The sequence below is a fragment of the Otoolea muris genome, assembly GCF_943193115.1.
GTDB classification, from domain to species: Bacteria; Bacillota; Clostridia; order Lachnospirales; family Lachnospiraceae; genus Otoolea; species Otoolea muris.
This window is the reverse complement of record NZ_CALPCY010000023.1, coordinates 1-57,671: the sequence shown is the minus strand read 5'-3', so window position 1 is coordinate 57,671 and position 57,671 is coordinate 1. Positions and strand designations below refer to the sequence as shown.

The 57,671-nt window shown below is 53.6% G+C and carries 50 protein-coding genes, 1 tRNA gene, 5 pseudogenes and 1 other annotated feature (1 of these 57 running past the window's edge); of the genes and pseudogenes, 5 read left to right on the top strand and 51 right to left on the bottom strand.

Going from position 1 to position 57,671, the window contains the following annotated elements:
• From cas8c to NFS31_RS14585, 9 genes are all read right to left on the bottom strand, one after another.
• Positions 1 to 285 carry the start of a type I-C CRISPR-associated protein Cas8c/Csd1 gene (cas8c, locus tag NFS31_RS14625; protein WP_251496425.1) on the bottom strand. It extends 1,608 nt beyond the left edge of the window, so 285 of the gene's 1,893 nt are visible here — the first part of the coding sequence; it begins with the start codon at positions 283 to 285; the stop codon falls past the left edge of the window.
• Between the two features lie 3 nt (positions 286 to 288).
• Positions 289 to 975 (bottom strand): type I-C CRISPR-associated protein Cas5c, encoded by a 687-nt coding sequence (cas5c, locus tag NFS31_RS14620; protein ID WP_251496420.1) that lies wholly within the window; start codon positions 973 to 975, stop codon positions 289 to 291.
• 22 nt (positions 976 to 997) lie between these two features.
• Positions 998 to 3,523, bottom strand: coding sequence for a CRISPR-associated helicase Cas3' (gene cas3 / locus NFS31_RS14615; RefSeq protein ID WP_251496416.1), 2,526 nt, complete (start codon positions 3,521 to 3,523; stop codon positions 998 to 1,000).
• 244 nt (positions 3,524 to 3,767) lie between these two features.
• On the bottom strand, positions 3,768 to 4,973 hold the full coding sequence (locus NFS31_RS14610; RefSeq protein ID WP_251496413.1) for an amidohydrolase: 1,206 nt from the start codon (positions 4,971 to 4,973) through the stop codon (positions 3,768 to 3,770).
• Positions 4,974 to 5,008: 35 nt separating this feature from the next.
• Positions 5,009 to 5,953: a MetQ/NlpA family ABC transporter substrate-binding protein gene (locus NFS31_RS14605; RefSeq protein WP_251496410.1), complete on the bottom strand. Its 945-nt coding sequence runs from the start codon at positions 5,951 to 5,953 to the stop codon at positions 5,009 to 5,011.
• Between the two features lie 188 nt (positions 5,954 to 6,141).
• A complete protein-coding gene (locus NFS31_RS14600; RefSeq protein ID WP_251496408.1) occupies positions 6,142 to 6,819 on the bottom strand; it encodes a methionine ABC transporter permease in 678 nt (225 codons plus the stop codon).
• Complete coding sequence (locus NFS31_RS14595) at positions 6,816 to 7,847, bottom strand: methionine ABC transporter ATP-binding protein (protein ID WP_251496406.1); 1,032 nt, start codon at positions 7,845 to 7,847, stop codon at positions 6,816 to 6,818. The genes NFS31_RS14600 and NFS31_RS14595 overlap by 4 nt, the downstream gene beginning before the upstream one ends.
• Positions 7,848 to 7,950: 103 nt before the next feature.
• Positions 7,951 to 8,206, bottom strand: a binding site (T-box leader).
• Positions 8,207 to 8,319: 113 nt separating this feature from the next.
• Complete coding sequence (locus NFS31_RS14590) at positions 8,320 to 10,011, bottom strand: alpha-glucosidase (protein ID WP_251496404.1); 1,692 nt, start codon at positions 10,009 to 10,011, stop codon at positions 8,320 to 8,322.
• Between the two features lie 31 nt (positions 10,012 to 10,042).
• Positions 10,043 to 10,579 (bottom strand): metallophosphoesterase, encoded by a 537-nt coding sequence (locus NFS31_RS14585; RefSeq protein WP_251496402.1) that lies wholly within the window; start codon positions 10,577 to 10,579, stop codon positions 10,043 to 10,045.
• 157 nt (positions 10,580 to 10,736) lie between these two features.
• Here NFS31_RS14585 and NFS31_RS14580 point away from each other — a divergent pair, with 157 nt between their 5' ends.
• Positions 10,737 to 11,519 carry an HAD family hydrolase gene (locus NFS31_RS14580; protein WP_251496454.1) on the top strand — a complete coding sequence of 261 codons (783 nt, stop codon included), beginning with the start codon at positions 10,737 to 10,739 and terminating at the stop codon, positions 11,517 to 11,519.
• Between the two features lie 178 nt (positions 11,520 to 11,697).
• Here the strand turns inward: NFS31_RS14580 and NFS31_RS14575 are convergent, their stop codons facing one another.
• From NFS31_RS14575 to NFS31_RS27770, 19 genes and pseudogenes are all read right to left on the bottom strand, one after another.
• Positions 11,698 to 11,925: a VIT1/CCC1 transporter family protein gene (locus NFS31_RS14575; protein WP_251496400.1), complete on the bottom strand. Its 228-nt coding sequence runs from the start codon at positions 11,923 to 11,925 to the stop codon at positions 11,698 to 11,700.
• A 528-nt stretch (positions 11,926 to 12,453) separates the two neighbouring features.
• On the bottom strand, positions 12,454 to 12,819 hold the full coding sequence (locus NFS31_RS14570) for a hypothetical protein (RefSeq protein WP_251496398.1): 366 nt from the start codon (positions 12,817 to 12,819) through the stop codon (positions 12,454 to 12,456).
• Positions 12,820 to 12,956: 137 nt separating this feature from the next.
• Positions 12,957 to 13,292: a hypothetical protein gene (locus NFS31_RS14565; RefSeq protein WP_251496396.1), complete on the bottom strand. Its 336-nt coding sequence runs from the start codon at positions 13,290 to 13,292 to the stop codon at positions 12,957 to 12,959.
• 106 nt (positions 13,293 to 13,398) lie between these two features.
• Positions 13,399 to 14,835, bottom strand: coding sequence for a TrkH family potassium uptake protein (locus NFS31_RS14560; protein ID WP_251496393.1), 1,437 nt, complete (start codon positions 14,833 to 14,835; stop codon positions 13,399 to 13,401).
• 10 nt (positions 14,836 to 14,845) lie between these two features.
• Positions 14,846 to 16,204, bottom strand: coding sequence for a Trk system potassium transporter TrkA (gene trkA, locus NFS31_RS14555; protein ID WP_251496390.1), 1,359 nt, complete (start codon positions 16,202 to 16,204; stop codon positions 14,846 to 14,848).
• A 168-nt stretch (positions 16,205 to 16,372) separates the two neighbouring features.
• The gene (locus NFS31_RS14550; RefSeq protein WP_251496387.1) at positions 16,373 to 17,575 is read right to left on the bottom strand and encodes a quaternary amine ABC transporter ATP-binding protein; all 1,203 of its coding nucleotides are present in this window, start codon (positions 17,573 to 17,575) and stop codon (positions 16,373 to 16,375) included.
• Positions 17,562 to 19,445: a glycine betaine ABC transporter substrate-binding protein gene (locus NFS31_RS14545; protein ID WP_251496384.1), complete on the bottom strand. Its 1,884-nt coding sequence runs from the start codon at positions 19,443 to 19,445 to the stop codon at positions 17,562 to 17,564. Before NFS31_RS14545 ends, NFS31_RS14550 begins: the two co-directional genes overlap by 14 nt.
• A gap of 625 nt (positions 19,446 to 20,070) precedes the next feature.
• Positions 20,071 to 20,211 (bottom strand): annotated as a pseudogene (locus NFS31_RS14540) (AAA family ATPase); the annotation flags it as partial.
• Positions 20,212 to 20,490: 279 nt separating this feature from the next.
• Positions 20,491 to 22,053, bottom strand: a complete 1,563-nt coding sequence (locus NFS31_RS14535; protein WP_251496381.1) for a recombinase family protein — start codon at positions 22,051 to 22,053, stop codon at positions 20,491 to 20,493.
• The gene (locus NFS31_RS14530; RefSeq protein WP_251496378.1) at positions 22,050 to 23,738 is read right to left on the bottom strand and encodes a recombinase family protein; all 1,689 of its coding nucleotides are present in this window, start codon (positions 23,736 to 23,738) and stop codon (positions 22,050 to 22,052) included. Before NFS31_RS14530 ends, NFS31_RS14535 begins: the two co-directional genes overlap by 4 nt.
• Positions 23,739 to 23,742: 4 nt before the next feature.
• Positions 23,743 to 25,368 (bottom strand): recombinase family protein, encoded by a 1,626-nt coding sequence (locus NFS31_RS14525; RefSeq protein ID WP_251496376.1) that lies wholly within the window; start codon positions 25,366 to 25,368, stop codon positions 23,743 to 23,745.
• Positions 25,369 to 25,467: 99 nt separating this feature from the next.
• Positions 25,468 to 25,710: a DUF6870 family protein gene (locus tag NFS31_RS14520; protein WP_251496373.1), complete on the bottom strand. Its 243-nt coding sequence runs from the start codon at positions 25,708 to 25,710 to the stop codon at positions 25,468 to 25,470.
• Between the two features lie 178 nt (positions 25,711 to 25,888).
• Positions 25,889 to 27,691, bottom strand: a complete 1,803-nt coding sequence (locus NFS31_RS14515; RefSeq protein WP_251496370.1) for a methyl-accepting chemotaxis protein — start codon at positions 27,689 to 27,691, stop codon at positions 25,889 to 25,891.
• A 216-nt stretch (positions 27,692 to 27,907) separates the two neighbouring features.
• A complete protein-coding gene (sigK, locus tag NFS31_RS14510; RefSeq protein WP_275563894.1) occupies positions 27,908 to 28,528 on the bottom strand; it encodes an RNA polymerase sporulation sigma factor SigK in 621 nt (206 codons plus the stop codon).
• A gap of 297 nt (positions 28,529 to 28,825) precedes the next feature.
• Complete coding sequence (locus NFS31_RS14505) at positions 28,826 to 29,251, bottom strand: C-GCAxxG-C-C family protein (protein WP_251496364.1); 426 nt, start codon at positions 29,249 to 29,251, stop codon at positions 28,826 to 28,828.
• Between the two features lie 62 nt (positions 29,252 to 29,313).
• Positions 29,314 to 33,126: a helicase-exonuclease AddAB subunit AddA gene (gene addA / locus NFS31_RS14500; protein WP_251496361.1), complete on the bottom strand. Its 3,813-nt coding sequence runs from the start codon at positions 33,124 to 33,126 to the stop codon at positions 29,314 to 29,316.
• 2 nt (positions 33,127 to 33,128) lie between these two features.
• Positions 33,129 to 33,770, bottom strand: a complete 642-nt coding sequence (locus tag NFS31_RS14495; protein WP_251496358.1) for a GNAT family N-acetyltransferase — start codon at positions 33,768 to 33,770, stop codon at positions 33,129 to 33,131.
• Between the two features lie 179 nt (positions 33,771 to 33,949).
• Positions 33,950 to 34,192 (bottom strand): winged helix-turn-helix transcriptional regulator, encoded by a 243-nt coding sequence (locus NFS31_RS14490; protein WP_251496355.1) that lies wholly within the window; start codon positions 34,190 to 34,192, stop codon positions 33,950 to 33,952.
• Positions 34,141 to 34,308, bottom strand: a pseudogene (locus NFS31_RS27770) (DUF6783 domain-containing protein); the annotation flags it as partial. The pseudogene NFS31_RS27770 and the gene NFS31_RS14490, both read right to left, overlap by 52 nt.
• Between NFS31_RS27770 and NFS31_RS27765 the strand changes: the two are divergent.
• Positions 34,246 to 34,470, top strand: a pseudogene (locus tag NFS31_RS27765) (DUF6783 domain-containing protein). The pseudogenes NFS31_RS27770 and NFS31_RS27765 overlap by 63 nt on opposite strands.
• Here NFS31_RS27765 and addB read toward each other — a convergent pair.
• From addB to NFS31_RS14380, 22 genes are all read right to left on the bottom strand, one after another.
• On the bottom strand, positions 34,394 to 37,837 hold the full coding sequence (addB, locus tag NFS31_RS14485) for a helicase-exonuclease AddAB subunit AddB (protein ID WP_251496351.1): 3,444 nt from the start codon (positions 37,835 to 37,837) through the stop codon (positions 34,394 to 34,396). The pseudogene NFS31_RS27765 and the gene addB sit on opposite strands and share 77 nt — an antisense overlap.
• A gap of 108 nt (positions 37,838 to 37,945) precedes the next feature.
• Positions 37,946 to 38,302, bottom strand: coding sequence for a 50S ribosomal protein L20 (rplT, locus tag NFS31_RS14480; RefSeq protein ID WP_251496348.1), 357 nt, complete (start codon positions 38,300 to 38,302; stop codon positions 37,946 to 37,948).
• A gap of 27 nt (positions 38,303 to 38,329) precedes the next feature.
• Positions 38,330 to 38,527: a 50S ribosomal protein L35 gene (gene rpmI, locus NFS31_RS14475; protein ID WP_160227064.1), complete on the bottom strand. Its 198-nt coding sequence runs from the start codon at positions 38,525 to 38,527 to the stop codon at positions 38,330 to 38,332.
• Between the two features lie 135 nt (positions 38,528 to 38,662).
• The gene (gene infC, locus NFS31_RS14470; RefSeq protein WP_251496345.1) at positions 38,663 to 39,157 is read right to left on the bottom strand and encodes a translation initiation factor IF-3; all 495 of its coding nucleotides are present in this window, start codon (positions 39,155 to 39,157) and stop codon (positions 38,663 to 38,665) included.
• Positions 39,158 to 39,519: 362 nt separating this feature from the next.
• Entirely contained in the window at positions 39,520 to 40,164 is a 645-nt protein-coding gene (locus tag NFS31_RS14465; protein ID WP_251496342.1) for a YczE/YyaS/YitT family protein, read from the bottom strand.
• Between the two features lie 187 nt (positions 40,165 to 40,351).
• Positions 40,352 to 40,666, bottom strand: coding sequence for a DUF1540 domain-containing protein (locus tag NFS31_RS14460; protein WP_251496339.1), 315 nt, complete (start codon positions 40,664 to 40,666; stop codon positions 40,352 to 40,354).
• 94 nt (positions 40,667 to 40,760) lie between these two features.
• Entirely contained in the window at positions 40,761 to 42,692 is a 1,932-nt protein-coding gene (gene thrS / locus NFS31_RS14455) for a threonine--tRNA ligase (protein ID WP_251496336.1), read from the bottom strand.
• 418 nt (positions 42,693 to 43,110) lie between these two features.
• Positions 43,111 to 43,530 carry a twitching motility protein PilT gene (locus NFS31_RS14450; protein WP_251496333.1) on the bottom strand — a complete coding sequence of 140 codons (420 nt, stop codon included), beginning with the start codon at positions 43,528 to 43,530 and terminating at the stop codon, positions 43,111 to 43,113.
• Between the two features lie 144 nt (positions 43,531 to 43,674).
• Complete coding sequence (locus tag NFS31_RS14445; protein ID WP_251496452.1) at positions 43,675 to 44,649, bottom strand: D-alanyl-D-alanine carboxypeptidase family protein; 975 nt, start codon at positions 44,647 to 44,649, stop codon at positions 43,675 to 43,677.
• Positions 44,649 to 45,044: a methylglyoxal synthase gene (gene mgsA / locus NFS31_RS14440; protein WP_251496330.1), complete on the bottom strand. Its 396-nt coding sequence runs from the start codon at positions 45,042 to 45,044 to the stop codon at positions 44,649 to 44,651. Before mgsA ends, NFS31_RS14445 begins: the two co-directional genes overlap by 1 nt.
• Positions 45,045 to 45,060: 16 nt before the next feature.
• Complete coding sequence (locus tag NFS31_RS14435) at positions 45,061 to 46,185, bottom strand: FtsW/RodA/SpoVE family cell cycle protein (RefSeq protein WP_251496327.1); 1,125 nt, start codon at positions 46,183 to 46,185, stop codon at positions 45,061 to 45,063.
• Positions 46,186 to 46,200: 15 nt separating this feature from the next.
• Positions 46,201 to 46,470 carry a cell division topological specificity factor MinE gene (gene minE, locus NFS31_RS14430; RefSeq protein ID WP_160227915.1) on the bottom strand — a complete coding sequence of 90 codons (270 nt, stop codon included), beginning with the start codon at positions 46,468 to 46,470 and terminating at the stop codon, positions 46,201 to 46,203.
• A 12-nt stretch (positions 46,471 to 46,482) separates the two neighbouring features.
• Positions 46,483 to 47,274, bottom strand: coding sequence for a septum site-determining protein MinD (minD, locus tag NFS31_RS14425; RefSeq protein ID WP_251496325.1), 792 nt, complete (start codon positions 47,272 to 47,274; stop codon positions 46,483 to 46,485).
• Between the two features lie 273 nt (positions 47,275 to 47,547).
• Complete coding sequence (locus NFS31_RS14420) at positions 47,548 to 48,213, bottom strand: septum site-determining protein MinC (RefSeq protein WP_251496323.1); 666 nt, start codon at positions 48,211 to 48,213, stop codon at positions 47,548 to 47,550.
• 14 nt (positions 48,214 to 48,227) lie between these two features.
• Positions 48,228 to 51,092, bottom strand: coding sequence for a penicillin-binding transpeptidase domain-containing protein (locus NFS31_RS14415; RefSeq protein ID WP_251496320.1), 2,865 nt, complete (start codon positions 51,090 to 51,092; stop codon positions 48,228 to 48,230).
• A complete protein-coding gene (gene mreD, locus NFS31_RS14410) occupies positions 51,085 to 51,603 on the bottom strand; it encodes a rod shape-determining protein MreD (RefSeq protein WP_251496317.1) in 519 nt (172 codons plus the stop codon). Before mreD ends, NFS31_RS14415 begins: the two co-directional genes overlap by 8 nt.
• The gene (gene mreC / locus NFS31_RS14405; protein ID WP_251496314.1) at positions 51,584 to 52,432 is read right to left on the bottom strand and encodes a rod shape-determining protein MreC; all 849 of its coding nucleotides are present in this window, start codon (positions 52,430 to 52,432) and stop codon (positions 51,584 to 51,586) included. The genes mreD and mreC overlap by 20 nt, the downstream gene beginning before the upstream one ends.
• Before the next feature lies 1 nt (position 52,433).
• A complete protein-coding gene (gene radC / locus NFS31_RS14400; protein WP_251496311.1) occupies positions 52,434 to 53,126 on the bottom strand; it encodes a RadC family protein in 693 nt (230 codons plus the stop codon).
• Between the two features lie 130 nt (positions 53,127 to 53,256).
• Positions 53,257 to 53,511, bottom strand: coding sequence for a DUF4321 domain-containing protein (locus NFS31_RS14395; RefSeq protein WP_251496308.1), 255 nt, complete (start codon positions 53,509 to 53,511; stop codon positions 53,257 to 53,259).
• Between the two features lie 54 nt (positions 53,512 to 53,565).
• Positions 53,566 to 54,867, bottom strand: coding sequence for a methionine gamma-lyase family protein (locus NFS31_RS14390; protein WP_251496306.1), 1,302 nt, complete (start codon positions 54,865 to 54,867; stop codon positions 53,566 to 53,568).
• A 360-nt stretch (positions 54,868 to 55,227) separates the two neighbouring features.
• A complete protein-coding gene (locus tag NFS31_RS14385) occupies positions 55,228 to 55,647 on the bottom strand; it encodes a hypothetical protein (protein ID WP_251496304.1) in 420 nt (139 codons plus the stop codon).
• Between the two features lie 310 nt (positions 55,648 to 55,957).
• Positions 55,958 to 56,401, bottom strand: coding sequence for a GNAT family N-acetyltransferase (locus tag NFS31_RS14380; protein WP_251496301.1), 444 nt, complete (start codon positions 56,399 to 56,401; stop codon positions 55,958 to 55,960).
• Between the two features lie 358 nt (positions 56,402 to 56,759).
• Here NFS31_RS14380 and NFS31_RS28355 point away from each other — a divergent pair.
• Together NFS31_RS28355 and NFS31_RS14370 are read left to right on the top strand one after the other, a co-directional pair.
• A pseudogene (locus NFS31_RS28355) lies at positions 56,760 to 56,852 on the top strand (hypothetical protein); the annotation flags it as partial.
• Positions 56,853 to 56,877: 25 nt separating this feature from the next.
• Complete coding sequence (locus NFS31_RS14370; RefSeq protein WP_251496460.1) at positions 56,878 to 56,982, top strand: replication initiator protein A; 105 nt, start codon at positions 56,878 to 56,880, stop codon at positions 56,980 to 56,982.
• 39 nt (positions 56,983 to 57,021) lie between these two features.
• Here the strand turns inward: NFS31_RS14370 and NFS31_RS14365 are convergent.
• Positions 57,022 to 57,092, bottom strand: a tRNA-Trp gene (locus NFS31_RS14365).
• A gap of 247 nt (positions 57,093 to 57,339) precedes the next feature.
• Between NFS31_RS14365 and NFS31_RS14360 the strand changes: the two are divergent.
• Positions 57,340 to 57,671: pseudogene (locus NFS31_RS14360) on the top strand (hypothetical protein); the annotation flags it as partial.

Here is a 57,671-nt window from a genome sequence, read left to right as displayed (position 1 = left end):
CGCCGCCCCATCCCCTGCCAGGTAGCTCAGCTTGTCAAACAGCGGATGCGGACATGGATTCGTCCCGGAGCGCCCGGCCGATTTTTCCGTGCAGGGAATGCTGATTTTCTGCTTATTTTTATCTGATTCATAGCCGGCGTCCGCAAACTCCCCCTTCTCGTCGAGCCACAACACAATCGGGGCCGCCGCCATTGTCTGGGAAATCAGATAATGCTCCAAAAGCTCCGTATCGTTCTCCTCATACGCATACTCATACGTACGGTGCAGCAAATCCATCATACCCATGGCTTATGCCTCCTCTGTATAAGAAAAATTTATCTGAGGTGAAAATGGTTTCATCGGCGCGTTCCTGAGCAGCCGTTCCTTCGGGCAGTCCTCCGGCCGGCAGCACAGGATCCTCCCCTTTCTCATCTGCGGATACCAGAAGCGGACCTTCATCTCATGCCCGTCTGTTTCATCCGGATATCCGATGGAGTGATACTGCAGCCCGAAGTCCATGTCCGTCTCATCATATGCCCCCTTCCTGCTTCCGAATTCCACGGGTTCCACATAAGCCTGGCATTCCCTTGCCCCGAGAAAAATATCTCTCCTCCCCCCTGCCCTCAGGCTGCGCAGCGCCATAAAATAGTGCTTATTTTCATCCCAGTCCCGGCTCAAATCAGGACGGTTTTGATTGAATTCAAAATGCGCCCTCACCTCGTACTCCACATCCCTTAAGTACGTATACCTCGCCAGATCATTTCCCTTGTCCCCGATGGGGCGGATTCCCTTTCCCTCCATCCGGATCGGGTTCATAACCCGGATTTCGTCCACAACCCATATGATCGACGGTTTCCAGTACACGCTCTCCGTTACCCCTTTTATGCTCTGGGGGGTGGGAATCTGCAGGCTGCTCTTTTCACCCCCGATTTTCGTCGCCGGATCCGTAAACAGCGCATACCGCCCCCACACACGGTAGGTTATCTCATTTTTCATTTTTCATCCTTCACCTTCCCAGTCAACGCAATAAAAACTCCAGTGTCTGTTCTTCTTTTATACCAACGGTTTCATCATAATACCCATCCCGCAGAATCAAAATCCCCGGCGCGGGGGATGCTGACACGGCGTGCTGGTACGCGCGCAGCCTGTCCGTATACAGGCTTACAAAATAGGGCCGCGCCTCCCGGATGAGCCTTCTGATTTCACCAAGGTGAAACCGTCCGTCCTTTTCCATTATCTGACGGATCAGTTCGTCTCCCTTTTTGTAGGGAACCAGAACCGATACCGTATCCTCGTCAATCACCCGGAACTGCCTGCCCGCCGTCTCAAACGGATACGTCAGGATCCACTTATAATCTCCCACTCTGTTCTGATAACGCCTGCGAAGCGCCGTATCCCCTGTTGTTGTAAAATACGAATATAAATCCCGTATTTCCGGGTCGCTCTTTACCGGATAACTCATCCGGGACTCGATGTCCGCCGCCCCGAAATACTTCTGATAGTAATCCGACATGGCCGCCGGGGACAGGAGGCTGCCATGATACGCCTGCGGCATCTTTCTGTATGTATCCAAAACTGCCCTTGTCTTCTCCTCCCCCACGATGATTTCCTGCATGGAGCCCAGACGCTCATCCGCTATATTTATGATATAGGTAATCCCGTTTTGCCCCTGTTCCCCGTGGCGGTTCCCCCGCCCGCTCGACTGGGCGATGGAATCCAGCCCTGCAAGATTCCTTACAACACACTCAAAGCTTACGTCCACGCCGGCTTCCAGGATGCTTGTGCTGACACAGACGACGGAACGCTTCTGCTCCAGTAATTCCTTCAGGCGGCGGATCACATCGCTGCGGTGCGCCGGGCAAAGCTCGGTCGTGATATACAGGATTTGCGCATGGCTGCTGATCCGTTTTTTTAACGCTTCATAGAGCTGTCTGGCGATCGTTTTTGTGTTCATCACAACCAGAAGGCTGTTTACCTCCCCTTTCGCCTCTTCAAGGAAATCCGCCGCTGCTTCTATGCTGTATCCGCCCGCCTGCGTCCTGTCCCTCACCTCCATGCGCTGGAATTTTTGAAATATTTCATTCACATTTGGCATGATTTCTTTCACTTCTGTTTTAATCCCAATTGGCCGTTTCTCCAGTTCCGGCTGCGTCGCTGTACACAGTAAAACCGTTGTATTGCATGCATTGTACAGAAAATTTACAAGTTCGCCAAATAGCTTCATGGTTTTCAGCGGCAGGGCCTGGACTTCGTCCATGATGATCACCGAATCCGCAAGGCTGTGCATTCGTCTGATATCCTGTGTTCCAGGGCCGTATACGGTGTTCAGGAACTGCACGGTTGTGGTGAAAATAAAACTGGTATTCCATCTCTCGGTCAGCAGCCGGTACTGCTCGGAGGAAAGGTTATGTTCCTCTGCGTCTCTTTCTTCCTCCCCGCCTCTGTCTCCTTCCTGCCCCTCTGTCACAACATTCGAGTGATGCTCCAGAAGATCCTCCCCGCACTGAAGCGCATCCCGCACGGCTTTCGCATTCTGCTCGATGATACTCGTAAAAGGCAGGACCTGTATGATATGCCCAATCCCCGCCGCGTCCTCTTGCCGCATATGCCTAAGGGCCATGCGCATGCCTGCAAAGGTCTTGCCTCCTCCTGTGGGTACGGTCAGCTTGTATACGCCCCTGGGCCAGCCGCCAGCTTTGTGGCAGGCAGCGGATACCGCCTCCCGCAAATCTCTTATCTTCTTTTCAGACGGGCTTTTCGGCTGCCTCTCATGCAGCCTTTCCAGAAACTGTTCCAGCCGTCGCCCATACAGATCCCAGTCCCTGTTTTCCGGCTCCGGCTTCTCCCCTTCCATAAACAGGCGCGTGTCTTCCCTGTCTGCATCGATCAGGCAGCTATACAGAAACCTCACCAGCAGATGGAGCTGAAATTTAGTAAATTCAGGCAGGCGTTTCTTCCATTCTTTCAGCTCCTGTACCGAAACCGAAAACAGGCGCTCAAGCTCTGCCCTTGAAAACTCATGTTCAAATTCCGCCCTGATTTGTGCATATTCCTCCCGTTTATGAACCGGGTATCCCTCAATCCGCTTCCAGAGAGGCGCGGATGTATCAGGCCCCAGATAATCCCTGAGCCCCCCGTGATGGCTGGCAATGGCCATGGCCAGAATCTCTGCCGCCAGCTCCGAATACGGATCCGCCCTGTCGCGCAATTCCTCCATCACATAAACCGCGCCGAAGCTCCCGTGATCCACGCTGCCCTTCCTGGGCGGGGCGGGGGCGTCTCCCGCCTCATACCGCATACAGGCATGCAGATAGTCCTGATATGCATCGCTGAATTTGCCGCTGTCATGGAGAATCCCCAGCAGCCGGCCTGTCTCTCGCATCCCGGTTTTTGCCGCGAACCGCTCTGAAAATGCCGCTGTTTCCTCCAGATGGGCCCGGACGCTCTGATATTTGAACCCGCCGTCCGCAGTGCTTTTAAAATGGGCATATTTCACAGAAACCTCTCTGGCCGCTTTGTCTGGTACACACTTCATCTGTCTCATATTCTCTCCGCCCTGCCGTTCTCCCTTGTTTTCTACATTTTACCATATTTTTCAGCATTTTCCTATAAAATAATCCTTGTAAATGCATAAACTTTACAAAAAAAGTTACGATTCACGGCCCGGCTAAAAAGAAGCCGTTCCGTGAATCATAACCATAAAAAAGACATCAGAATTCCTTAAAAATTTCTGATGTCTTATGAAAACGAACCAGTGCAGCGTTGCGTTGCGTAAACAGCGGTGAATCTTATGAACCATCCTCCATCTCATTCAGCACCCACAGCGCGTAATCCACATATACATTGCAGGCGAGCAGGAGTCCTTCCTCGTCCATGTCAAACAGCCCGTGATGGTGCGCTACGCCCGTGTTCGGCCGCTCCGGGTGATGCGTCCCCACAAAAGCGTACATGCCCTTTGCGGCAGCCAGATAATCGGCAAAATCATCGGCCCCGAGCTCTTTTTCCCGGTCGTTTATGATACATTCATCCGCAAGGAAGCGCTTTGTCACGGCCGTCACCTCATCCACGGCCTGCGGATCATTGATAAGCGGCGCGGCATAATCCCTGAATTCCACCAAAGCCTCCGCGCCGTACAGGGCGGCCGTCTCCACCGCGATCCGGCGCACGCGCTCATTCGTAAAGGCGCGCACTTCCGGCGAAAAGCAGCGGGTCGTTCCCTCAAGCGCTGCGTGCTCCGCCACGATATTATACTGGGTCCCGGCCCTCACCACGCCGACTCCCACCACGACCGTTTCCAGCGGATCCGTATTCCTGGCCACAATGGACTGCAGCGCGACCACGATTTGGGAGGCAGCATAGGCCGCGTCGATCCCCAGATGCGGCTTGGAAACATGCGCGCCCTTTCCCGTCACCCGGATGCAGAAATAGTCGCAGCTCGCGTTCTGCGGCCCCTTAGTGAGGGAAATCTTCCCGCTTTCGATTCCGCTGCAGGCATGCGCGCCGAAGACGCGGGACGCGCCTTCTAAAAGGCCGGCCTGTACAAACAGCCTGGCGCCCTGGCCTATCTCCTCTGCCTGCTGGAAAAAGAGCCGGATCTGCCCGGAAAAATCGTCCTCCTTATCCTTCAGGATCTTCGCCGCTGTAAGCAGCGTCGCGGCGTGGCCGTCATGGCCGCAGGCATGGCATATCCCCGCGTTCTGGGAAGCGTACTCCTCTGTCTTTAAATCGTCCATGGCCAGGGCGTCGATATCAGCCCTTAAAACCACGGCCCGGCCCGCGCGGCCGCTGTCCGGGGCTTTCTTTGTACCGTCAATCCAGGCGTATACGCCGGTTTCCCCCACTCTCTGATGCGGGATCCCCATATGGTCTAACTCCGCCTCAATCGTCCGGCACGTTTCAAATTCCTTCAGGCTCACCTCCGGGTGCGCATGAAAATACCGCCTCATACGCACCAAATACTCTTTTTCCTTTGCCACATACGGCTTCAACGGCATGATAACTCCCTCCAAACTTGCTCTGTAAAGCTAATTTAGTTTTCAGCGCCCTCCCATGCACAGAGGAAAGCCCCCTGGTAGGCGTCCTTAATGGTCTGCTCCACCTCTTTGGTGTGATAAGCGTCCACAATCTTTTTATAAACCTCGTTATCCTTATCCGCGCTGCGCGCCGCGATAATATTGATAAGCTGCGGAACCGCCTCATTCGTCGCAGGATCCACATCCTCCTGGAAAATAGCGTCCTCGGCGGGATTAAGCCCGGCCGTGTACGCGTTTCCGCCGTTGATGATCGCAGCCGCGCAGTCCGGGAGGATATTGTAAAGCGTTGCGGACTCTGCCTCCTTGATATCAATCTTCACATTATAATTCAGGATATCCGCCTTAGTCGGCGTATAGCCCTTTTCCGGATCACACTCGATCAGCCCGGCCTTTTCCAGGAGCTTTAACGCTCGGCCGCCGTTCGTCAGATCGCTCGGGATCGCAATCACATCGCCGTCCTTTATGTCCTCCATGGAAGAAATCTTGTCTTTGTTGTTAAATACAGCCAGGGGAGCGATGATTGTATCGCCGATATCCACAATATCATACCCCTTCTGGGCAATGTCATTCGCCAGGAACGCCTTGTGCTGGAATGCGTTCAAATCAATCTCGCCGTCATTTAACGCGCGGTTCGGGGCCGCATAATCCGTAAACTTCACAAGCTCCACCTGGATTCCGTCTCCGGCCAGAAGCTCATTGATCGTATCCCACTGAGCGTTGTACTCGCCCACCACGCCAACCTTTACCACCACGGTCTCCGGCGCTTTAGCGGCGTCCGCGCCCTCCCCTTCGGCCTTTTCTGCGGCCTCGGTCTGCGGTGCGTTTGCAGCGTCCGTCTGCGGCGCGCTGTCCTTTGAGCCGCAGCCAGACAGGCTTACGGCGCATACGGCGGCCAGAGCGGCGGCAGCCGTCTTTTTCCAGATTTTGTTTGTCTTTTTCATAATTTTTCTCTCCTTTTCATCTATTGTTAAAATGTATGTCCTGATGCCTATGCCATGAATCCGGCAGGAACATATATGCAGGTTTTCGTTCATCCGGACATACACCATAACCATTTTTTACAACACCTAACCCGGACAAGCCGGAACCAATAATTTTGTCATTTTGCGCAAAATTTTGTTGCTAAAGCCTAATGCGTCGTTTTGCGGATAATCACATTTCCCACAAACTGGATGATACTGATGATGATCAGAATAATAATCACCGTCACCCAGCTCATATCCGTATACCCCATCTGATACCCGTAGCGGATGGCAAAATCGCCGAGCCCTCCGGCCCCGATCGCGCCTGCCATGGCCGTGATGCCGATGAGGCTGACAAAGGTTATCATCGTCACGCGCGTGATCCCCGGCACGCTCTCTTTCAGATAGACCCCGAAAATGATCGCCGCCGGGCCGAAGCCCATGGCTTCGCTGGCCTCAATCAGCCCCCCGTCGAGATCCGCCAGGACAGATTCGATCTGGCGCGAGAAAAAGGGAACCGTGCCCGCAATCAGGGCCACATACGACCCGGTCACCCCGGATCCGGTTCCCACGATTGCCCGGCTGACCGGAATCAGCAGCACCATTAATATAATGAAGGGAATCGAACGGATCACGTCAATCGCTTTGTCAAGAACGTTGTAAATGACAACGTTCTGCAAAATTCCGCCCTTCCTCGTCACGATCAGCAGCACTCCGAAAAACAGTCCCAGAAAAAAGGAAATCGTCCCGGACACAAACAGCATCTTTAAGGTCTGCCCCAGGCATTTTAAAAGCTCTCCCCCCAGACGCTCCAGGTTGGGGGCAATGGTATACAGTATACTCATTCCTTAATCACCTCCACTCCAATCTCCAGGGAATGAATGTAGTCCATGGCCTTTTTCATGGCCTCCTTCTCCCCGCTTAAGGTCACCACCAGCTTTCCCAGGGGCTTTCCCTTGAGAAAATCGATATTTCCGTAAATGATATTGGCGCGTATGCCAAATGCGCCGGACAGATGGGAAATCAGCGGTTCGCCGGCATTGTCCCCGGAATACGTCAGGAGCAGCATCCGGTCCCCGGGCCGGATCTCAGTCAGTTCATGTTTCTCCTCAATCAGCTCGTGGATCTTGCGGATGTTGCTGGCCGTCTCGATGAAATCCCTTGTGATCGCCTCTTTCGGATGGCAGAACACATCTACCGTGCGGCCCGATTCCACAACCACGCCGTCCTCCATCACGGCCACCCGGTCGCAGATGTCCTTTACCACCGCCATCTCATGCGTAATAATCACAATCGTAATCCCCAGATCCTCATTCACCTTCTTGAGAAGCTTTAAAATCGACTGCGTGGTCTGCGGATCCAGGGCGCTTGTCGCCTCGTCGCACAGGAGCACCTTGGGATCATTCGCCAGGGCCCGGGCGATCGCCACCCTCTGCTTCTGCCCTCCGGAGAGCTGGGACGGATAGGCGTCCCTCTTATCGCTTAATCCCACCAACTCAAGGAGCGACAGGATCTTCCCCTTTCTCTCCTCCCTGCCGAGCCCGGACTTCTTGAGCGGAAATTCGATGTTCTGGAACACGGTCCGGGAGCGCATTAAGTTAAAATGCTGGAAAATCATCCCAATCTTCCTGCGGATCCCGCGCAGCTCTTTTTCGTTTAATCCCGTGAGTTCCACCTCGTCGATCCACACGCGCCCCGCGGTCGGCCGTTCCAGCAGGTTCATGCACCGAACCAGCGTAGACTTCCCCGCGCCGGAAAAACCGATGATCCCGAAAATCTCTTTATCCTGTATCTCCAGACTGACGTCCTTCACGGCATGAACCCGGCCCGAGGCGGCGTCAAAAGTCTTGCTCACCTGCTCTAGCTTAATCATAGTCTGCAGCTCCTCCTTACTTTTTTCTATTGCCCTTGCGATTCTCTTTCCTTGTTTTCTGAAGCGCAGGGCCAGCCAAACAATAAAAAAGCCCCCGCCCTGTATTTAGGACGAGAGCAATTGCTCACGCGGTACCACCTAATTTCATCCGCCGCTCGCGCGAAACGGATCTCTTCGAGTACGGCCTCTCCGGCTTATACTCTGGCGCTGTAACGGGCGCGCCCGGCATGATCTAAACATAACGCACTCAACCATGCGGCTCCGGGACCATCTTCATAAACCTGCCTTTACTCCCTTTCAGCGCCGGGAGCTCTCTGTGAAAGGCGCGGGATTACTACTCTTCCCTTCATCGTCTTTGCTGGTAATCAGTTTATCAACTTTTGAATATAGTATTGCATTTTTTGAGGTTTGTCAAGCGTTTTTTTACCTGAAAATCAGCTAATATATCGATAGGTTCACAGAACGGCTGCTTTTAAGCCGTTCCGTGAATCGTAACATATTCATACACAATACATTCATACGCCCGCAAAATCCCCCGCTGATGCCCGTCATAGTTCCCAATCAGGCATCTGGCCTCCCGCGGCACGATTTCCTCGTCAAGGCGCTGCTCTTTATCGCTGAAATTGCTGAATACCCAGATCCAGCCTTCTTTGCTGTTTCTTGTATACAGATACAGCGCCTCGCTGTCTTTGTCCAAATCCTCATACCCGCCCTCGCAGACGATCGGATCCTCCCGCAGGATCCGGATCAGGCGTTTGTAGTAATGTAAGACCGAATCCGGATCCGCTGCCTGCGCCCTGGCATTGAGCCATGTATAATTCTCATTCACGCCAATCCAGGGCCTGGCGCGGCTAAAGCCCGCGAAAGGGCCGTCGTCCCACTGCATGGGGGTTCTGGCATTGTCGCGGCTAGACTTTTTCAGATAGCGCATCATATCCGCATGGCTTACGAGCTTTTTCTGGCTGACAAGCTCCTCATAGGCGCCCAGGCTCTCAATGTCGCGGTAATCGGACAGGCTTTCAAAGCCCGCGTTTGTCATGCCCAGCTCTTCGCCCTGATAGAGGTAGGGCGTCCCCTGAAGGAAATAGAGCGCGGTCGCGAGCATCTTGGCCGATTTATTCCAGAACAGCCGCGAGGACGTATCGCCGAACCGGGAGACAGCCCTTGGCTGATCGTGATTATTCCAGAACAGGGAATTCCAGGCCGCGCCGTAAAGGCCCTTCTGCCATTTCCCCAGCACCCGTTTCACATCGGAAAGGCGGTAGCGGGTATCGTTCCATTTTCCGCTCTCTCCCCCGTCCACATCCATGAGCTCAAACTGAAATACCATGTCAAGCTCGCTCTGATCCGCGGCGGCGTACCGTTTAGCCTCGCTGATGGTCACCGCCGGCGTCTCCCCCACGGTCATCACATCGTATCCGGCCAGCGCGCGCCGCCTCATCTCCCGCAGATATTCATGGATGCGCGGCCCGTTGGCGCATACAGAATGCCCGCGGATCGCGCTGTCGCGCAAAAACGCCCCGGGATCCTTGGAAATGAGGCTGATCACATCCATCCTAAACCCATCGATCCCCAGATCCAGCCACCAGCGCATCATCCGGAAGATCTCCTCCCGCACCGGCTCGTGATCCCAGTTCAGATCCGGCTGCTTTCTGCCAAACAGATGAAGGTAATACTGGCCGGCCGCGCTGTCATACTGCCACGCAGAGCCGGAAAAGCTGCTGCTCCAGTTGTTGGGAGGCGTCATCTCCCCGTCCGCCGCCTCCTTCCCGTCCCGCCAGATGTAATAATCCCGGTACGGATTTTCGGCGCTTTTCCTGCTCTCTAAAAACCAGGCGTGTTCATCCGAGGTGTGGTTCACCACCAGATCCATGACAATCCGCAATCCTCTTTCATGCGCACATGTAAGAAGCGTTTTGAAATCCTCCATAGTCCCAAAAAGATCCATGATGGAATAATAGTCAGAAATATCATAGCCGTTGTCATCGCCCGGCGATTCATAGATGGGGGTCAGCCACAAGACATCCACTCCCAGATCCTTTAAGTAGTCAAGCTTTTCGGTCACGCCCGCAAGATCCCCGATCCCGTCTCCATTGCTGTCAAAAAAGCTCCTGACATAGATTTCATAGACCACGCTTCGCTTCCACCACGGTATATTTCCCATATTGAATGATTCCTTTCATTTTTCTTTTGACTTATTTCAAGTTAAAGCTCTCATTCGCCCGCAAGATCCGCTCCTTTATGGTGTCAAACAAAACCGGCTTATATCCAATCCGTTCCACACACGCGCAAAAGCTCCTGGCCGAGCAGCCGCGGTACGCGGGATTGCGGTGCACATGGCCGAACAGATTCGCATACGGAGCCGCCATCGTCACATAAAGCGGCTCATGTGAAAGCAGATAGAATCCATCCAGGACCACCGGAAGCGGATATGCCTCCTCAAAGCCCGCCTCCATCCATTCCCGGGCCGTCATCCACTGATCGTGGTTTCCCATAACCAGGATCTTCCTGCCGTTTAAGCCTGCCAAAAGAGCGGACGCCCTCTCCCTGTCCGCGCCGCCCGCAAAATCCCCCAGATGGTATACCGTATCCCCGGCCCCGACTGCCCGGTTCCAGTTTTCACAAAGAACGCGATCCATCTCCTCCACGTCCGCAAACGGCCGTTCCTCATAGCGGAGAATACCGCCTCTGTCTCCGAAATGCGTATCTGCAACCACAAATCGCCGTCCCATCGCCTTTCCCTCCTTTATACCGGATCATTATAACATGCCGCCGCTGTTTTTTCCAGTCAGGAACTGTCAAAACGCAGATTGTAGAATCACAAAACATATGTTATGATAGAAGCAGGATGTGTTTGAAACATGCTTAAGAAAGGCGGTTTTTCCCATGATGATCAGCTTTGATCTTGATATGACGCTCTTAGACCACGCAACCGGGCGTATCCCGGAAAGCGCTCTCAAAACCATAGAACAGCTCCGCAAAAAACATAAAATCATCCTGGCCACCGGGCGCGATATGGATAATTATTTCAGCGTCCCATACCGGGATATCGTCTCGCCGGATGCCATCATCCATATGAACGGCACAAAAATCACAGTGGGAGGAAGGCTGATTTATGAACACCGTTTTGATCCGGCGCTGCTTAAAGAACTTCTGTCCTTCTGCGAGCAGAAGGGATATGGGATCGGCATGACACGGGGAGATGAGGACTACTACATCCATCCGGAGATCATTGAGGCCAGCGACAAGCGCTTCTGGGGGAGCTGCGGACGCCGGTTCCAGGATCCCTGGAGGATGCTTGACATGCCGATCCGCACCCTGGCCTTTATCGGGAGCGAGGAGGAGGTCCGGCGGGTCAACGCGCGTTTTCCTCAGTTAAAAATGCCTCTGTTTGCCGGCAGGCAGGGCGCGGATGTCATGGAGGCAGGCTGTTCCAAGGCGGACGGGCTGCGCCGTCTGGCCCGCTGGTTTGGGGAAAAAGAGGATCTCTCCGATACGGTTGCGTTTGGCGACAGCATGAACGATCTGGAGGTCGTAAAAGAAGCCGGAACCGGCGTGGCGATGGGCAACGCGGCCAAAGAGCTCAAGGAAATCGCCGACTATGTCGCCCCTCCTGTCTCAGAAGACGGAATATACCGGGCCTGTCTGCATTTAGGGCTGATTGACGCATAGGAAGCGCGGCGCGATCGTCGTACCATCCAGACGGCCAGGAAGTGGCGCTGCCTGCAGGCAGCAGCCCGGAAGACAGATGGTGGTAAAAAAACGGCAGGGTTTGTGAATCGTAACAGGGCAGGCGTTATGTCCGCTGCAGGACAGACCGCCGCCCGCCGGGCGGCGGCAGATGGCGGCTCTACTCCTCCTCTGACTCCAGTCGATCCAGAATCTCGATCAGCCCTTCCGGCGTCATGTCACGCTCATCAAGGAGCTCCGCAATCTGCTTTAACTCCTCTTCTCTCTTTTCCTTTAAAAGCTGCTTCTCTCTGGCCTTCAGCTCTTTTAGCTGCGTCTCCAGGGCCTCTATCATTCCTGATACTTCTTCCAGCTTCTCGCTGCATGTTTTTCTCTTTCCTCTCGGCATGGGTTTGTCTCCTTTCTCTTCCAGCTTTTCCCAAAAGGGTATCATACGGCGGCCAGCGCAGTAAATACTACTGTCTGAGCCCCTGCCGGACTGAACACAGTAATACGCTTCGCGCCTGGCGGCATGTATACGGCAGCCAGTATATGCGCAGATCTGTCTGAGCTATTAGATTATATGCCATAATTTAGGAAATTATGCATATGTTGTATGTTTTCCGTTCTTCTCCTGTTACGATTCTGCCCCGGCCCGAGGCGGCAAAAGGAGGAGCCAGACGGCCGGCGGCCATCTGGCTTATTATGAAAAAAATATTAATATTTGTGAATGTCACCCCTAAAATTTCATCTCTGCCGTTCGTGATTATAGTATATCCTAAAATTATGGCCGTATTTTGTAGAAAATGTGAACATTTTTTGAACTATCGGACAGGAAAAAAGGGGTTCGCGGCCCGCATGCTACTTTGACAGCGGACTTCCTTATGCGCGCCTGTGCATGTAAAAGCGGCGGGAAAATCCCGCCGCCATGTTCTGTTTAATTGCAGCCGCAATCCGTATTGCTGGCCGGAGCGACTCCGCTGTTTGCACAGGCGTCAAAGCCGTCGCGGTAGCCGACCGCATATCCGTCGTTAAAGCCGTTGCGGTAAGCCCAGCTACAGGGATGGTTCGAGCCGCAGCCGCAGCCCGTATTGCAGCCGCATGTGCAGTTATTGTTCGAACCGCAGCCACAGTTATTATTGGAACCGCAGCCTGTGTTGCAGCCGCATGTGCAGTTATTATTGCCGGAACCTGAAACGGATCCACAGCAGTTATTGGTATTACAGCAGCAGTTTACTCTGCATCTGCACCCGCAGGCAACTCCATTATTTCTGCAGCAACATCTATTAAATAAACAACACATATTGAAATCTCCTTGTTTTCTTTATCTTTATAATATATGGTATGTACAGGAGGACAATATGTGACAGCCTGCCAGAAGATCATTTTCTGTAACCGTACAGATAACCCTGAACTAATGGCATTTAGCGAAGTGAACGGTTACCATTTCTTCCTCTTTTTCCCGCCCGCTCCTTTGGGAGCCTTATCCCGGCGGAAGGCCGGGCTTTTAAAAACTCTCCAGTGCAGGATCAGGGTGAACATCACAACCGCCAGCAGAAACCAGTCCCCGTAATAACCGCCCACATGAAAGGAGATGCCGAACAGGCACAGGGTATCAATGGCAAACAGCCATTTTTCCACAGCGTACACTTTCTGCAGATCGTAATCAGCCGGATCGATCGAGCCGGAAATAAAGATCAGAAAATCCTTCTGACAGAATAAATCAATCGTCTCGGCCAGTCCCAGACAGCCGGTGACAAAAAAAAGAGTATCCATCCAAAGCTCCTTTACAACACCCGTACAGCATCGCATAAATAGCCGCGCCCTGAAGCTTATGTGAAACATCATTCCCGCCTCAGGGCGCGGCGCATCCATACCTGCATTAAAATCTCTTCCACGTCTCCCTGTTAAACAGAAGAAGCATGGGGAATATCTCCAGCCTCCCGGCCAGCATGTCAAAGATCAGCACGCCCTTGGAAAAGTTGCTGAACAGGCCGAAATTCTGCGTGGGGCCCACCAGCTCCAGTCCCGGGCCGATGTTGTTAAACGTCGCGGCCACCGCCGTAAAATTCGTGATCAGATCCCGCTCATCAACCGCGATCAGGAACACAGATATGGCGAACAGAAGAATATACGCTACCATATATACGTTCACGGAACGTATCATATCCTCGTCCAAAACCTTACCGTCCATCTTAATCTTGATCACCGCATTGGGGTGCAGGAGGTGGCTGAGCTCCATCTTCATGGATTTAAACAGCACAATAAACCGTGAAACCTTAATGCCGCCTCCTGTACTGCCGGCGCAGGCGCCGATAAACATCAGGAGAACGAGAACTGTCCTTGAAGCCTGCGGCCACAGGTTGAAGTCAACGGTGCCATACCCGGTGGTCGTAATGATCGAACCCACCTGGAACGCCGCATGATGAAGCGCCTCGCCCGCGGAGCGGTAAAGGCTCATCGTATCAATCGTGATGATCCCGATCGCGGCCGCAATCACGAGCAGATAACAGCGCACCTCCTCGCTTTTCAGCCCTGCCCTGATTTTTCCAATCAGAAACAGGAAATAGACGTTAAAATTAACGCCGAACAGGATCATAAATACCGTCACCACATTCTGCTGGAAAGCGGAATATTCGCCCAGACTGGTATTTCTGATCGCAAAACCGCCCGTTCCGGCTGTCCCAAAGGTTATGGTAATGGCGTCAAACAGCGGCATCCCGCCAAACAGCAGAATTACACACTCAAGCACTGTCATTCCCAGATAAATGCTGTACAGAAGCTTTGCCGTGGTCTGCACCTTGGGGACCAGCTTGCTGACCGACGGCCCCGGGCTCTCCGCCTTCATCAGGTTCATATGGGTTCCGCCGGCTAGGGGAAGGAGGCTTAGAATGAAGACCAGCACGCCCATACCCCCAATCCAGTGGGTAAAGCTGCGCCAGAAAAGATGGCATTTCGGCAGGGCCTCGACATCGTTTAGTATGCTGGCCCCTGTTGTCGTAAAGCCGGAGACAGTCTCAAACAAAGCGTCCATGGGATTTAAGATATGGCCGCTTAAAAGAAACGGCACGGCTCCCATCACACTCAAGACCACCCAGCTCAAGGACACGGTCACAAACCCCTCCGCCGTGTAAAAGATCTGGTTCTTCGGCTTTTTCAACACAAGCGGGATCCCCATCAGAAGGCACAGCGCCATCGTGAGCAGATAGCAGCCCGCCGGTTCCTTGTAGATCAGCGCCACAATGCAGGGAAGGATCATAAATACCGCTTCAAAATTCAGGATCCAGCCCATAATATAGAATATAACAGAATAATTCATGGCTCGCTCCTTACTTTCTCAGAATATCGCGTATATCATGAAGCCCCTTCTGGCTCGTCACTACAATCACGGTGTCGCCCTTGAGGATACAGTCCTGGCCGCGGGGGATATGGATCTGCCCGCCCCGGTTGATACAGCCGATCAGCAGGTTGCTCTTTAAACGGATATTCATCAGCGGGACGCCCGTCACCTCCGAATCCTCCCGGATCCGGAACTCCAGGGCCTCCGCCCTGCCCTCCAGGATATGGTACAGCGTCTCCACATTGCTGCCGATCGTATTCTGCATGGCGCGCACATACTGGAGAATGTAATCGGCCGTGATGAATTTCGGATAGACCACGCTCCCCAGATCCAGCTTTCCGATCAGCTCGTCAAAGGCAATCCGGTTGACCTTTGTCACAAGCTTTGCCCCCGAAACCTCCTTGGCAAACATGGCGAGGAACAGGTTCTCCTCGTCCAGGCTCGTCAGGGTGACAAAGGATTCCGCGCTCTGCAGCCCCTCTTCCACCAAAAGCCGCCGGTCCGTCCCGTCGCCGTTGATGATCAGCGTGTCCTCGAGAAGCTCGCTCAACGCCTCGCAGCGCTTTTTGTCCTTCTCCACGATCTTGACACGGATATGCATCGAGGAGAGCTGCTTTGCCAGATAGTAGGCAATCGTGCCTCCTCCCACAATCAGCGTATTTTTCACCTGGTTTGTCTGAATGCCGATCTTTCTGAAAAATTCCGCCGAATTCCTGGGAGAAGCAATGATTGACACCACATCCCCGTCCTTCAACACAAATTTACCGTCCGGGATCGCCACCTCGTCCCCGCGCTCCACGCCGCTGATCAGCACGTCGCAGCGGAGCTGGCTGTCCACATCCATCACGGACAGCCCGTCGAGGCGGAATTCCGGCCGTATCTTGAATTTCAGGAGCTCTACCCTGCCCTTGGCAAAGCGGTCAATCTTGATCGCAGACGGAAAGCGCAGGATCCTGGAAATCTCGCCGGCGGCCGCCATCTCCGGGTTGATGATCATGGAAATTCCGAGCTGCTCCTTGATAAAGTTAATCTCATTATTATACACCGGGTTCCTCACCCTGGCGATCGTGTGGCAGCGCCCCGCCTTTCTCGCGATCAGGCAGCACAGAAGGTTCATCTCGTCCGAACCGGTAACGGCAATCAGGATGTCCGCTGTCTCAATCCCCGCCTCCATCTGCGTGCTGATGCTCGCCCCGTTCCCCAAAAGCTTAATTGCGTCAATCTCCTCAGACAGGCTCTGCAGCCGCTCTGAGGAGGTGTCTACCATCACCACGTTGTGGTTTTCCTTCACCAGCTGATCGGCCAGGGTAAGCCCCACCTTGCCGCAGCCGATAATGATTATCTCCATGTCTGTCCTCCGTGTCTGTTTGTATATCCTGTGTATTTGCGGGGTTTAAAGCCCGTTCGCATAGATTAAGCACATTATACCACCTTATTTATAAAATTCAAACAGAAACTTAGGATTTTCGGATTTTGCCATTACGGCCAGCGCAGACAGATCTGCGCGGCTATTTCTTTACATCAGCGACGACAAAACCGAAGCCTTTGACACGATCCCCACCAGGCTTCCGTCGTTCTCCAGCACGGCAATCGGATATTTGGCCTCCGCCGCCACCGGAAGGATATCGCTGATCACCGTATCCGCCGCCGTGGTCGCCACATCGGTGACGTAGACCTCCTTTAAGGATTTCCTCTCCTTCCTGGCCCGGATGGCGGCTTCCACGTTGACGATCCCTAAAAATTTCATATGGCGGTCCACCACATAGGCGGACGATACCCCGCCGTTCTTCATCTCACGCAGGGCGTAATCCGGCGAATCCGTCTCGCGCACGACGCAGGGCGTGAGCATGACGTGGCGGGCGCAGAGCACCTTGGTCTTGTCTGCGCTGTCGATGAATTCCCGCACGTAGTCATCCGCCGGGCTGGCGCTCATCTCCTCCGGCGTGCCGACCTGGATTAGGCGCCCGTCCCGCATGATGGCCACCGTATCGCCCAGCTTAAAGGCTTCATTGATGTCATGCGTGATAAATACCACCGTCTTTTCCAGCTTTCTCTGCAGGGATAAAAGCTCAAACTGCATATCCTTGCGCACCAGGGGATCCAGGGCCGAAAACGGCTCATCCATGAGAAGGACCTCCGGATCGTTCGCCAGGGCCCTGGCGATGCCCACCCGCTGGCGCATGCCGCCGGAAAGACTTGCGATCGAGGCGTGCTCATAGCCCTTTAAGCCCACCATGTCAAGCATCTCCATGGCCTTCCGCTCCCGCTCAACCCTCGCAAGCCCCTTGATCTCAAGGCCGTAGACCACATTCCCCAGCACGTCCCGGTGGCTCATGAGGCCAAAGCTCTGGAACACCATGGAAATCTTATCTCTCCTGTATTCATTGAGATCCTTTTTGCCAAAGGTGTCAATGGCGCTGTCCTCAAAGAGAATCTGGCCCGCTGTGGGGCGGTTCAGCATGTTCAGCGTCCGGATCACCGTGGATTTCCCGGAACCGGACAGGCCGATGATCACAAAAACCTCTCCCCGCTTTACCTTAAAGCTGACATCCCAGAGCGCCACCGTCACGCCCGTCTCGCGCAGAACCTCCTCTTTGGAGCGGCCCTCCTTCATCATCCGCGACGCCTCCGTGCGGTTCGCCGCGCCGTAAAGCTTTGTCAGATGATTGACCTGTATAATATAATCATTTTTATAGCCTGCCGCCTTATTTTCTGCCATCCGCCTGTTCCTCCTTTCTCCCGTTGTGGAACCAGCCCTGCGTCAGGCGGTCCATCAGGATCGCCACAATCACCACAGCCGCGCCGGCCAGAAGCCCGCGCCCGATCTCGATCCGGTTGACACTTATCAAAACCTCCATCCCAAGCCCTGACGCACCGATCATAGAACACGTCACTACCATGGCCATGGCCATCATCAGCGTCTGGTTGACGCCCGTCAGGATCGTCGGCAGCGCCTGGGGGATCTGCACCTTAAAGAGGCACTGCATCTTCGTTGAGCCAAAGGAGCGCGCCGCCTCCACCACCTCCGGATCCACCTGCCGGATCCCATGGCTTGTCAGCCGGATAACCGGGACAATGGCGTAGATCGTGGTTGCAATCACAGCCGGAGCCTTGCCGAGACCGAAAAACAGCACGGCGGGGATCAGGTATACAAACACCGGCATGGTCTGCATCGTGTCCAGGATGGGGCGCACAACCACATTCGCTTTCTCGCTCCCGGATACGAGGATGCCGGCCGGAAGGCCGATCAGCAGGGAAATCACCACTGAGGCCAGCACAATTGAGAGCGTTTCATACATCAGGCTCCAGAGCCCGATTAAGCCCACGATAAACAGCATCGCGCCGTACAGAATGCCCACGCGCACACGGCCGCTCAGCCTCCAGCCTCCAAATCCTGCAAGGGCGATGAAAAGCCACCAGGGAATCAGGCGCAGCACCGTCCCAATCAGGCCGATCAGGCCGTTTAAGACGCCCCGTATCCCGCCAAACACCGGGGAAAACCGCGCCGCAAATGCCTTCACCGAGGCGTCGAATGCCTCCACGTCAATCGGCAGCTCGAACGGGAAATCAAAGAAGTAATTTTTCGTCTCTTCCTGAAGCCCCAGGGCTCCCATCACCTTCTGCGCCTCCTCCTTTGGCAGCCACTCAAGAATTAAATCACTGTGCTCAGACAGGAACCATTTTGCCGTCTCCTCGTAGCTGGCCCCGGTCTCCTGCATATGGGCCAGCGCCTCCGACGTCAGGGCGCTGCTCGTCTCATACCGTTCCAGAAACTCACAGATCTCCGGCTCTCTGGCATAAAACTGATTGCTGACGCCGATCGTCACATCCACGGACGGGCAGGCGGTCCGCCCTTCCCGGTACGCGTCCGCGTCCTCATAGGGCGCATCCTCCAAAAGGACCAGATCATACTTTCCGGTCAGCCAGGTCGGCTCCCAGTAATACCCCACGATCGGCTCCCCCTTCTCATAGGCGGAGGTAAAGGCCGCCGAAAGCGCGGAGTCCGAGCCCGGCTGGAAATACTGGTACATGGCGTCAAGGCCGTTGTACTGAACCTTTTTCAGCATGATATCATTGATCTCCCATCCGGGAATCGCGCCGTAGATGCGCCCCATGCCCGGCTTCTCGTCATCCGGGAAAATGTCCGCATACCGCTTCAAGTCCTGCACGGTCTTCAAATCCGGCGCCAGAGGCGCTATCCCGCGCTCAGCATCCCCCTCGATCACATAGCGCGGCACGTAAAAGCCCTGGATATTATCCCCGAAATTTGTCCCCAGATCCCGGAACAGCCCGGCATCCCGATCCGCCTCGTAGGTTGATATATTGTCCGTCCACTCCTCCATGTTCACATCAATCTCGCCCTTTTTGAGCGCCTCGTGCATGATCGGCGTCGAGCCCGGCATCTCCTTCCACGAACAGCCGAACGCTGTTTCCGCCACCAGCCCGGCCACGGCGTTGTGAAATTTCACGCTGTCCCATCCGACATCGGCAAAAACAATCTCCCTCTTTCCCGCGCCGCACCCGGTCAGCGCCGCGCCGAACACGGCCGCCGCCGCAATCGCCATTGATATAATCTGAATCCTCTTCAATACAAATCGCCCTCCAATCTCTTCACCGCTATGGCATGATACACAATATAACGTTCATTCTCCCTTCCCAACATTTCTTTTTTGTAAATCCCTGTGTTTTTCTCTGAAAATGGCTGAAACCAGAAAAAGAAAAGAATACCGGAAATGTAAGACCGGACATAACACCTGCGCGGTTTCCCGCCAGGCTTCTGCCTGACAGAACAGGCTGTCTGAAAGTATGTAGTAATATAGAATATAGCGCCTGCCTGAATATAGTTTGATTATAATCTAATTTTCCTCAAAAATCAAGTAAATTTCGTCTGTGTGAGCAGTATGAGCAGTAGCTTTCATTGCGGGTAACCGTTCAGACAATCTGAACCAATGGCATTGTGTGTCGTGGGAGGGCCGCCAGTGTCAGATTCAAAATCCAGCGGAACCCTGCTGCCGCCGCATTTTCGGACGGTCAGCGCAGCGGAATGCGCAGATTTGTCTGAACGGTTACTTTTTATCAGGACTTCTTTTCCTTCAAAGGCAAAGCCGTATTTTCGGATGCGGTCGCCAGAGATTCCTCTGTTCTCTAAATCTGCCCGGTACTGTTGTTCTTCAATCTGTCTCAGCGCCGCATCCGCAGTCTCCGCCAGAGATTTCTGCGCGGACGGGTGAGCAGCGTCACGTCATCCCTGTTTTCCCACCACTGCCTGATAAAATCGGTTTTATCAGTGTAAAAGATATTCTCTGTAATCAGCTTCTCAAAGCTCTGAATCCCTATTCCTACGGTTCTTGCCATAGTCATATGTCCTCCAAACCTAAAATAACCGTATTTTTATCTATAATTATACATACTCTGCGAATAACACCCAAGAAGATTTCAAACGTTTCCATAATAATTATATCTGCTATAAAAGAATGGGACGAGTTAATCTGGCGTTCTTTGGCCAAATCAACTCATCCCGCGTTCTGAAATTCCCTGTCTTTTACGCAGTTTCATCTTTCCTCAAATTTCTCCCGCAGCTTAGAAAGGGCCTTCTTCTCAATCCTTGACACATACTCTCCTGTCAGGTTAGGGCTAAAAAATGTTTGAAAAATCTTTAAATTTCCAGTGAATCCGCAGGGAGCCATCCCGGCAGATACAGACCTGTTCCACAAAAGTCTCCACTATCTCTCTGGTCAGCGCCTCAAAAGGGGCAAACCGTCCCAGGCGCAGGGCAGTATCCATTTCCCCGGTATCTCCACACTTATCATCATATAACTTCTTCCTGCATTTTTCAATCTCTGCCAAAAGAATATTCCTCTGCTTTTCCAATGCCGCCTTTTCCCCTGCAAAGGCTTCCCGTGACAGCAGCCCGTCCTTGTATGCCTCATATTTCTCCCGCTTCCGGCCTGCCAGGCGATTCACTTCTGTTTCACATTTGATAAGGAGTTTCTCTGTTTCCTCTGTCTTGCTCTCTGACGCTTCTTCCATTTCCCTGTCAGCCACTGCTGCCGCCATCTTTCGGAGCATGGCCAGTATGGCCGTTTCAATCTGGCATTCTTCTATGGTCTGAGGGCAGCATCCAAATTCCTTTGCCATATTCTGAATCCCGCAGCGGTATGTTGCTCCTTTTCTTCCCCCGGACCGAACTCTTTTTACCCGTGATATGATGCGGTTGCAGCCGGCGCACCGGACCTTTCCCCTAAGCGACGCTTCTTTCTCCCGGTGACAGGCGCTGCGCTTCTTGATTCCCAGATTTACTCTCTCGAATACCTCGCGGGAGACAATCGCCTCGTGGGTGTCAGGAACGATCATCCATTGTTCTCTGGGCACGGCGCGGCCTTCCCTGCTCCCTACCGATATCGGTTTTACCTTTCCATATACCGTATCCCCCGCATACCGCTGATCCTGCAATATAGACAAGACAGACGCCGTTCTCCAGACGCTCTTCTCATTCACGGTTTTGCAGGGGAAATGCTCTCCCCTCTGCCGCCGCAGCATCAGCGGCGTCAGAATCCCCTCTCTGTTCAGGGTGCTGGCAATGTGCGCTTTCGGAATCCCTTCCAGAGCCATATGGAAAATCCTGCGAACCACGAAAGCCGCCTCCCTGTCAGGCGTCAGCTTCTGATCCGGAGATTTCAAATACCCATACGGCGCATATGAAGCGATACATTTCCCCCGCCTGGCTTTCATCTGCCGCACACTGATGATTTTTTCCGAAAGATCCTTGCTGTATAAATCATGCGCCAGGTTTTTAAACGCCACATCAAAAAACTCCCCGGAAAAATCAGAAACACCGCTGTCAAATCCGTCATTTACTGAAATAAACCGGATACCGAGGAAAGGAAACACCTGTTCCAGATAATTGCCAACTTCTATATAATTTCGTCCGAACCGTGAAAAATCCTTTACCATTATCACAGAAATCACGCCCGCCCTTACCTGATCAAACAGTTTCTGCACGCCCGGTCTTGCAAAATTGGTTCCGCTATATCCGTCGTCACAAAACTCAGCCATATAATAGTCCGCAAATTCCCTGTGGCTTCTCACATAATTCTTCAAGATGTCCCGTTGGGATGTAATGCTGTTACTTTCCCGAAATTCACGGCCATCCTCATCCGACAATCGCAAATACAATCCGATTCCATGTTTTTTCATGTCGCGCCGCCATTCTTTCCGGAGCCATCCAGAAAAGCAAGCGCCTTTTCATATTCATCTGTGAATGTAAAATGAATACTTACCGAATGTTCATTTAAGACTACCTTTTTCACCATCGCAGAACACATCTCTTTTGTCAGTTTCTCCGTGTCATGAAAACAGCTAACATCGCGGATCCCCGCTGCCGTCGTCCCTGGCATCCGGCTTTGTTCCTGCAGTTTTGCATTTGCAGCCTGTAACTGCCCGTTTAATTGTCCGCTGTCAGCCATATATCTGTCCCGTGTAATCGTATATTCCCCTTCTGTGAGAAGGCCGTCCTTAAAATCAGCGTAAAGGTCATTCCTTTTTCTCCGCAATTTCTGCTGTTTATCCTCCAGAATACGAATCTCCTCTTTCAAACTGCTGATATACCGACGTTTTTTTGCAGTTTCCAGTTTATCTCTTATTCGTTCCTTCCTATCCGTCAGGAGTTCCAACTGCTTTTTGCAGACCTGAAAAATGTAATTCTGCAGTTCTGCCTCATCAAACGCCTTTAAAGAACATCCCTTTGTTTTGAGATATTTATTGGAACAATAGAAGCTGTAGTGAACCAGCGAGCCATCTTTCCGGAAATAACCGCTGTCACGGCGGACACTGCCGCCGCATATCCCGCATTGAACCATTCCGCTTAACATATTTTCTGTTCTTTGCCTGCAGGATGTATTGGCTGCCTGCTGCGTTCTTTTCCTCCTGCTTTCGGAACGTAATCGTTGAACTCTCTCAAATGTTTCTCTGCCTATGATTGGTTCATGGGTATTTTCAATCAAATTCCATTCCGATTCCGGGATTACCTCGTTCTCCCGGCCCTTACAGAGAAGGCAGCTTCCTTTCCGCTCAACCATACAGCCAGTATAGCAGGGATTCTTAAGTATATCCGCAACCGCAGATCCGCGCCACAGGGCATGTTCTTTGCCGTCATGATGTCCCTCTGCAAAACGAATCTGAAGCTGTGTGGGAACTGCCATGTCATTCAGGCGATGGGCAATGGAAACCGGACCCATCCCTTCCGTCCGCCATTTAAACATCCTGCGGATAATCTCCGCTCTTTCGGTGTGCACACGCAGCTTATGGCGATCCTGTTCATCCCGCACGTAACCATAAGGCGGAATCTTTCCCATGAATTTTCCGGATTTCTTTTTTATGTCAATGGCTGAACTTACCTTCCGTGAAATATCTTTTGCATACGTATCATGCAGGATCGATTTTAAAGGAACCAGCAGCGTGTCGCTTCTTCCGCCATGAAGGCTGTCGAAATGATCGTTTACTGAAATAAAACGAATATCCAGATAAGGAAATATCTTTTCCAGATAATTGCCGGTTTCCAGATAGTTTCTTCCAAAACGTGATAAATCTTTCACAACAATGCAATTTATCGTTCCCTTTTTCACCTCTTCCATCATGTCCGAAAAGGCGGGTCTTTCAAAATTTGTACCTGTCTCTCCGTTATCAACAAACGTACGCGCTACTTTCAAATCCTGGCATGAGCTGATATAGTTCTCTATCATTTCTATCTGGCTCTCTATGGAATCACCCTGTATTCCATTATCCTCAATGGAAAGCCGTGCGTAGACTGCCGTGTGATAAAGCTTTCCTGGCCTGGGCTGCATGTGTTCTGTCTGCAAATTTTTTCTGCTTTTTCTTGCCATAAGCTCACCCCTCTTTCATTGCTTGCCGCACGATTTGAAACTCATCCTGGTATTGAAAGTGAACCTGAATATGTTCCGAATCCATCACTATGATTTCTTCCACTGTCATTGCCAGAAGACCGCGATCCAGTTCAGAAATCGTTCCTCTTTCTTTCAGCCGTTCTATCCAGGGACTGTGAAGCCTGCTTTCTTTTACAAGTGAACACACCTCCCTTTCCAGCGTTTCAATCGCTTTCTCCATCTGCCTGCAGGAACCCTCATAATCTTCCTTCATCTCAAGGTATTCCCTTTTTGTTAAAAGAGCCTCCTTATAATCTTCATATACGGAAATCTTTAATTTCTGATACCGCGTCAGTTCCTTTCGCCGTTCCTCGAGCTGTCTGCATCTTCTTTGCGCTTCCCGTTCCTGCAAAGGTAATTTTCCGATCATTTCCTTAAGTTCATCCATGGTAATGATAAGAAAAAGGTGTGTCCGGAGCATTTCCAGCACCGCCCTGCTCAAACCGTCTTCCCGTATCCGGTGGCTGCTGCATACAGACGTATCATTTTTATTGCTGGAACAGATATAATAGCAATATTCACCTTTAGCAGAGCGAATCTTTTTCCGGACCATATTTCCCCCGCAGCCGCCGCAGCGCAAAAATCCCGAAAACAGATGCAGCTTTGTTCCTCCGGGCGCTGTGCGTGTATCACGGAGCATCCGTTTTTGAACGATAGCAAAATCCTCTTTTGCAATAATGGCTTCATGGGTATGTTCCACCCGAATCCAGTCTTCCTTGCTGACCTTTATCCGCTTTTTCACTTTATAATTCAGGGTTTTCTCTTTTCCCTGAACCATAGCTCCTGTATAAATCTCATTTTTTAAGATGCGTTCCACTGCCATGGACGACCATTTTGCCTGGGGTTTCAGCTTAAATGATGTGGTATACCGCCAATGCAGCAGCATTTTATATTCCATAGGCGACGGTATCCCATGCTCATTCAGATAATCCGCAATTCTGCGGTTATTACAGCCCTTGATACGCATATCAAAAATGTCTCTGACCACTTCGGCAGCCACAGGATCGATCACCAGTTTTCCTTTTCGTTCCTGATCTCTGAAATAGCCATACACAGGAAAGCTTCCTGTATAATCCCCGCGCTTCTGCCGCACCTCTATCTGGCTTCTCACCTTGATGGAAATATCCCGGCTGTAGGAGTCGTTCATAAGGTTTTTGAAGGGCAGGAGCATATTGTCTGCCTGACTGTCCATATGCCCGCTGTCATAGTGGTCATTGATGGCAATAAACCGCACTCCCATAAAGGGAAAAATCTGCTGTATGTATCGTCCTGTCTCGATATAATTGCGGCCAAAGCGGGATAAATCCTTAACAATAATACAGTTGATTTTTCCCTGCTTTACATCCTCCAGCATGGAATTAAGCGCCGGCCGGTCAAAACCCACTCCACTGTATCCGTCGTCCACTTTCTCCTCACAGACCTGAATATCGCCTTTGTCTTCCAAAAATGAATAGATCAAATCTCTTTGATTGGACACGCTGTTACTCTCTTCCTTGTCCCCATCCTCTTTCGACAGGCGGATGTACAAAGCCGCCTGATATTTTTTATCGATATCTGAATGACCGGGCAAAACAAAAGACCTCCTAACATGTTTGTGTAATCAGAAAAACACATTAGGAGGGGTCTTATAAGTATGCTGCCGCAGCAATCCCTGCGCGTCCGGGTATCTTTATGCCATCCGGAAATATTGTGTCAGCCGCTCTGTAAGTGTGATATCGGTTTCTTCAAAAACAGACTGTACGACCATATCTCCGCATTTACACAGATACGGGTTTTTTACCTTTTGAATAAAATCTGCAATTCTTTCTTCTTTTGGCAATCGGCTCTCCACCACAATGTCCTGAATATCCACGAGATCGCTTCTGTTGACCTCATTGGGATCTGCTAAACGCAACTGTTCTAAATCTGCCATCGCTTTATTGTCAGTCTCTCCCACCTAATATGTTGTATATCATATGAAAAAAGCGGATTGTCCTATTCCTGATACCGTCCGCCGGAGCGGCGGCGGCTGATCCGCAGCTTCGGGCAGTAAAAAACGCCGTTTCCGGCTCCTTTCACAAGGAGGCGGAAGCGGCGTTTTTTTTGCGTGTTTAATACTTTGCGTCTGCAAAGCTGACAGGGATGTCCTGAGCCTGCGGGGCAGAGTAACTGCTGACACTGGCTCTGGGAGCGGGAGCGGCGTCGCTGACGGTACTGCTGTCCTCCAAACGGAACCGCGAAATCAATTGCTTGAGTACATTAGCCTGGCTGGAAAGCTCCTCGCTGGCAGCGGCGGACTCCTGGGATGTGGCGGAGTTGGTCTGAACCACGCTCGAGATCTGATCCACAGCGGTGGAGATCTGGGAGATGGAAGCCGTCTGCTCCTCAGCGGCGCTGGCAATCTTGCCTACCGCGTCCAGAACCTTCTGGGAACTGCCCACCACGACCTGAAGAGCCTGGCTGGTTTCATGGGAGAGATCAAGCCCCTCCTTGACTGCCTTCACGGTACCCTCGATCAGGGTTGTCGTGCTCTTGGATGCGTCCGCGGACTTACTGGCCAGGTTGCGCACCTCGTCGGCCACCACGGCGAAGCCTTTGCCGGCGGCGCCGGCGCGGGCGGCCTCTACAGCGGCGTTCAGCGCCAGAATGTTGGTCTGGAACGCGATGTCTTCAATGGTCTTGATCACTTTGCTGATCTCGGTGGAATGCGTCTCAATCTTGTTCATGGCGTTCAGGAGGGATTCCATATCGCTGAAGCACACGCCGATTTGCTGGTGGGACTGTTCGTTTTCTGTCTTGGCGGTTCTGGCGTAGGCAGCAGTGGATTCCACCTGCTGGCTGACCTCCTGAATGGTAGCGGCCAGCTCCTCCACAGAAGATGCCTGCTGGGTTGCGCCCTGAGCCAGGGCCTGAGCGCCGCTGGACACCTGCTCGCCTCCGGCGTTTACCTGAGCCGCGGCAGATTCGATCCTGGAGAGGGTCTCGCTCATGGAAGATTTCATAACTCTCATGGCTTTCAGGATATCAGCGTAATCGCCAATATAGGCATCGCTGTGTCGGCTCTTTACCGTAAAGTTACCCTGGGCCAGTTCGTCCATACAGTAGCTGATATCGCCGATCAGCACCTTGACAATCTCTGTCATGCTCCGCATGTTATCCGCCATCTCTCCCAGTTCATCCCGGGACTGGTATGTAATCTCCACATCCATATCGCCTTTACAAACACGGGAGGCTACCTGACGCATCTCCTCCACGGGCCTGCGCACGCTGTCGCTCATGAAAATGGCCAGAATGACACTGATCACTACCGCAGCCACGATCAGGCCGATTACGATCATGTCCGCAATGCCGGCCAGACGTTTGCCCTCCTCCACATTTGCCAAAGCGTTGGTTTCGGAGGTCTCACAGAGGCTGGTCAAAATGTCACGGTTGGCGTCCATATAAGGCTTGTAATTGGACTTGTATAAGGCCAGCGCATCATCGTCCTTCTGCTGCGCGGCCAGATCCAGGATCTGAGGCAGATAGCTGGACGCCTGATTTAAATTTTCCTCCACTGTGGACAACTGGGAGGATCCCCCGGATGAGCCGGTGATCTTCTGCTCAGTCTCCTTCAGCTCGTCCACCAGGGTGTAGATGTAGTTAAAATCACTCTGGGCATTGGCATACGCTTGATCACTGTACTCTACAATGGTCGAGAGGATATTGCCCCGGGCGGAGAATACGGTGCGGCGGGCATCCATAGCCAGGGATACCGTTTTAAACTGCATGTCATAGAAATTCTGCAGCCTTTTGCTCGACTGATTAAGCATAACGATTGATGTAATACCCACAATGAGCAGCAAAAGCACAATAATAAAATAGGAAATGAGCATTCGGCTGCGGATTTTTAAGTTCTTAATCATTTGATTCAACATTTCATAATCTCTCCTTTGTTATATTTCACCTTCAACAAAATAGTGGATGCATTGTTCAGGCCGCCCACTTCTGCCTATGTCTTTTGTATGTGTATTACATTACATTCGGTATATCTGCCTATGTCCTCACCTCTCCCTAAAATGATTTCCTTTATTCATTATACCTCAAAACATTTCTTTTTAACAGACTGTTTTTATCCAAAGTCCTATGTTATTTCATGGTCCTCCTGACTTTATCCCTATAATAACAGATGGGTAGGAGCGCGATATCCCCATCTCTCCCGCAATCTCTTTCTGTGTATGCTCCTTTTCTCCAAACAGGCCGTATCGCTTGCGCACGACCAGTTTTTCCGTCTCCTTTAAACAGCCGTCAAACGCCTCATACAGCGCCGTGACATCCTGCGCGCGGATGAGCTCCTCCAGCGCGGCTGTCTCGTCTGCCTCCAGGACGTCAATCAGATTGACCGTCTCCCCGTCCTTATCGACCCCGATCGGATCGTAAAGCGATACGTCCCTGGCATACTTTTTGCCGGCGCGCAGCAGCATCAGGATTTCATTTTCCACACATTTCGCCGCATACGTCGCCAGACGCGAGCCCCGCTCCGCCTTAAAGGTGTTGACGGCCTTTATAAGCCCGATGGTTCCCACAGACAGCAGATCCTCGGTCTCATAATCCGTATACTGGTACTTCTTTATAATATGCGCCACAAGCCTTAAATTCCGCTCAATCAGCACTGCCCTGGCTTCCTCGTCGCCCTCTCTCCAGCGTTTTAAATATTCTGCTTCTTCACCGGCCGTAAGTGGTTTGGCAAATGTCTTCAAAGAAAGCCACCTCAAGACTACGTTACTCTATCTTATGCCGCCCGAAACCCTGAAGTGCTTTTACAAAAAAAGGCTGGCTGGTACTATTTTATTAGAAGAAACCGCGGATCATGCCTGTATGTATCCACGCCCGGAACTCCGCCGGCGGTAACGGTTCAGATAGGTCTGCGCACCTGCTGCGCTGACCGTACGAAAACGCGGCGGCAGCAGGCATCCGCCCCATCGCGAAGCGATTTTCATGGGCAGATGCCGTAACAGTTCAGGTTGTCTGAACGGTTACCATCGGCGTCCGCGAGGCCGGGAACCAGACGGCTATTCGCTGTACAAAAGCTCCGCGATGATTTCCACGGCGTCGGAAATACATTCCGGGCAGGGACGCAGCACGGTTCCCGTGTCCAGGCCCTTTAAATCGCGGCAGAGTACCGCCCCGTCCTTTTCTTTAAAACGCTCCAGACAGGCCCTGGCCAGGCGGTAGGACGACGCCTTGGAATCCGGCGCTTTTAAGTTGCCTGTGCTGCACTTCGCGCCGGCCAGCACCCCCGCCGCCGCGATCGCGCCGCACATCCCCTGCATCCCGCCCATCCCCAGGCCAAGGCCCTCTGTCAGGCGAAAGATCGTCTCCTCGTCAAAATCCGTCCGGTCCGAGAATGCGCACGACACGGACTGCGCGCAATTATAGCCCTTTTTGTGATTTTCATGGGCAATTGAAATTTTAGAATCGATCTCTTCTCTGGTCATGGTTTTATTCTCCTTTTTGATTTTTCATTGATGATTCCTCAGGCAAATGAAAGGACATCGGCTCAGACCCAAATCTCCCCCAGCCTGTACGAATAGATGCACCGTTCCTTTACCCGTTTCCCGCTTATCTGGCAGAGCGCGCGCTCATAGTAGCGTATCTGCGCCTCATAGCGGTTTTTCAATACCTCCTCATTGGCCGCATAATCGGTCTTATAATCGACCACCACCAGCTCGCCGTCCTCCTCGAAAAATGCGTCGATGATTCCCTGGATCAGAACCAGCTCGCCGGAATCCCAGTCCCCCATCTCGCGGGCCGGGATCCCGATCACAAACGGCTGCTCCCGCCTCAGCCGCCCGGCCCGGGCGGCGCGGCACAGACGGCGGCCCAGCCCGGTTTTCAGGAAGGCCGCGATATCGCCCGGCCGTATGAGGGAGGCCGCCTCCTGCGTGATACGTTTTTCCTTCTGAAAACGCGCAAGACAGGAATGAATCCATGCCAAAAGCGCCTGATCCGTGGAGATATCCCCCTCTCCGATCTCTTCAAACGGCAAAAGCTGCATCAGGCGGTGATAGGCGTTTCCGCGCGTGGTTCCGCCCTCCTCCCGCTCCTCCTCTCCCATAAAGGCCGGGAGCGTGGGCAGGTAAGCCGTCTCCTCCTCTTCCTCCTCCAAATGGGCGCGCTTGAGCTCAGATACAGACATCTTGGTGTTCAGGACCATATCCGCCTGGAACGGATAGCGGAATGTAAACGAGCGGGTAAGGCGTTCCCGGAACGCCTCGTCATACGTCTCGTCCGGCCGCTCCCCGAACAGCTCCTCAAGGCTGTCCCGGCGCGCAAGCTGGGCCCCGATCTCGCGCGAAAGCTGCCCGGCCGCCTTTTCCTCGCGGACCGCAATCCGCACCGGGGCGGGGGCCGCCCGCATGCTCATCAGGATCCAGTCCAGATATGACCCGGCCAGCGTCAGCACCGTGCAGGGGACGCGGCCCTCCTCCGGCGAAAAATGGTTCCATTTCTCCAGGCGGTCCGACAGTCCTTTTACGGACGCGGTGAGGATCAGCTTTTCCTTCGCGCGCGTCATGGCCACATAGAGCACCCTGAGCTCCTCTCCCAGGGCGTCCAGCTCCATGCGGCGCTTCATCACGTTTTTCTTAAGCGTCGGCCCCTTTAAGCGCTTCACCGGATCCAGATAATCGGTTCCGATCCCCAGATCCGCGTCGATCAAAAGCTTTCCCCTTGTATCCTGCTTATTAAACTGCTTCGCCATGGCCGCCACAAACACGATGGGGAATTCCAGGCCCTTGCTTTTATGGATACTCATGATCCGCACCGCGTCCGTCCGGCCTGTCTGCGCCCTGGCCTCCCCGAAATCCGTATTGTACTTTTTCAGCTTTTCGATATACCGGATAAAATGAAAGACGCCGCGGTAGCTGGTGCTCTCATAGGCGGCCGCCTTTTCCACCAGCATATCCAGGTTGGCCCGCCTGGCCTCCCCGCCCGGCATGGCTGACACGTACGAATAATATCCGGTTCTGTCATAGATGCGGTACAAAAGCTCATGCATGGGCAGATACACCGCCATGGACGTAAGCTCCGCCAGCAGGCCGGACAGCTCCTTTAAGCGCGCGGCCAGCGCCGGCCGCCGGCCGCAGCCCGAAACATCAACGCCCTCGTCCTCCTCTAAGTACGCCCTGACCGCCCAGTAAAGCCCCTTGTGGGCCTCTTTCGCGCCGGCAGCCTTGTACCAGGCCGCGATGTGCGCCATCTCCTCGTCCGTGAGGGCCCCGATCGGCGATTTCAGAACCGAGGCCAGCGGGATATCCTGAATGGGATTGTCAATCACGGCCAGAAGGTTTAAAACCGTCTCCACCTCGATTGCGGTAAAATACCCGGTCCGCGACTCAGCCGCTGCCGGAATGCCGAAACGCCCCAGCACCTCGCAGAAGCTCTCCGCCCAGCCGCTGACGCTCCTTAAAAGGATCACGATATCCCCGTACCCGGCCCTTCTGTAGCGTTTTTCCTCCTTGTCCCAGACCGTAAGCCCCGTCTCCGGATCCACGAGCTCCTTAATCCGGCCCGCGATCATGCCGGCCTCCAGCTCCCTGGCCGTGTAGTCTGAGAGATCCTCATCCAGCTCTTCGAGCGCGCCGGCCGCTGTATCGATCAGCAGAAGCTCGGTTTCAAGCTCCGAAAGCCCCTCCCGCTCTTCAAACACCGCCCCGGCATGGAGCGCCGCATCCTCCGTATAGGCAATGCCGCCCAGCTTTTTCGTCATAATGCGGTAAAACACATCATTCACGCTGTCCAGAACCGCGCTGCGGCTGCGGAAATTCTGGTGCAGCTCGATCTTCTGAAACGGCCCGTCCTCCCGCGCATAGGCATCGTATTTTTCCAGAAACAGCTCCGGCCGCGCCAGGCGGAATTTGTAGATGCTCTGCTTCACATCTCCCACCATAAAGACATTGGGCTGCCCGAAGCGCTCCCTGGAAATATAGCGGATCAGCGTTTCCTGCACCAGATTGCTGTCCTGGTACTCATCCACCAGAATCTCGTCAAACTGACGGCTCAGCTCGTCCGCCACCGGCCCCGGCGCCCGCGCGGCTCCGGCCTCCCGCCCTGTCCCGTCCTCTTTTCCTGTCCCGGAACCGTCCTCCTCATCGCGGCCTTCTCCCTCACCGCGGCGGTTCTCCATAGCGGAGCCGTTTTCCATATCAGAGTCATCCCCCGCGTCGCGGCCTTCCCCCGGCTCTGTCAATGCCTGGAGGGCAAAATGCTCCAGATCATTGAAATCCAGCACATTTTTTTCCTTTTTCTTTTCCTGAAACCGTCTGGAAAACTCCTCAGTGAGCTCCAGAAGCATCAAAAGCCCGTCCCGGCTCTCCTCCAGATCGCGCAGCGCCTGTTCCGGGGACTCGAACAGATATTCTTCTTTGAGCCGCTCCACCGCCTTTTTGATGCGCTTCCTGCAGTCCGAAACCTTTTCCTTTTTCTCCGGATTCACGGAATGCTTATTTCCCCGGATCGCCGCCAGGCGGGAAAAGGCGACGCCGCCCACCGCGCGGCTGAACGCCTCATAGGAATCCGTACATGCAAGGATATGGCTTATCTGGCTCAAATCCTCCCGGATCGCCGCCAGATACGGCTGCGGCCCGTCCTCCTCTTCACAGAGCATGGCCGCCTCAGAGAGCTCCCGCATCCACTCTTCTGCCTGCATGGCCGCATCCTTCAAAAGGAAACGCATCCACTCCGTCTGGTTAAACCCCTCGGGCGAAGCGTCCTCAAGCTCCCTCCGGCAGCGCGCCAGCCATTCCTTTGGCCACGGATTGCTCTGTGAAAATGCGTAGACCTGAAAAATGGCCTCATCGATCCCGGCGTCCGCCTTTCCCACCGCATAGGCGTCCACAAACGCCTCATAGCGCTCCCCGCCGTTCTCATAGTAGTCCTCCAGCATATCGCGCATCACATCCGCGCGCAGCAGGAGCATTTCCCCCTCATCCCCCACGCGGAATGCCGGATCCAGATGCAGACGGTCAAAATGCTCTTTTAAGATATACAGGCAGAAGCTGTCAATGGTCGTGATCCGCGCATACTGCGCCATCACCGCCTGGCGCTGGAGATGGCCGTTGTCCGGCTGCTCCTCAAGCTTCTTCTCGATCGCCTCCTGGATCCGCTCCCGCATCTCCGCCGCCGCCGCCCGGGTGAAGGTCATGACCAGAAGGCGGTCGATCTCCAGCGGATGCTCCCCCTCTGTGACCATCCGCACAATCCGCTCCACCAGAACCGCCGTCTTCCCGCTTCCCGCCGCGGCCGAGACCAGCAGATTCCGGCTGCGGCTCTCAATGACCTGCCTCTGTTCCCTTGTCCAATCGACTGCCATACCTACTTATCCTCCAGAAACGCATGGCTCATGATGTAAAATTCCTCCTGGCTTGGCCGGTGTTCCTTCTTCATCTCCTCCAGCGCATCATCGTACCGCCCGGCCGCTTCCTCGTCAAAGGCCATCACCGGGCTGCCATGATACGTCTGCCGCCTGCCGTCCAGCGCGTGGGGAACCAGCTCTTTCACCATCATCGCCGCCGGATACTTCCCGTTTTCGTCGCAGATATGATGTTTCCTGCAGCTCTGAAACCCGCGGCCCACATAGTTTGCGGGGCTTCCGAATATCACGATCACATCATAGCCAAGCGATACGGCCTTCTCAAAGGAATATTCCATGAGGCTTGCGCCGTACCCCATCCGCTGGTATTCCGGCAGTATGCAGACCGGGCCAAAGGTGAGGATCGCTTTTTCCCGGCCCGCCTCATCGACCAGTCCGGCCCGTGTATACATTATACTGCCAATCACCTGCCCGTCAAGCTCTGCCACAAAATCCAGCTCGGGGATAAAGTCCTCATGACAGCGCATGATATGCGCCAGATAATGCTCCACACATCCCGGAATGTAAAGATTGTAAAAGGCTTTTCTGATCAGCGCTTCTACAATTGTATAGTCGTTTTCTGTTTCATTTCGTATCGTAAACAAGGCCATGCCCCCTTCGATAATTGTATGTTTTGTATTATTATATCGGATATCATGGCAAAAGTCATCTATTATCTTGGCAGGGGAGCGTAAAACGGGAGCGGAATCGTTCAGGTTGCAATGTATTTACTGTCTTAACTGCTGCGCAGAACCAGAACCATGACGCTGGAATTATTACAATTTCACGATTCCTTACCACTGTCATTATCATCACATTTCTGACAGTGCGGCATCGTATATTCCGTATCTTCTTTGCGGTAAGCCCCCGACCACTGGCAGATGCTCTGCAGGATCGGGACAGCAGACATTCCTTTTTCTGAGAGAGAATACTCCACCCTGAGGGGAATCTCATCATAAGACTTTCTGTTTATCATCAGCATTTTGAATGAAGCGCCGAGAACCGCATCCGTAATATTCGTGAGCACGCTGCGCAGTCCGCCGGCAACCTAGAGCGTGTTTGAAAAATGCTTTCTGCCAGATGTGCGTTCCGCTTTGTGGGAGATTTGGGCCAAATGAACGCGGCGCAGCGGGCTGCGTTAAGTGAATTTGGCACAAATATGCCGCAAAGTGGGGCGTGCAGATGGCGGGAATGATTTTTCAAACACGCTCTAGCTCCGGCGGCCTCTTCACACATCCCCTTCCTCCGCCGCCTTCACAATCTGCTCCCAAATCTCCTCCGCCCCCGGGCTGTCCAGCCTCCTAAACCCATATCCCTCGGTCTTCAAATCAAACCCGCACACACTGTGGTACGGGCAGAAATCGCAGGCCGTCCGCATCCCGTTTTTATACGGCGAAACAGAAACCCGGCCGTCTAAAATCTCCCGCCCCATACGTCTCATCTTCTGATTCACAAAGGCCCCCAGGGCCGCGAACCGCTCCTCGCCCGCCACGGAGGAACGCCGCATCACGATCGCGTCGTCCTTAATCGAAACCGGCACAACGCTCGAATCCACGCTCCCGCCTCCGCCGAAATCCAGGCGGTGATCCAGATGTCCCAGCGCCGCCGGATCCCCGTTTACCAGCCCGTTCATGCGCAGCTTCTTTAAGATCCCCGCCGGATCCGGCGAATCGTCTTCATCAAGCGCTGCCTCCCCGCGATCCAGCATCGGGTCATCGATGTGGTAATAGAAGATCCCGGCCGGGATCACGCGTTTTTCCGGCCGCTCGCGCTGCACCTTTTCCACCGCCGCGTCCATATAGACCACGAGCTGGAGCTGCAGGCCGTGGTACAGCTCCGTCAAGTCGAATTTTGTCTTCCCTGTCTTATAGTCAATGATTTTCAAATACAGCAGATCCCCGTCCTCGCATAAGTCGATCCGGTCAATCCGCCCGCGCAGGTGGATGGCCTCCTCCCTGGAAATGGGGATTTTCATGGCGCGCAGGTTATCGGCCGGCGTAAAGGTTACCTCAAAGCCGCCCGGTTCAAAATCGCCCTTTTTGAGCTGCTCGGTCAGCGCCCATATCGTGCGGTCCATGATCCGGCGCACCTTCCGCTCCAGATAGCGGTTCCGGGCCGAGCTCTTCATGATCGTATTTCCGTACTCCGCCGCCACGTCCGCCACGCACTCGCCGACGAGGCGCGCGCGATCCTCGTCTGAAATGGCCCGAAACGAGCGTTTTTCCTCCTTCATGCGCCTAAAATACGCATCAATGCTCTGGTGGAACAGATTTCCGATATCCGCCGGGGCCAGCTCATAGGCCGGGCGCTCGGAAAGCTCCAGCCCGTAGGCAAGGAAATGGGCGTACGCGCAGGATGCGTAAAGCTCCATTCGCGTCACGCTGCCGCGCAGGATCTGGCTGTAAAGCGCCTTTGCCGCCGTCCGGCCGATCCCGCGATCCGTGTAAGAGTAAAATACAGCCTCCCCCAGGCGGCGGAGCTCTTCCCCATAGTCCCCGGAGGCGCGGAAAAAGGAAAACAGCTCCAGAAACGCCGCATCCTCCCGCTTTTCTTCATATTTCTTCATGCCGCCTATCACAGAGCGCAGCCCCAGAGGAAGCGACCAGGCCGCCAGAGCGTTCACATCCGGCGTCTCAATCCGCATCCCGGGAAACAGCTTCAAAAGCTGGCCCACCAGGCTTGACGGCCGCAGGCTCTTTCCATCCGCCGAGGCCATGGAAAACGACACATAGAGGGCTTTTGACGGCTTTGTGAGCGCAAGGTACAGATAAAACCGCTGCAGAAACCCTTCCTCCCTGGCGGTCGGGGCCAGCTCCACCTGCCGCGCCTTTAAACGGTTTCTCTCCGCTTCGGAGAGGATCCCGCCCCGCCCGGAAACACAAGGGACCACCCCGTCGTTCACGCCGACAAAAAACAGCGCCTTCACATGCGACAGCCGGCTCCTTGTAATATCGCCCACCGGAATCTGATCCACCACGGCGGGAATAAGCCCCACCTTGATCTCCGCAAAACCGGCGTCCAGAATATCGCAGTATTCCGCCCTGGAGATCCGCTCCTCTCCTAAAAGCGCCGTAATCCGGTCAAACAGCTCCATCACCAGGCCGTATGCCTGGCCGAATTCTTTCTCCAGGCTGACCTCGCCTGACGCATGGAACCGCGCCTCCATATCCCGCAGTTTTTCCTCCACGCCCAGCTCCTCAAGGAAATGCACAAGCCCTTCGGTCTTGGCCTGGACATCGGCGCTCCTGTCGGAAAAGATCGCCCGCAGCCCGGCCAGGGGCGCGAGGATCGCCTCCCTAAGCTCATTTAACTCCAAAAGATTGATAAGCTCCGCCCCGCGGTACGTCCTCTCCCACGGCGCGTTCCATTTCGCAAAGCCCCGGATCCCCAGAGCCAGGACATAATTCTCCAGCACATAGAGCCGCTCGTCCACCGGAACCGCCAGCCCCGTTTTCAGATAGCGGAACATGCTCTCATAAGAAAAATTTTTCCGGACCGCATCAAGCGCCGCCCGAATCAGCTCCACCATGGGATTCCCCATGATAGTTTTCTTATAATCAATAAAAAACGGGATCCCGTTTTCCGAAAACTGGCGGACAATCTCCCTGGAATACGAAGGCAAATCGCCGGTCAGCACCGCAATATCGCGGTAGCGCAGGCCCTCTTCCCTGACCAGGCGGCAGATCTCCCCGCACACAAGCTCCACCTCCCGGCCAGGGGCCGCCGCCTGCCACAGAAAGAGGCTTTCGCGGCCCTCTCCCTGCCCATACTGCGCCGCATGGTACCGGAACAGCTCCCTCTCGATAAACTGGAGCTGCGGGCTCTCCCGGAACCTCCAGTACGGAACGCGGTCCAGAAACGTATCCTCCTCCCGGCCGCAGCCCGCCCCGGCCGCCAGATCGATGAGGCGGCAGACCGTATGGCGGCTCATGTGGAACAGCTCCTGCATGGAAGCCTCGCGGTAAGGATGATCGGCGGGATCCATGGTCACGGTCACCGTCACCCGCTTACAGTAGATAAGAAGCAGCTCCAGCACCTTATACTGCACCGGCGTAAAGCCCGTATAGCCGTCCAGTGTCACCACGCTGTTTTTGATAAGCGCCGAGCGCGGCAGCTCGCGCGCCAGGATCTCCAGAAGCTCCTCCTTGGCGATCATCCGCTCGCTTGTGTATTCCTTAAAGGCCCTGTACAGCGCATGCATATCCTGGAGCTTTCTCTTCAGCAGCGGGCTCGTCTCCTCCTGCGACAGCTCAAAGAGCCGTTCCCCGGTGAGGCCGTATTGGAAAAACTCGGACAGCATGGATTTCAGCTCCCCGATAAAGCCGATCTGATCCAGATGGCTCCCAAAGAGCTTCAAATCCTTCTTTACCCCGGCCGCCACCTTGCGCAGCACCATAGCCTTTCCCATATCGTCCAGAACCGCCAGCCGTTCCACTGCCAGCTCCTCAAAAATCCGCCACGCCAGCCGCTCAAAGCTCACGATATCAATGTTCATCACGCCGTGGCAGGGGTGAAGGGATACAATCTCCTTCTGCGTCTGCATCGTAAACTGCTCCGGGACAATGGCAAAAAAACGTCCCCCGGGCTCTCTTATGGACTCCTGTATGAGCTCCTCATAGAGATACCTCGTCTTTCCCGAACCGGAACCGCCGATCACAAACCGTAATGACATCTCTCACCCTCTCCTCCCCATGCATGCCGGAACACGCGTGTTAAAATACACAAAAACCGGAAGCCTGCCCATTTCCGCAGGTTTTCCGGTTTTTTGTTTCCATTTCGTTTAAGCGAGCTTCGCCTTAGCCAGCTCCGCCAGCTTTGCAAACCCGGCCGCGTCGCTGATCGCCATGTCGGATAAAACCTTGCGGTTCATCTCAACGCCGGCCAGCTTTAAGCCGTGCATCATCCTGCTGTAGGATAAGCCGTTGATACGGGCCGCGGCGTTGATACGGGCAATCCACAGACGGCGGAACTGCCTCTTTCTCTCCTTACGTCCTGCATAGGAGCTCGCCAGCGCCCTCATAACGGACTGCTTTGCCACCCTGTACTGTTTGGAACGCGCGCCTCTGTAGCCCTTTGCCAGCTTCAGCACCCGGTTATGTTTTTTTCTGGCGTTTAAACCGCCTTTTACTCTTGCCATATCTTATTTCCTCCTTCTTCCCAAATCCTATAAGTACGGTAAAATCTTCTTCATTACCTTGCTGTTTGTAGCGTCCGTAACAATGTCTTTCCTGAGATTTCTCTTTCTCTTCGAGGACTTCTTGGTTAAGATATGGGATTTGTAAGCTTTATTTCTTACTAATTTTCCGCTTCCTGTTTTCTTAAAGCGCTTAGCGGCCGCTCTGCTTGTTTTCATTTTAGGCATATTGATGTTTCCTCCTTCATATTGGTCTGTTGCGCAGCCGTCCAGCTCTTGCGGACAGCCGCTCTATTATAGCGTTTTGTCACACTAATCGAAAAGACAGGCTCTTTGCGAATAAACGGAACTCCCCGTCCTTCGTTACCGTTTTGCGCTTAGGAAAAGCACAAGGGTTCTGCCCTCTACCTTTGCAGGCTTATCAACCGTGGCAATATCGGACAGCTTTTCCGCAAAATCGTCAAGGATGTATTTCGTCTTGGACATATGAGCCATCTCGCGGCCCCGGAAACGAAGCGTCACCTTCACCTTGTTTCCCTTGGTGAGAAACTTCCTGGCATTATTCATCTTGGTGTTTAAATCATTCTCATCAATATTGGGCGAGAGGCGGACTTCCTTCACCTCGATCACCTTCTGCTTCTTCTTCGCTTCCTTCTCTTTTCGGGCCAGCTCGTACCGGTATTTACCATAATCAATGATCTTGCATACCGGCGGCTTCGCAGTCGGGGCGATCTTTACCAGATCAAGCTCTGCTGCCTTTGCCTTCTCATACGCTTCCCTTGCGGACATGATTCCAAGCTGTTCTCCATTCTCTCCAATCAGACGAACCTCCCTGTCGCGGATCTGTTCGTTAATCATTAATTCGCTAATAGCCGTACACCCCCATAAATTTGATTGATCTGTTCATACTCCCTGAGATAAACATACTGCCGCTCTTTGTATAACAAAAATAAGCGGACAGACTATCCGCTTATCATAACTGAACGCCCGAAAGGGACGCTTTCTTACGATATAAACCCATGGTCACTGCCTCGTGCCAGGGTGAGGTGGATAACCTGCTTTCCTGATTTGCCGCTCCTGACTTGGCGCGGCTTTTATAATATACTATATTGTGGGGGAAATGTCAAATGGTTTTTTAGTCTTTTTCAGTTGCTTTTTCAGTTTTCCCCGCCCCGTGAACTGTAACCAGTTTTCAGTTCTTCCAGCCGAGGGCAATCCAGCTATTCCTCAAACCATCCCCTGACGCGCCCGGACACTGCCGAAACCGCGGGGCCCAGGCAAAAACCGGTTACCAGCGTCGTCAGGCCCACGGCCGCGCCGAGCAAAAAGCCGATCGACAGTATTGACAGATCCCAGATCATACGGACATACCGGAATCCCAGCTTTCCCGCGCGGGCCGCGATGAGCTGAGGGATCGCGTCGTAGGGGGCGATTCCCAGATCAACCACCATATAGAAGGACACTGCAACCAGAAATAGGGCCATGCTGGCCGCAAACAGCGCCAGACGCATTGCCATCGATAATCCGTTTTCTGGTACAAATTCCCTGAAAACATACTGAAAAAAATCGGCGATATATCCCACGCCCGCCATATTTAAGACGGTTCCTATGCCGATTCGGGACAGATCGCAGCGAATCACAGGAACAAACATGAGGAGATTAAAAACCAACATGCATGTCCCAAACGATATGCCCGTCCAGTTGGACAGGCCTGTCCCAAAGGTGGAGCTGGGATCCGTCCCCAAGCCCACGATTTTAAACACAGCGATGCACATCCCCATAACCGTCAGGCTGATGATGAGCGCTGTGAGCCTTCTCCCCATGCGGGGACGTTTGAAATTTGCGGCAAATGCCTCCCTGTTCATATGTAATGAATATCCTTTCCCAATTAAAACGGTTCCGGCTTGCGGGCTATTCCCTGTTGTATAGCTAATGCGCTCCCGGAATCTCACAAAATCAGCCGTAAAGGCAGACGTGGAGGGACTCCGGGAGTACATCCCCAAAAAGGAGGCCGGCAGAACGGATCCTTCTTCTGCCGGCGTTCCCTTTATCCTATCTCGCGCGGAAGCTCGCGCATTCGGTCTGAACCGCCTCTGTGGCGTTTCCGCCTACAATGCCGATGTGCTCGGCGCTGCAGCGGCGCTCTTTATTGTATACACAATTCGTCGCCTCACATTCCACCTCCAGGCGGTTTTCCGGGGTCTTAAAGAGGTTGCGGAACATGTTTCCCTTCTTCTCATCATAGCTGCCGCAGCAGGTGTCGCACTTCTCCCTCGCGGCGTTGCCCTCAACCACAATCGTGTTCTTGCAGCAGCAATTCTCCGCGTTGTGTACGCATCCTGTTACATTACAATCCAGCTTTGTCATAATCTGATACCTCCTGACTGTTTTTTTCATTCACAAGAATCAGGATTAGTATGCGCGGCCGGTCTGATTTTATACATCAAAGGATTACGCGGCGTTACTCCGCCTTTTTCTCCACGGCGCGGATCTCTTTGCCGGCGATTTCTTTTTGAATCATGGAAATAAAATCGTTTACAGAGCTTGCGCCCTCGTCGCCTGCGAATCGGCTGCGGACGGCGACGGTCTTTGTCTCCTCCTCTTTCTGGCCCACGACCAGCATATAGGGGATCTTCTGCGTCTGCGCCTCGCGGATCTTGTAGCCGATCTTTTCCGAGCGCGTGTCGAGCTCCGCCCGGATGCCGGCCTCGTTTAACTGCTCAAGAACCTCTTTCGCGTAATCCGTATATTTGTCGGAAATCGGCAGCACCCTCGCCTGCACCGGGGCCAGCCAGGTCGGGAACGCGCCCGCAAAGTGCTCGATCAGGATGCCGATAAAGCGCTCAATGGAGCCAAAGGCCACGCGGTGGATCATGATGGGCTGATGCTTCTCGCCGTCCGCGCCCGTATATTCCAGCTCAAACCGCTGCGGGAGCTGGAAGTCGAGCTGGATCGTGCCGCACTGCCAGGTTCTGCCAATCGAATCCTCCAGATGGAAATCGATCTTGGGCCCGTAGAACGCGCCGTCGCCCTCATTGACCACATAGTCAAGCCCCAGCTCGTCAAGAGCCCCTCTAAGGCCCTCTGTGGCCATCTCCCAGTCCTCCTCGCTTCCCATGCTGTCCTCCGGCCGGGTGGAGAGCTCCACATGGTACTTAAAGCCAAACAGGGAATACACCTCGTTGATCAGGTGCGCGACTCCCTTGATCTCATCCTTAATCTGCTCCGGCATCATGAAAATATGCGCGTCGTCCTGTGTAAAGCAGCGCACCCGCATCAGGCCGTGAAGCTGTCCGGATTTTTCATGGCGGTGAACCAGCCCAAGCTCGCCGACCCGCATCGGCAGATCGCGGTAGGAACGCGGCTCAGAGGCATACACCAGGATCCCGCCCGGACAGTTCATGGGCTTGATCGCGTAGTCCTCCTCGTCAATCACGGTGGTGTACATGTTATTTTTATAATGCCCCCAGTGGCCGGACGTCTCCCACAGGCTCCGGTTTAAGATAACCGGCGTGGAGATCTCCACATAGCCCGCCTTTTTATGGATCTCCCTCCAGTAATCGAGGAGCGTGTTCTTAAGCGTCATGCCCTTGGGAAGGAAGAACGGGAAGCCCGGGCCGGCGTCGTGCATCATAAAGAGCCCTAATTCTTTGCCGAGCTTTCGGTGATCCCGCTTTTTCGCCTCCTCCATCATGGTGATATACGCCTCTAGGTCCTCTTTGGAGGCAAACGCGGCCGCGTAAATGCGGGTCAGCATCTTATTCTTCTCGCTGCCGCGCCAGTAAGCCCCGGCCAGGTTCATGATCTTAAAAGCCTTGCCCACGCCCTTTGTGCTCATCAGATGGGGCCCGGCGCACAGATCCGTAAATTCCCCCTGGCTGTAAAAGCTGATCTGGGCGTCCTCCGGCAGATCCTCAATGAGCTCCACCTTATACGGCTCCTCCTTTTCCCGCATAAACGCGATCGCTTCCTCCCTGGGCTTCGTAAAGCGCTCTAAAGGCAGGCCCTCCTTGATGATCTTCTTCATCTCCGCCTCGATCTTCGGCAGATCCTCCGCTGTCAGGGGAGAGGACGGATCCACGTCGTAGTAAAAGCCGTCTGCGATGGACGGGCCGATGGCCAGCTTCGTCTCCGGAAACAGGCGCTTCACCGCCTGCGCCATCACATGGCTGGCCGTATGGCGCAGCGCCGCCAGCCCCTTTTCGTCCTTTGCCGTTAAAATATTCACATGGCAGTCTTTGTCAACCACGGTGCGCAGATCCGCCGTCTCGCCGTCCACCTCGCCCAGGCACGCCATCCTTGCAAGGCCCTCGCTCACATCCTTTGCGATGTCGATGATCGGCACCGGGGCTGCATATTCCCGCACAGAGCCGTCTTTTAACGTAATCTTCATCTTCGTTTCTCCTTTATATTGATATGATGTGCAGCCGGGCTGGGAAACGCATTTTCCCAGCCCGGGCGCCCGTCAGCTTATGGCTGACATATTTCCTCCGGACGCCCGTGTGCATAAAAAATCCCCTGGCACGCATCGTCTGATGCAGGCCAGGGGACGGTATATGCCGCGGTTCCACCCCGTATTGCGCAGGCCGCTTCCCGGCCTGAACCTCTCTTGCTGATGATAACGGAATCACCGTTCCCGATTAAGGGACGCTCCGAGGTGGTCTTCGGACTCCGTCTGCTGTAACGCGCTTCCACCGTCTTGCGCCTCTCTCTGGACAGCTCCCGGAGCCTACTCGTCTCTTCAACGCGTTGGCTTATTGGTTTGATTATAGCATTCGGTTGAGGTTTGTCAAGAAGTTTTTGAATGAAAGCTACAGCGAAACAACCACGCTCTCCTTCGCGCACTCCGGAAGCGCGTCCTTATTCATGGACACGCTTAAGACGAACGTAATATGATGCTTCTTCCCAAGCGCCTCCAGCGTCTTATATGTCTCTTCCATGCTCTCGCCCTCAAGGCAGGCCAATTTGAGGAAACTGTCCAGGTACATCTGCTCCAGATCATGATCCTGGCAAATGATCCCGCAGATAAAGCCGATAAAGCCCTCGCTGCTGGTAATCGGGTACTCCTGCACGTTGATCAGACGAATCCGGTTATTTAACTCGTACATGTGCTTAGAGCTCTTGTCGAGATACACGATCGAACCCTTGGATTCCTTCACCGCCGTATTCGCCATATCCAGTAAATACTTTGTCTTTCCTTTTCCCTTTGCTCCTGAAATGATCTGAACCATAACAATCTCCTCCTTGGATTTTATTGAAGTTGTATAAAAAGTCAATTAATGTATAAATAATTATAGTATAAATCAGCCAAAAACGCAATCACAAATTCATGCTCTGTGACTTTTTTCATAAAAAATTCGACCAGATATCAGCCATTAATTGACAATTTTTGCAATAATATTCGACATATTGTCGTACAGAGCCGGCCGGCCGGCCGCTTTCATCACGATAGAAATATACTCATCGCCGGATGCGTCGGCGTTTCCCATCACCAGGCAGTTGCCGGCGGCCTGCGTGGTGCCGGTTTTTCCGCCCAGAACCGTAACGCCTTCCGGCGGCTGGCGGTCCCCCTTCTGATACCAGTTGCCCACGTTCCAGGTTTTGGAAACCGGGTTTCCTTCCGCGTCCGTGTAGCCGGCCGTGTAGGACTGGATCCCGATAATCTCGCGGAACAGCGGATACTTTAACGCCTCGTTAAACATCAGGTACAAGTCATAGGCCGTTGTATAGTGGTTCTCATCATGCAGGCCGCTGGGGTTCATGAAATGCGTCCCCGTCGCGCCCAGACGCCGCGCGCGTTCATTCATGCGCTCCGCGAAGGCTTCCACCGAGCCGGACATGTGTACCGCTATCGCATTGGCCGCGTCGTTTCCGGACGGCAGCATCAGTCCATAGAGCAGATCCATAAGCGTCAGACGATCCCCGGGCTTAATCCCGCACAGGGTGGCCCCTGCCTCCGTGATCACCGCGGCCTCCGTGACCGTCACCGTGTCCTCAAGGTTCCCCTCCTCGATCGCGATCAGGGCGGTCATGATCTTCGTGGTGCTGGCCGGATACATCTGCTCCAGCGCGTTCTTGCTGTAAATGACCTCCGCGCGGCTTATGTCAAACAGAGCGCCCGCCTCGGCCGATATGGACAGATCCGCCTCCGTATCGCCTGCCGGCACGCAGAGATGTTCCGCAAAGAACGGCAGGCAGGCAAGCTCCCCCTGCGCCTCTGACATGCCGTCCCGCTCCTCAAACGAATACGCCCCTTCAAGCTCCCCGCGACGCGATACGCCGCAGCCGGACAGAACCGCCGAGGCGGCGAGCACGGCGCAGAGGCCCTTTGTCACTCCCCGTTTCACCATCATTTGTAAATCTCCCGCCATTCCATATCGCCCCGGTCCAGCGCCTTAATCAGAAGCTCCGCCGTGGCCAGGTTGGTGGCCAGCGGAATATTGTGCATGTCGCACAGCTTCACCACGTCGTTGACGTCCGGCTCATGCGGCTTGGGGGCAAACGGATCCCGCAGGAAAATCAGAAGATCGATTTGGTTGTGTTCAATCTGGGAGCCAAGCTGCTGGCTCCCGCCCAAATGGCCCGGAAGGTACTTATGGACGGACAGGTTCGTAACCTCCTCAATCAGCCTGCCCGTCGTTCCGGTCGCATACAAGTCATGTTTGCTTAAAATCCCCCTGTAAGCAATGCAGAAATTCTGCATCAGCTTCTTTTTTGCGTCATGCGCAATCAACCCAATAAACATTGATATACCTGCCTCCTTAATGATTCATGCTTTTTCTCTGAAGTCCGACATTGAGGACAATCCCCATCCCGATAAACATGCTGAGCAAAGAACTGATGCCTGAGCTGATGAAAGGAAGCGGAAGTCCCGTGTTCGGAAAAACGCCGGTGGCCACGGCAATATTGGCAAAGCTCTGGAAGGCCAGAAGCGCCGCCATGCCGGAGCAGATGAGCTTTCCGGCCTCATCCTTTGCCCGGCCTGCCATCCACAGGCATTCATAAACCATCAGGGAATAAATGAGAATCACGGCCACACAGCCAATGAAGCCCAGCTCCTCTCCAACTACTGCAAAAATAAAATCCGTCTGTTCTTCGGAAAGGAAATTTCCATTTTTGACAGACGCAAGGGTGTTGTTAAAAAGCCCCTTTCCCTTGAGCTGCCCTGACCCGATTGCCATAATCGAGTTATCCTGCTGACGGTTTAAGTCAGCATACTGGCTGTCGCTGTGAAAGATCTTGGCCAGGATGCGCTTCGCCTGGTATTGCTCCAAAAACGGAACGATATCCAGCACAGCCAGGTAAAGGCAGAGAAGCGCAGCGGGAATCCCGGCCGCCAGTATGCCGAGAATCCAGCGGTAGCTAAGGCCCGCCATATAGATCATGCAGGCCAGCGTAAACGCAATCACAATCGTAGTGGACAAATTTGGCTGCATGTAAACCATCCCCAGGGGGACGGCCGCAAGGAGGGCGGCCGCCCCGATGATCAGGGGGTGGTTAATCTTCTCCCGGTTCCGGGAAAGGAACCAGGAAAAGACTACGATAAGCCCTATCTTAACAAACTCAGACGGCTGAATCTGAATCCCGAAAATCTTGAGCCATCTCGTCGCGCCCTTGGTGTGCTTGCCGATCAGGAGCACCGCAATAAGAAATCCCACGCAGCCCAGATAGATCAGGGCGCTGAATTTAAAATACCGGTGGTAGTCGATGAGCGACAGCACAAGGCAGGCCGCCAGAGCGACTAGAGCTCCCACAATCTGCTTCATCACCGTGGACGAATCGCGCCCGCTGGCGCTCCCGATTAAGAGAACGCCGAGGACGCTGAGCGCGAGCATATACAGGATTATGCGGAAATTGTAATTTTTGAAGTTATACTCGAATATCATTCTGTAAACAGCCCCTTACTTCCGTAAATCACGAATCGGTATACTGGCATAGAGCGCGGGCAGCTTTCCCTTATAGCCGTCGGATGCGTTTCGCAGGACGCATACCGTCAGATCGCCCGCGTCGATCTCCACATAGCGGGACAGCGTGTGGAGAAAATCGTTCCGGATCATCTCCAGAAGCTCCGGCGAGCAGCCCGCCCGGTCCGAAACCAGCAAAAATTTCAGCCTCTGGCGGGCGATCTCGCCGGAATTTTTCCTGGTGAATATCTCTGCAATATGAATCATAGGGCCGCCTCCTTACGCCCGCTTCAGGAGGCATGTGATTTTCGACCAAATGTTCCGGCTGTTATCCAGGTTCATAAACGGCACTGATTCGCCCAGTATCCGCTTGCAGATGTTTAAGTACGCCTCCCCGGCGCAGCCGTTCATCCCCACCAGAGGTTCTCCCTGGTTGGTGGAAATGACGATGTCCTCGTCATCCGGGACGGTTCCAAGGATCGGGACGGACAGAATATCCATCACGTCATCCACGGACATCATGTCCCCGCGCCGCACCATATCCATGCGGATCCGGTTGATGATAAGCTCCTTTGTCCTTACGTCCTCCGCTTCCAGAAGGCCGATGATGCGGTCTGCGTCCCGGATGGCCGAAACCTCCGGCGTTGTAACGATAATTGCCCGGTCCGCCCCCGCAATCGCGTTGCGGAATCCCTGCTCGATGCCGGCCGGGCAGTCTAACAGTATGTAATCAAAATCTTCTCTTAAGTAGTCTACCAGTTTGATCATCTGTCCAGGGCTCACGGACGACTTGTCCCGCGTCTGGGCAGAGGGCAGTAAAAACAGGTCAGGATATCTTTTGTCTCTAATGAGCGCCTGCTTCATACGACAGTTCCCTTCTATGACGTCCACCAGATTGTAGACAATCCGGTTCTCCAGGCCCATCACCACATCGAGATTGCGCAGCCCGATATCCGTATCAATCAGAACCACACGCTTTCCCAGCATGGCAAGGCCCGTTCCGACATTCGCAGAAGTGGTTGTCTTGCCGACGCCTCCTTTTCCGGAAGTAACAACAATGACTTCACTCATATGAACATCCTCCTGTATTCAGTTTGCCGCGTTCCGGCCTTTATTCCCGCGAGCAACGAGCCAAGTGGGCATGCTTGCATGCACATTTGGCGACTGCCGCGAGGGTCAAATACCCCGCTGCTCTGCAGCGCTGCAAGTTTGACGCCCCGTTGCTTGCAGCGGGGTTGTTGACTGCCAGGCATAACCGCCGGCCGGCCCACAACATAAGTCTACCCTATTATTCTACTCTAAAACCGGAAATAATTCCAGCATTAAATGTAATTTATATAAAATTTATATAAAATTAAAGTAATTAAAAAAACTTTTTTTAATGGTCTCCACGCGGATCCCGTTTTCTGAGACGGAGGCGATCATGGCCCCGCGCCCAAGACGCTTTCCCTTATCTCCTCCCCCGAGGGTGCAGGAGGCGATCGTAAGCTGTAAGGGAGACATCCCAAAGGCCGCCACCACGGCGTCCCGGTTTCCCGCCGCCCCGGCGTGGACCGTGCCCCCCAAAAGCCCGAGGACAATGATATTGCCCTTTGCCGTCACGCGCGCGCCGTGGTGGACGTCCCCGATCACCACGATGCTCGCCTCGGACTCGATCACGTCGCCGCGGTTTAAGCTGCCCCTGTAAAACTGCCCGGTCCGGCCTGAAAGCTCCATCAGGCGTTCGGTCAGCGCCTTTTCGCAGCGGGCGATCCGGTTCGCGTCCGTGTCCAGGAGGCAGAGGATCTCAAGCTGCGAGTTTGCCGTAATAGCGTCCACCACCTTAAGCTCCTCCACCGGGGTCAGCTCCCTCCCCTCCAGTGTCAGCGTCATCTGGGCCGAGCCCCAGAAGCGGGCGCTCTCCCTGAATTTTTTTCCTATATCTTCAATCAATTCCTCAAACGGCAGCTCCGGGCTCAAAATCACCGTCATCCCTGCCTTGCTGCCCTTGATCACAACTGAACTGCGCATGAAATCATCCCCTTTTAGTCTCCGTTCATCCGCTCATTGGACGAATCGAGCGCTCCGGAGGCCATAATATCGTCCAGCGTCGTGTACCCGTAATAATAGCGGTACACATGCCTTGCCACCCGGGCCGCATTTGCGGAGGTATATCCGTTCGGAATATTGACCGTGACCACGATCTCCGGGTTCTCATACGGCGCAAAGGAGATAAAGAACGCATGGTTGCCCCTCTTCTCCGACTCCTGCGCCGTCCCTGTCTTTCCAGCAATGTGGATGTCCAGATTTGAAAAAATACTGCTGTTTGTGATAACCTGGCGCATCCCCTGATGCACGGCGTCCCAAGTATCCTGGCTGATCGAAAGGCTCTCGTGGATCTTTGGCTTATAGTCCTCCACCAGGTTCCCCTGTGAATCGGTCTCCTTGTCGATCAGGCTCAAATCAAACACCGTCCCGCGGTTTGCCAGAGCCGTCACATAGCGCGCGAGCTGCACATTGGCAAACTGGTGCGTGCCCTGTCCCATGGAGGAGCGCTCGGGATCCGTATTGCTGATCTCCGGCGCGGACTCCGAGATCTCGATACCCGAAGTCTCGCCAAGGCCGAACAGGGTCGCATATTTGCGAAGCTGCGCCAGGCCCTTTTCCGTGCTGTATGTCCCGTCCGCCTCCAGGGAGAGCCGGTGGGCCGCCTCGGAGAAGAAATAGTTGCAGGAATTTTCCAGCCCTCCGACCACATTCAGCGGCCCGTGAAAGCCCGGGTACTTCCAGCAGCGGATGGGATTGCTGACCTCTTCGTAAATACCCGTGCAGGTGATCGGCTCCTCAAGGCTTATCACGCCCTCCTCAAGACTTGCAATGGCTGTAATCGGTTTAAATGTCGATCCGGGCGCTTTTAAGGTCTGCGTCGCGTTATTCCGAAGCGGCAGCGACTGATCCGCGTTCAGCCTGGCAAAATATTCGCTGTCCGAGATCCGGTTATTGTCATAGCTCGGGTAGGTCACAAGCGCCAGCGCCTCCCCGTTGCGCACATCGGTCACCACGCAGCTCGCCGTACACGGATCCAGGGCGAGCTGGGCCGGCGTGAGCTCAATATTGCGTATCTTTCCTATCAGGAAACCATACGCCGTATTCTCATCCCCCGCCTCAAGGGCCCGCACCTCGGCCTCATCATAGGCCAGCACGTTCTGCGCATACAGAGCCAGGCAGAGCTCCTGCCCCGTCACGGTATTATTGTTGATTAGATACCTGTAAATCCGCTTGGTAAACTCCGTATCTTCCCGGAGGAGGTCAAAGCAGAAATCCACCAGGGCTGTAAACACATCGTCCGCGTTGGAATAGCGGCTCTCGATATTCAGCTTTGTGGTATCGATCCAGTTGCTGGCAATCCCATAATATAAATAGTCATGCAGGCTCATCTGCCCCTCGCGCCAGGCCGCGTACTCCGCGCTTCCCGTATCAATGGCGTCGCGCAGGACGACCCCCGCCTCGTCTCCGGACAGGCAGGCGTAAATATACTGCATGTACGAGCGCATCTCCTCAGACAGGCTCTCCATGGGCAGCGCGTGCTCTGATAAAAGCTCGCCGCGGATCTCATTTTCAATGCGCACCCGCGCGTCCGCATACTTCTGGTTGATCCGGCGCTCCACATCCGAAGCCTCATCCGAGGCAAAGGACTCAAGCGACAGCACGTTATTGTTGATGAGCTGAAAATAGGCGTCCTTTACAGGAATCCGGATCGTGGAAGAATCGCGGTAAGTGATCTGATCCGCCTCCATGTTGACAATGGTATTGACCAGCACGCCCGCGAGCTGCCGCTCCAGGATATGATAAATGCCCTTCTGCAGGTTCAGATCCAGGGTCAGCCAGATGTCATTGCCGGCCTCGGGCGGCACCTCGTTTTCAATGCTTAAGATACGCCCCACATTGTCCACATACGCGGTCTGGGAGCCCTTTTTGCCCTTTAAATTCAGCTCCATGGAGGACTCGATCCCGGTCCGCCCCACGATGTCATTGAGCTCGTAATCATCATTGATTTTCTTCAATTCCTCCAGCCGCTCGGCCGTTACCTTGCCCGTATAGCCAAGGATCGGGGCAAAGTACAGGCTGTCATTGTAGACGCGGATCGTCGTCTCCTCAATATCCACGCCCGGAAGCGCCGCCGCGTGCTCCAGGATATCCGCCACCGTCTCGTCGCTGATATTGGAGGCAATGACCGTCGTCTCGTACTTCTGGAAGGCGGTGAAACGCATCGTGTAGCGGATATTCACCATGGCCAGCGCCAGCGGATCCGGCACGTCCGCCGTCTCCCCGGCCCGGTTTTTTGTCTCCCCCAGGCTGTATGTCTCCTTCAGCTCCTCAAACAGCTCCCGGGCCGTGACGTCCGAGGGGTACTTCCCATCCTCGCCGTCCAGCTCGTCCACGCTCTTTAAGCCGTAGTAATCCCGCAGAAAGCGCTTCTTCGCCGCCTGTGTTTTGGCTGTAAATCGAATCTCTCCGTCGCGGTCGATCGACAGCTCCAGGCTGCCCTGCACCGTCTCCCCGTGCCGGTCCAAAATCGAGACCAGCTCATACAGCATGGTATTCCAGTCCGAGTCCCTGCGAAGCGCGCCGATATCCTGGATGGCGACCGTGTAGGCCAGCTCATTGTACGCCAGGACATTCCCGTTGCGGTCGTAGATATTCCCCCGGGTGCTGGCCGTCTTAATCACCTTCTCGGCCAGCGCGATGTACGCGTCCTGATACGTCTCCCCCTCCATAATTTGTAAGCGGAACAGCCGCGCCACCAGCGTGCAGGACATAGCAAAAAACAGCACGCCAAGGACAAACAGCCGTGATGTTATGATCTTATGAAACAGCTCTTTTATATATTCTTTCAGGTCTTCAAACAAGATTCGAGTCTCTCCTTTGCTCCCATTCCCTGAGCTTGCGGTGAATAAATAAAAGGAATGAATAACACACCAGCGTCGTCACCGTTGTGAAAATCATCTCCGGAAGGATGATCTTCAGGAAATAATGCCCGAAATTCAGCCGGTTCCGGATCAGGAAACGGAAAATGTAGATATACAGGTTATAAGCCAGATCATTTACAATACTTAAAACCAGCGGCAGCGTAATATAATCCTCATAATAATATTTCGTGCAGATCCCGTTTACATACCCCATGTTTACGAAAAACAGGGTGTAAAAGCCAAAGGGCCCGCTGTAAAAGAGATCCATGAGAAGTCCGGCGATGAAGCCGTACAGCATCCCCAGCTCCTTTCCCTCAATAAACGCGCAGATGAACGTCAGGGTGAGAAGCAGGTTCGGCGCTGCGGAAAGGAAGGCAATCTGCGGGAATACGCAGATCTGGATGGTAAAGGCCAGAACCATCAGGCCAATGTTAATCAGAATTTTCCGCATGCCCGTCTCTCCTGTTTTTAAGCTGTGTAATCACCAGCACCTCCTGGAGGTTGTCAAACCTCGCCGCCGGGATGATATAGCCTGATTTAGTGACATTATTCGCGTCCGTGGACAGCTCTGAGGCGTAGCCGATCAGAATGCCGGGCAAGAACACATCGCTGATGTTGGAGGTGACGATCTTGTCGCCGTCCTGGATATCCGCGTCCTTTTTTATGTGGTCAAGCCCGATGCGGCCCTGCTCATACAGCGTCAGATCCCCGGACACATTGCACGTGTCCCCGGAGCGCAGCGACATGCCGCTGACATTGCTGTCATCGTCGATAATCGTGCGGACCGTGGCGTAATTGGCCCCCACGTCGATGACGATGCCCACCAGGCCGCCGTCGGCCATGACGTTCATGTCAACCATGATGCCGTCCGCCGAGCCCTTGTTGATGCGGAACACCTGGAACCAGTTGCCCGAATCCCTGGCAATGATGCGGGCCGCCACCTTCTCATACTGCATGTATTCCTGATCCAGCCCGAACAGCTCCCGAAGCCTTGCAAGCTCATACACCTCGGCCTGCAGGCGCGTGTTCTCCTCCGTGAGCTGGCTGACACGCGCCGTGAGGACCTCGTTTTCCTCCTGCGCCGCCTTAAGGGATGAAAAATCCCGGATGTAATTGTAAATACTGGCCCCGACCGCATTGACCCCTGACTGGAGCGGGACGAGCGCATAGCCGACCCCGACGCGCAGCGGCGCGAGAAAGCTGCTGCTAAACGACGTAACCCCAATCAGCAGGATGCAAAAAACGGACAGCCCTGCCAGGATATATTTGCTGTTTTTCATTCTATAGTATTCCCCGTTCCTTAAAACTGAAATAGGTCTGATTCCCAATAATAATGTGATCTAAAAGACGGATTCCCAGAAGGGCCCCCGCCTCCTTCATCTGCGCCGTCATCCTCTGATCCTCCCGGCTGGGGGACGGATCGCCGCTCGGGTGGTTGTGGATCAGGATCACACTGACCGCATGATACCGCACCGCTTCAATAAAAATCTCCCTTGGAGACGCCACGGATAAGTTCACTGTCCCCCGAAAGATCAGCGAATCGCGGATCAGCGTGTTCTTCGTGTTCAGCATCATCAGGCGCAGCTCCTCCTGTTCCATATGACGCATGTCCTCCATATAGTAGCCCGCAATCCGCGCCGGATCCGTAAAAGCCGGCACATTGTCCCGCGCCACGGACTTCCAGATGCGCCTCGACAGCTCGCCCACGCACAAAAGCTCAATCCCCTTTACCCGTCCGATGCCGCGAAGCTCCATCAGCTCCGGCAGGGATAAATGCATCAGGCCCAAAAGGCCCTCCGGCTGGCACTGCGTCAGAAGCCGCTTTGCAAGCTCCAGGGAGTTCTCCCCCCTGGTCCCGGTCCGCAGCATCACTGCCAGAAGCTCCGCGTCCGTTAAAGCCTCCGGCCCCTGCGCGGCGCATTTCTCATAGGGTCTGTCCTCGTTTGGCAGCTCCTTTATCTTACGTCGTTCCATCTGACCTCCTCACCGGCGGCCCGATGTGGGCCCCGCCGCTCTGAACGCGCCTCTCCAAGTACGTTTTGAGAAGGAAAATCTGTGGAAATCATCGTTTTTGACCGATTCCATATCCATATGCGCCGCGCCTTTAAAAGACGCGGTATACCAGGATCGCGACCAGCACCCCGATGATACTGGCCATGGTAATCCGGATCGTCAGCCCAAAGGTGATGACCAGAATCCCGAAATCCAGCTTCAGCGGATCCGTCAGCCCGAACGTCTCCCCGAAGTTCAGCCACGACAGCCACGGAATACCGGACGCAAGGCTGCCAAGGAAACCGCCAAGCACGATGCCTGTCAGTAAAAACAGCAGCAAAATCCAGAAATTCTTTTCTCTGCCCATGATCGGTTCCTCTCTTTCCGCGCCGTTTCCAGGCGGGGCTTTCACAATTCGCCCTTATCTCCGCACAATCTTCGCCAGCCCTGCATCAACCATCTTCTGCAGCGACATCAGAATCCCCAGCTTTGCATGATGCCACGTCAGGCCGCCCTGGAAATAGACGTTGTAGGGCTCTTTGATCGGGCCGTCGGCTGACAGCTCGATGGATGAGCCCTGCACAAAGGCCCCGGCGGCCATGATCACCGGCGAATCGTAGCCCGGCATATCCCATGCCTCCGGCGTGACGAAGCTGTCCACCGGGGCGGCGGCCTGGATGCCCTGGCAGAACGCGGCCACGCCCTCCGGGCTTTTCAGCGTGACGGCCTGGATGATGTCGTGGCGGCTCTCCTGTCCATTTGGCATCACGGGAAATCCGAGGCGTTCATATACATTTGCGGCGAAAATCGCGCCCTTCAAAGCCCCGGCCACGACGGCGGGCGCCATAAAGAGGCCCTGGAACAGGGACTGGTTGACCCCAAGGCTGGCCCCTACCTCGCGCCCTAAGCCGGGCGAGCCCAGGCGGAACGCGGCGTTTTCTACACATGCCTTTGTCCCCGCGATATAGCCGCCGATCGGGGCCAGGCCGCCGCCGGGATTCTTGATCAGGGAGCCCACGGTCATATCCGCCCCCACATCGCCCGGCTCGATGGCTTCCACAAATTCTCCGTAGCAGTTGTCTACCATACAGATCACATCCGGCTTGATGGACTTGATGAAGGATATGAGCCCGCCGATCCGCTCCACGGACAGGGTCGGGCGGGAGGCGTAGCCTTTCGAGCGCTGGATCGTCGCCAGCTTTGTACGGGGATTGATTGCGCGCCGGATCCCCTCATAGTCAAAGCCCCCGTCCTCCAGAAGATCCGCCTGGCGGTACGTGATGCCGTATTCCTTCAGGGAACCGTTTGACTCCCGGATGCCGATTACCTCCTCCAGCGTGTCGTACGGCTTTCCCACAGGGGAAAGAAGCTCGTCCCCCGGCCGCAGGTTTCCGGCCAGGGCTGTGTAGAGCGCGTGCGTCCCGCACACAATCTGCGGGCGCACCAGCGCGTCCTCTGTGTGGAATACGTCCGCATAGACGCGTTCCAGCGCGCCGCGGCCGAGATCATTGTAGCCGTAGCCTGTGGTTCCTGCAAAATGGATGTCGCTGATCCGGTTTTTCTGCATAGCGGCAATGACCTTGAGCTGGTTATACTCCGCTGTCCCGTCGATCGCCTCAAAGCGCTCCTTTAACGAGCGCTCTATCTCCTCTCCAAAGGCCAGCGTCTCGCGGCTGATCCCAAGATTTTCATATATCTGTCCCAGTTGTTCTGATTTTGACATGCCCTTTATCTCCTTATGTACAGGAAAAGCAGGCCGCCCGGCCGCTCTTCCACTGTTTCGGTATGCATTCTATGGCAACCGCCCAGCCGGGGCGAACCGCTGTATTTTGCGTTCTATTTACCATACCATTATATGTAAGGAAATTCAAGGAAATTTTTTATAAACTGCCATTATCGTTTTCAATCCTGCCGCAGCTTTTTGGACAAACCTGAACGGCCGTATGCCTGCGGACACTACACTTTCGTGCGATCCAGCGCAGCAGGCGCGCAGACCGGTCTGAACGGCTGCATCCTGTCCACAACCTGCGCAAATAACATCAAGGCTATGGGACAGCTTCACCACTACTAGTACACCGTTTTCTTAATCCTTATTCACACTCACCATCTGCCTCCAGGAAATGATCAGGGAGATGGCGGCAACAGCCGCATACGCTGCGATACGCAGCCGTTTCCATTTTGCAAACAGTTTTGGGAAATGAGCGCACAGCAAAAACAGATATCCCGCAAATACCAGCGCATATGTAAGATGGGCGCGGATGGGCTGCGCCATTCCCGTAAGAAGCGTAATCGCTACGGGCAGGACAAACAGCGCCAGAAGGGCAAAGATACCATACAGCAGACCATTTCTCCTTTCCCTCACCCCGCGGCCAAGAATCAAAAGCGAAACAGCGGCGGCCCCGACAAAGAATGCGGAGAAAAACAGCGGCAGTTCCGCCTGATACCGGTATTTGTAAACATACAGACCCCCCCCCTGCCTTTCCTGAATCATTGTTTTTGTCAATTTTTTCCTTAAAGAATTGTACCATAAACGGAAACGGGATTCAAGGTGCAGCAGAAAATGGGGTATATTTTCATATGTGCCGGTTCCGATGGGAAGACGCAGGACACGCAGGGATAGTTCGTATTCTCCGTACCCTTCAGCCGGGAAACAGGCAAAAGCTACCTTTTGACAGATGCGCCGATACTGGCCTGCTGCAAGGATGGTATCCATAACAAACAACAGGCAAAACCGGCCCTTTCGGTTTGTCCCGCCTTAACTTCCTACCATATGTTAAAACTGCTCTCCTGCAGCAGAGCAAAACAGGAATTTATCAATCTCTTTTCATATACAGTAATGGAAATGGATTGCCTTGTTCATCTAATTCTGTTCGTTTATAAACTTCAAATCCCATGTGTTCATAAAAGCCTTTTGCAAGAGGATTTTGTTCATTGACTGCAAGTTCCTTTACCGAATAATTTTCAATGCCATACTGCAGTAATTGTTTCCCAAATCCTTGCCCTCTGCATTCATTTGAGATAAACAGCATCTCAAGCATTTTATCTGCAACTCCCATGAAGCCCATTGGATTCCCGATTTCATTCTCTGCTGCCACCAAAATAGGAACGCTATTTAAGGCTTGTGGAACATACTGCTTAATACTGCTTATCTCATCATCTGATAAAAACAGATGAGTAGCTTTCACAGCACTCTCCCATACTTTTAATAATTGTTCAACTAATACGGAAGTTCTGTCTTTTATCTCTATAATTTTCATACTCTTTACCTATAATGTACTCTCGGAATCTCTCTGCGCCTGCTTTTGCGGCTGATTTTCCGCCAGATGCACCCAAATTTAATCAACGTACGCTCCACGTACGCCTCATAAATTTGTGCACATCTGACAAAAAATCATCTCACAAAATCAGGCACAGCGAGATTCCGAGAGTACATTATATAAATCTATTTTTGTTTAAAATAATCAGCTCTGCAATTTTTTCAACCATCCTTTCTTTGATTGTACGTATTTAACGAATGAATGTAAATTCTTTTCTGAGCACACGCCACGAAAAACCGAATATCGAAACCAAAAGCCGCGCAGCAACTGACGAACCATCATCTACCGCGCGGCTTTTTTGTTATATATCGCTTTGCCCTGGATCCTTTTGACCGACCGCCGTTACAAAGGCATATCGCCGGAAGTCAAAGTGCCGTATGGCCTGCTGCATGACCGCATGAGGCTGTCTGCCCGCAATGGCTGGCTGGACGACAACGGGCGGGTTCCTCTACTTCACCCCGGAGGAAGCCATGACCATGCTGGACTGCGGCAAGGACAAACCTGAAAACAAAAAAAGCTGAAAGCTCCATATCACTTCGGCTTTCAACTTAAATATTCAACAGGGGAAGAGGGATTCGAACCCCCATTAACGGTTTTGGAGACCGTTGCTCTGCCATTGAACTATTCCCCTAAATCAGCTCACTCAGATATAATACCACATGACTGTGGAACTGTCAATTATTTTTTACAATTTGGAATCAGTAAAAATGAGATAAAATAATGGTTGACTTTTCCAGTACAATTGCGGTATAATAAAAATAATTTCATATAATCTGTTTATCTGTTACATTTATATCATTTCACTTTCTTAAATAAGGTAATATGTTTCTGGACAAGACTCTCCGCCATTGCTATAATATGACCAAGGAGGAATTTTTATGGGTGAAAAAGAATTTCTAGCGACATTGTCTGAACTGCTTGACAAAAAGATCGATGTCATAGTCACGGAAAAGATCCCGGCAGTTTTAGAGGAAGCACTTGAATATTCTCTGCTTCCCAAACTTAACATAATATTAGATGCTAAGCTTGAAGCCAGATTCGCAGAACAAAATGCTAAATTTGAAGCCAGATTTGCCCAAATCGAAGCCAAATTTGCTCAAATCGATGACAGGTTTGCCCAAATCGATGACAGGTTTGCCCAAATCGAAGCCAAATTTGCTCAAATCGATGACAGGTTTGCCCAAATCGATGACAGGTTTGCCCAAATCGA

Coding starts and splice junctions, on each gene's coding strand:
- cas5c (WP_251496420.1), bottom strand. CDS start 975: ATGAAAAATGAGATAACCTACCGTGTGTGGGGGCGGTATGCGCTGTTT.
- cas3 (WP_251496416.1), bottom strand. CDS start 3,523: ATGAGACAGATGAAGTGTGTACCAGACAAAGCGGCCAGAGAGGTTTCT.
- NFS31_RS14610 (WP_251496413.1), bottom strand. CDS start 4,973: ATGCCGTTGAAGCCGTATGTGGCAAAGGAAAAAGAGTATTTGGTGCGT.
- NFS31_RS14605 (WP_251496410.1), bottom strand. CDS start 5,953: ATGAAAAAGACAAACAAAATCTGGAAAAAGACGGCTGCCGCCGCTCTG.
- NFS31_RS14600 (WP_251496408.1), bottom strand. CDS start 6,819: ATGAGTATACTGTATACCATTGCCCCCAACCTGGAGCGTCTGGGGGGA.
- NFS31_RS14595 (WP_251496406.1), bottom strand. CDS start 7,847: ATGATTAAGCTAGAGCAGGTGAGCAAGACTTTTGACGCCGCCTCGGGC.
- NFS31_RS14590 (WP_251496404.1), bottom strand. CDS start 10,011: ATGGGAAATATACCGTGGTGGAAGCGAAGCGTGGTCTATGAAATCTAT.
- NFS31_RS14585 (WP_251496402.1), bottom strand. CDS start 10,579: ATGGGACGGCGATTTGTGGTTGCAGATACGCATTTCGGAGACAGAGGC.
- NFS31_RS14580 (WP_251496454.1), top strand. CDS start 10,737: ATGATCAGCTTTGATCTTGATATGACGCTCTTAGACCACGCAACCGGG.
- NFS31_RS14575 (WP_251496400.1), bottom strand. CDS start 11,925: ATGCCGAGAGGAAAGAGAAAAACATGCAGCGAGAAGCTGGAAGAAGTA.
- NFS31_RS14570 (WP_251496398.1), bottom strand. CDS start 12,819: ATGTGTTGTTTATTTAATAGATGTTGCTGCAGAAATAATGGAGTTGCC.
- NFS31_RS14565 (WP_251496396.1), bottom strand. CDS start 13,292: ATGGATACTCTTTTTTTTGTCACCGGCTGTCTGGGACTGGCCGAGACG.
- NFS31_RS14560 (WP_251496393.1), bottom strand. CDS start 14,835: ATGAATTATTCTGTTATATTCTATATTATGGGCTGGATCCTGAATTTT.
- trkA (WP_251496390.1), bottom strand. CDS start 16,204: ATGGAGATAATCATTATCGGCTGCGGCAAGGTGGGGCTTACCCTGGCC.
- NFS31_RS14550 (WP_251496387.1), bottom strand. CDS start 17,575: ATGGCAGAAAATAAGGCGGCAGGCTATAAAAATGATTATATTATACAG.
- NFS31_RS14535 (WP_251496381.1), bottom strand. CDS start 22,053: ATGAAAAAACATGGAATCGGATTGTATTTGCGATTGTCGGATGAGGAT.
- NFS31_RS14530 (WP_251496378.1), bottom strand. CDS start 23,738: ATGGCAAGAAAAAGCAGAAAAAATTTGCAGACAGAACACATGCAGCCC.
- NFS31_RS14520 (WP_251496373.1), bottom strand. CDS start 25,710: ATGGCAGATTTAGAACAGTTGCGTTTAGCAGATCCCAATGAGGTCAAC.
- NFS31_RS14515 (WP_251496370.1), bottom strand. CDS start 27,691: ATGTTGAATCAAATGATTAAGAACTTAAAAATCCGCAGCCGAATGCTC.
- NFS31_RS14505 (WP_251496364.1), bottom strand. CDS start 29,251: ATGACCAGAGAAGAGATCGATTCTAAAATTTCAATTGCCCATGAAAAT.
- addA (WP_251496361.1), bottom strand. CDS start 33,126: ATGGCAGTCGATTGGACAAGGGAACAGAGGCAGGTCATTGAGAGCCGC.
- addB (WP_251496351.1), bottom strand. CDS start 37,837: ATGTCATTACGGTTTGTGATCGGCGGTTCCGGTTCGGGAAAGACGAGG.
- rplT (WP_251496348.1), bottom strand. CDS start 38,302: ATGGCAAGAGTAAAAGGCGGTTTAAACGCCAGAAAAAAACATAACCGG.
- rpmI (WP_160227064.1), bottom strand. CDS start 38,527: ATGCCTAAAATGAAAACAAGCAGAGCGGCCGCTAAGCGCTTTAAGAAA.
- infC (WP_251496345.1), bottom strand. CDS start 39,157: ATGATTAACGAACAGATCCGCGACAGGGAGGTTCGTCTGATTGGAGAG.
- NFS31_RS14465 (WP_251496342.1), bottom strand. CDS start 40,164: ATGAACAGGGAGGCATTTGCCGCAAATTTCAAACGTCCCCGCATGGGG.
- NFS31_RS14460 (WP_251496339.1), bottom strand. CDS start 40,666: ATGACAAAGCTGGATTGTAATGTAACAGGATGCGTACACAACGCGGAG.
- thrS (WP_251496336.1), bottom strand. CDS start 42,692: ATGAAGATTACGTTAAAAGACGGCTCTGTGCGGGAATATGCAGCCCCG.
- NFS31_RS14450 (WP_251496333.1), bottom strand. CDS start 43,530: ATGGTTCAGATCATTTCAGGAGCAAAGGGAAAAGGAAAGACAAAGTAT.
- NFS31_RS14445 (WP_251496452.1), bottom strand. CDS start 44,649: ATGGTGAAACGGGGAGTGACAAAGGGCCTCTGCGCCGTGCTCGCCGCC.
- mgsA (WP_251496330.1), bottom strand. CDS start 45,044: ATGTTTATTGGGTTGATTGCGCATGACGCAAAAAAGAAGCTGATGCAG.
- NFS31_RS14435 (WP_251496327.1), bottom strand. CDS start 46,185: ATGATATTCGAGTATAACTTCAAAAATTACAATTTCCGCATAATCCTG.
- minE (WP_160227915.1), bottom strand. CDS start 46,470: ATGATTCATATTGCAGAGATATTCACCAGGAAAAATTCCGGCGAGATC.
- minD (WP_251496325.1), bottom strand. CDS start 47,274: ATGAGTGAAGTCATTGTTGTTACTTCCGGAAAAGGAGGCGTCGGCAAG.
- NFS31_RS14420 (WP_251496323.1), bottom strand. CDS start 48,213: ATGCGCAGTTCAGTTGTGATCAAGGGCAGCAAGGCAGGGATGACGGTG.
- mreD (WP_251496317.1), bottom strand. CDS start 51,603: ATGCGGAAAATTCTGATTAACATTGGCCTGATGGTTCTGGCCTTTACC.
- mreC (WP_251496314.1), bottom strand. CDS start 52,432: ATGAAAAACAGCAAATATATCCTGGCAGGGCTGTCCGTTTTTTGCATC.
- radC (WP_251496311.1), bottom strand. CDS start 53,126: ATGGAACGACGTAAGATAAAGGAGCTGCCAAACGAGGACAGACCCTAT.
- NFS31_RS14395 (WP_251496308.1), bottom strand. CDS start 53,511: ATGGGCAGAGAAAAGAATTTCTGGATTTTGCTGCTGTTTTTACTGACA.
- NFS31_RS14390 (WP_251496306.1), bottom strand. CDS start 54,867: ATGTCAAAATCAGAACAACTGGGACAGATATATGAAAATCTTGGGATC.
- NFS31_RS14380 (WP_251496301.1), bottom strand. CDS start 56,401: ATGAAAATTATAGAGATAAAAGACAGAACTTCCGTATTAGTTGAACAA.
- NFS31_RS14370 (WP_251496460.1), top strand. CDS start 56,878: ATGGCTGGCTGGACGACAACGGGCGGGTTCCTCTACTTCACCCCGGAG.